Below are 57,671 nucleotides of genomic sequence, written 5' to 3'. Positions count from 1 at the left end.
TGTTTAGCTCTTTTAAAGCAGCCTGGTAAGTTTCTGGGTGCGGTTTGTAAACGTTGAGGCCGTCAATGCTTAAGTTGCGCTCAAAGTAGGAAGCTATTTCAGCAAAAGCCAGCTGCTTTTGTAAGGCCTCCGCAGTAGAGTTGGTAAGCGTAGCCATACGATAACCGGCTTGTTGCAGTATATCTAACGCTTTAACCACTTCAGGGTAGGGCTCTAGTTGCTGCATCAATTGTACAATATGGGTTATTTCTTCTTCATCAATAGAGGTGTTCAAGCTCGCTGCCGTCATTTTTAACGTAGCCTGCCCAATTTCACTAAAGGTGTGATAACTTTGCGTAACGGTATCTACCAACGAATAATGTAACAGCCACGAAAACCATTGTTTAAAGGCAAACGGACTTTTAAGCGCTTTGGTAATGGCTACCTTTACAGGTTCCATATTCAGTAGCGTTTCATTAACGTCAAAAATTAACAACTGGGGCTTGGCCGACATACTAGGTGTGTTAGTGTTATAAGGTTAACCTCTGGCTTAAGTCTGTTGTTTGAATATGTACTAATTTTAAACATAACGAGATGAGGCCGGGTTGTTGAATAAACACATAGGTGATCAATCTGCCTCACGTTACCCTAGTTAACAGCTGCATGTATAAATATTTTACTGTTTTTATTTTCTTGTTTTTTGCCAAAGCTGCTTTGGCCCAATTTAATGATACTACTCATTATCATTTACTTTTGAATCCCAGCGGCACCATCAACCGCGCACGTGATGCCAATTCATACTTACTGAACAACGTTTTTAAGTTTGATGTGAAAAGAAAAGATGTGGCCTTAAATTATAGCACCAATTGGGTATATGGCAAAGCCAATAGTGCATTATCAAACAATGATTTTTCGACGGTGTTGGATGTGAATTTGTACAAAGCTATACCACATGCTTATTACTGGGGATTGGCCAACTATAATACCAGCTATTCGCTCAAAATTTATAACCAGTTACTGGCTGGTGGCGGTATTGCCTATAGTATTCTGGATAAGCCTAATGGATACCTGAACATTAGCGATGGTATTTTGTACGATTTAAGTGATATACAACAAAATGATACTACTCGCAGTACTTACCACACCTACAGAAACTCGTTGCGGTTACAGTTCCACTTTTTAATCAATAATATCATTACGCTGGATAGTGGCAACTTCCTGCAAAACTCGCTCAAAAAGGGGAATGATTATATTATTCGTTCTAATTTTAGTGTAGGGCTGAAATTGCGCAAATGGCTGTCTATTAATGGAGCTCTAAACTATAATAAAGAAACCCGTACGCAAAGCGAAACCTTGCTGGTAACTTACGGCTTACAGTTAGAACGCTATTTTTAGAATTACAAATCGCCAAACTCCTGGCTGGTGGTTACCCGGCGGTTAGATACAAATAAGCCCAAGCTCATGATAATACTGGTACCCAGAATAACCAAGAAGAGCAAGCCTGTTTCCACACCTGGTATACGCAGGTTTTGAGGGAGATTGTAGTATAGCAATACGCTGATTAAGCCACGTGGTACAATAACCAGTTCGGGCATCAGGTCAGTTTTAGATACAAGCTTGATGTACAAGAAACGGATCAGGTAAATAACCAGCAAAATCAAGCCACCAATAATGAGTACCGACCATTTCTCCAGTTGTTCGATAGCCATAGTAAAGCCAAAAATAGCGAAGAAGAATGTGCGCATTAGAAAAGCGCTTTCGGCCGACAATTGCAGCAGCTGTTTTAAATCGACAGCCAGTTTAGGGTATAAAAAGTATTTACGAAACCAGGGTAATCGTATCTGATCGGCATTGTTGAAAAACAACCCTAATGATAATACAATAATCAGAGCCGATAAATGATATAGCTGCCCAACCGCGTACACGAAAACCAGTAAAGCTATAATTAAGAAAAACTTAACATGGTGGGTAATGCGGCCAATTAAGTAAAGTAAAAACAAGCAGGCCCCTATGGCAAAAGTAAGGATGACGCCCAATTCAGCTCCTAACTTGGCAAATGAGCCTACGTTGATATGCGGATTACTGAGAATGAAATTGAACAGAATTACTGTCAGTATATCAGAAAACGAGGATTCATAAATAATGAATTCCCGCTTTTCCCGGTTAATGCTGGCAGCTGATGGTATGGCAATAGCTGAACTGACCACACAAAAAGGGATGGCATTGATAAAGCACTGATAATAACTGCTGCCGCTTAATTCATACAACAGCCAGGATATGCTTAAGGTAGTGCAAAGGAGAATGAAAAAGGCCGAAAAAAACGACTTGCGGATAACCGCGTTTTTAGCCGGCGAGTATTTTAGTTCCAGTGCACCTTCAAATACAATCAGGATTAAGCCCAACGTGCCTAGCGTGGGCAACAACGGCGAAAAGTTGAAAACTTTACTGCCAAAATAATCAACCATTTGCCTTACTACCACGCCCAAGCAAAGCAGTAGCAGTACGGATGGTATCTTGGTTTTGCCTGCAATTAAATCAAACAAATACGAAAATATCACCAATCCGCTAAGAATAATTAATGTGGTGTAGGTACTCAGGGTATCAAAAATTTAAAGTGAGCAATCAGTTCAGCCGGTTAACTATTTTTCAGGAAAGCCAGCGTTAAAGTCCAGGCTTCTTTTGAAGCGGCTTCGTTGTAGCTGGCTCGTTCATCGCAGTTAAAGCCATGATCGGCGTAAGAAAAGGTTGTATTTACATAATCCTTACCGGCATCTTCCACCGCCTTAATAATGGTAGCAATGTTTTCGGGTTTAATGTGTTGATCCAATCCACCCCATATAAACAGGTGCTTACCATGTAATTGTGTGGCTTGTTCGGTTAATTTTTCCAGTCCGCCACCGTAATAGGATACAGCTGCTTTAACCGGTAGCACGGCATTGGCCAAAAAGGACACCCGGCCTCCCAGGCAATAACCTATGCTAAAAACCGCTTGCTGATTAACCGGCTGTTGCATAATCCATTGGTAGGCTGCTTGCAAATCGGCAGTTAAACCTTCAATAGTTAAAGCCTGCATGTGGGGCATTACTGCCGGAAAATCCGTGTAGCTGCCCTCAAAACCTTTAGGTGCTGTACGATGAAAAAGTTCGGGCGCAATAACCAAATAACCTTCACGGGCAAAGCGGTCGGCAACATTGCGTATATGATGATTAACGCCAAAAGCTTCTTGTAATACAATAATGGCAGGCGTATCGGTGCTCAGGTTTTCAGGTTTGGCTACGTAGGCTGCCATATTGCTGCCATCGGCAACGTTCAAATCAAGGTAGTTTTCGTTGTTCATGTTCTTGGTGAATGTCATGATAATGGGTGAACTGGAAACACTGCTAAATGTTCGGGATAAATTATCATTTAATTGCCAAGATTATGTTTTTAACAAAACCACAATCCTGATTTAAGGTTACGCATATACATTTAAACGCACTATGAGTAATCTGTTTTCTCCTCTGAAAATCAAAAATATAGAACTTAAAAATCGCATTGTGGTATCACCCATGTGCGAGTATTCCAGCACTGATGGTTTTGCTAACGACTGGCATCTGGTGCATTTGGGCAGCATGGCTCGTGGCGGTGCCGGTTTGCTGATTACCGAAGCTACTGCCGTATCACCCGAAGGTCGTATTACCTTTGCTGATTTGGGTATCTGGAAAAATGAACAAATTGAAAAGTTAAAGCAAATAGTTGATTTTATAGAAGGACAGGGAGCTGTAGCCGGCATACAGCTGGCTCATGCCGGCCGCAAAGCCAGCCATGCACAACCCTGGAACGAACGCGGTAAGCAAATACCATCCAACGATGAGAATGGCTGGATTACCGTAGCACCCAGTGCTATTCCTTTTACCGGAGGTGAGGAAGCACCGGTGGCTTTAGATAAAGCCGGCATTGAAAAGATAAAGGATGATTTTAAAGCGGCTACCATTCGGTCGGTACAAGCGGGTTTCAAGGTAGCAGAACTGCATGCGGCTCATGGCTATCTGTTTCACCAGTTTTTATCGCTCATGAGCAACCAGCGTACAGATGAGTATGGTGGTTCGTTTGAGAACCGTATCCGGTTGTTACTGGAAGTGCTGGAAACCGTACAGCAGGTTTGGCCGAAAGAGTACCCGTTGTTTGTACGTATATCTGCCACCGATTGGACGGAAGGCGGATGGACGCCTGAAGAATCGGTAAAATTATCGGCTGTTTTAAAGGATAAAGGTGTGGATTTGATAGATTGTTCAACCGGAGGTAACGTGCCACATGCTAACATACCGGTTGGCCCCGGCTATCAGGTACAATTTGCGGAACAAATACGCAAAGAAACTGGTATAATGACCGGTGCTGTAGGTATGATTACTGAAGCCCGCCAGGCAGATGCCATTATACAAAGCGGACAGGCAGATTTGGTAATTATTGCCCGTGAGTTTTTGCGCGATCCGCATTTCCCGTTGCGTGCTGCGCATGAACTGGGGCAGGAGGTAGATTGGCCCGTGCAATATGAACGTGCGAAATGGCATTAATTGTGCAAGAAATTTGTAAACCATAAATACTAACATAAATAAACCATGAAACGTACAGCAAACGCCCACTGGAATGGCACTTTAAAAGATGGCCGCGGGGAACTAACTACACAAAGCACTACACTTAACAAAACTCAGTATTCTTTCAAAACCCGTTTTGAGCAAGGCGTAGGTACCAATCCTGAAGAATTAATTGCTGCGGCTCATGCTGGTTGTTTTACCATGGCAGTAGGTGCAGCTTTAAGCCAGCAAGGCTTTACCCCAGGCGATTTAACTACCGAAGCCATTCTGGATTTGGACATGGCTGCTTTGAGCATTACCGGCATCCATCTGGAACTAAAAGCCAGCCAGATTGAAGGTGTATCAGAAGATCAGTTTAAAGCCGTTGCTGAAGATGCTAAAAAGAACTGTATCATCAGCAAAGCCCTAAGCGTTCCATTTACTTTGAATGTAACCTACGGCGGATAATATGTTTAACATGTTGATAGCCATGGGTGATTAACATTCATGGTAATGACATATTTAAAACGAGTTAAAAGAGCAGGCAATACAGTCTGCTCTTTTTTGTTTATATTCGGATGAATACTTCTAATATGCTACGTTCAAGAGCTTTTCGCCGTTTCCTGACTTCTGTAATTATAATAGGTGCTTTGGTGTTGCTGGCTTTATATATTAAGCGTGAGTTTAAGGCTACTCATACTGAGGTAATAGATGATGTAATGGTTGAGAAAATTACCAGTATGGGTAAACTGGAGCTGGTAAAATATGCCATGAAAGATGTGCTGGAAAAGAAAGAAGTGCATATGATATTACCCGACGAACGTGTATTGTTTGTAGCTGTAGGGGAGGTAACCGCCTGCATTGATCTCACCAAGATTAAAAAACAGGATATCAGTTCTACAAAAGATACGGTAACTGTACTGATGCCTAAGCCCGAAATTTGCTATGTCCGGCTGGATCATCAACGTTCTAAAGTTTATGATGTAAGCGGTATTTTGTTACCCAACACCGCCAAAACCATGGTAGAGGATGTATATAAACTGGCCGAGAAAAAGCTGCTGGATAATGCCCAAGAATTGAACATACTGGGCAAAGCTCAGGAAAACGCACAGCTTATATTTAAACCATTGCTGGAAAATATAGCTGGTAAAAAGGTGGTGTTGAGATTTAAATAACAAAATGGGGAATTAAAGACCTTTGTTATATAATACGGCTTTATGAATTAATTAAGCAAAATGTAGAATATTTCATGCTATTTACTATTTGAATAATCAAGTACAGTAATATTAAACTCCATTGCTGTTTCTACAAGTACATGATGTGTAGTTCTTTTAAAAACAATTAGTTACTGTCAAGAACATTCCAGTATCATGCGGGTATGGCTTTCTTTAACAGATAATGAATAGGATGAAAAATGTAGGAATTAATAATTGTTCTAATATGTTGCCTAAATACACTCCTTACGCCCAAAGTTCTAAGTAGGACTCAGTAATACGCCTAGCCAGATAGAACACTAAAAACTTTAAGTCGAGTGATGACCGTTTCCAGTATTTCAAGAAATATCGTATAAAATCATCATCCCAATCTGATAAAGAAATAACAGCAGGAAAAGCTTACGGCTCATTGATGGCAATTGAAACTTTTTTAAACTTTCTAAGCCATTACATGTGATACTACGCTTTTGAGTAATTCTATTTATGTACAAACCTGTAGAATAGTAGCTTATCAAAAGCTTCTAAGCGTGCTTCAAATCCTAACTTTGTACTTCGGTGGCCACTGTTTATGGTAGGCGTTGCTATTGCTGTTGGAGTGTGGAAATACACACTTGGTTAAAGTAGATAAAGAATAGGATGTATCTATTTTTCGACAAGCACTTGGTTGTTAAAGAGTAAATTGATGCAATTTTAATTGCACCATTTGGAGAAAGTCGCCTGCTTATTATCCGCTTACTCCTCAGATATAAATGTTGGTTTGAGCTGGTTTTCTTACCTTTCGGCCACATGATTGATTAAAATACTGGTAGATTATTCATGTTTTTAGGGTTAATAAAATGTCATATAAAATGAGTTTTGCAATAACTAAGTCACTATAGATTAATCCTTAAGAAATTTAATGTTTATCTATTAAATAAAAAAAGCAAGTAAGTCTATAAAAAGCTTTGTTTATCTCTCATAACATAAGTTTTATTTGTGAAGGTTGCTTCTTGTGTGTTAATTATAGGTTAATTACATTGGTGCGCTTAAATAAGCACTAAAACCGTAATACAGGATAGAAACGTACTTTTGTCAAAATAGATGTTACAACATATAATATGAAAAAGTTACTATTAATTCCTGCATTCCTGTTGATTAACCTAAGTGTTTTTGCGCATGATATTTTCACTGCTGTAAATTCTAATGATTTAGCTGCTGTAAAATATTTATTAAACAAAGGAACCGATTTGAATAAAATGAACAGCAAAGGAGAAACAGCACTGATGATTGCTGCTCATAGCAACAATACTCGTATGTGCGAATTTCTGATTGAAAAGGATGCTAACGTCAACATACAAGATGCTGCCGGCAATTCTGCATTAAAGTATGCTGTTCAAATGAAAAATCAGGATTTGATTCAGATTTTGGTTAACCACGGCGCTAAAATCAATTAAGTTAATAGTCGCAAGCCAAAGCAAATCCGATCTTGCTTATCAGCCCCATGATGATACTGTTTGTCCATTGTTTTAGTTGTCGTCATTAGGCATGCTGAAAGAAGGCGGAACTGAATGAATACCCGATGCCCACAATTTGTTAGGGTGCGGTCCCATAAGTAATTCGAGCTGACCACCGTTCATCAATTCTTTATGTGAAAACCAGGATTTATCCCAAGTTTTGCCATTTAGCTTGGCCGATTGAATGTATTTATTGTCTGGCGAATAGTTGCTGCAAAGCACTGTAAATGTTTTGCCATTGCCCAACTTTAAGGTCGCACTTTTAAACATCGGACTGCCTATTACGTACATGGGCAATCCCGGTGTAACGGGGTAGAATCCAATTTCGGAAAACACTACAAAAGAGGTTAAACCACCGCCGTCCTCGTCACCTGGTATACCCATTAAATCATTCCTGAACCATTCTTTCAGTAAGTTACGTACGCGCTTCTGGGTGCGCCAAGGCTGACCTGCATAGGTGTACAAATAGGGAATGTGCATGGCTGGCTCGTTGCCCATAGAAAATTGCCCAACGTTGCCGGTATGATCGCCAAACTGATAGTAAAAATCTGGACGACCCTTACCCAGCGGCGTGCTGAACATATCTTCCAATCCATCCACAAAACTTTGCCTGCCACCCATTAGGTTTACCAAATCGCCTATATTATGCTGTACATCCCAACGGTACACATAGCCATTATTCTCATCGTAAGCTTCCCGCGCACCAATACCGCTGGAATATCGGTAATCAAAGGGTTCAATAAAATTGCCTTGTGCATCTTTCGGATGAAAGAACTTGGTTTGCGGGTTAAATACTTTATGGTAGTTTAAACTTCGTTTCAAAAAATATGAGGCATCATCCGTTTTACCTAAATCCTTTGCAATGTTGCCCAAGCACCATTCGTCGTACACGGTACCCAGCGTTACCGCTACCGGCTGCCGTTTTTCCCAGCTGTGTATTTCGGGTACAGTTTCTTTTTCACCAGGCGCAAGTGCCGGAAAATAGCCGTTATCTTTATAAAACTGATCTAGGGCACCGGCCTTTTTACCCGACCAAGGCGCTAGCGTTTTTTCGGTAATTGCAGCCTTGCAATACTGGTAAGCCTCTGCCAGATTAAACGAGCGTAACCCTTTGTTATAGGCGTCAATAATCATGGCTACACCATGGTTACTGTTCATGCGGCGACTGTCGCCTGTAACTTCCGGGAAAGTTGGCATCCAGTGATTGGGCAGTTGGCTGGCCATCCTTAGGTAAGAATTAATCATATCGGATTCCATTTTAGGCTCTATGATTACCCGTAAAGGATGTACAGCGCGGTAAGTATCCCAAATCCAATCATCAGTATAAAAAGGTGTGCCCTCATCATTATGCACCTTTCCATCATAGGCGCTAAAGTATTTGCCATCTTCCGAAAGGCAGATCATGCGCTCATAAGTACGATAAAGCGACGTGTAGAAAACCGTTTTGGCGTTCTCATCTGTTCCCTGCACTATAATTTTGCCCAGCGTGTTATTCCACACAGCCCGACCTTTTGACACTACCCCAGCCAGATCATAATTCTGAATTTCGCGACCAAGATTGCGTTTGGCCTGTTCTGTGCTGATAAATGAAACACCATAATGTACCTTTATGCTGGATGTATTAGCCGGATATTTCAGCACTAAGTAAGCATCTTTTCCCTCAACTAATTTCTTAGAATCCAGGTCTACAGCATTCACCTGTCCCGATGAAACCGGTTTAATATCTGTTTCGAGATAAATATATACTTTCGTATGGTTGTCCAGTTGCTGATAGCCGCTTACTGCATTACCAGCAATGGATAGGCCACCCTCTTTGGTATTCAAAATCAAATAAGGTGGTGTAGATGAATTACTAAAGTTAATCTCATAAATACCAGCTTGATGCGACGGCGCATATTTGACGTTAATGCCGTAATCATCCAAATCAACCTGGTAGTAATAAGGCTTGATTATTTCGTTATCGTACCCATAAGCTATGACATTTTTTATCCCTGCTGCATCACCCTGATAGGGGCTCAGGCTAAAGGCCGAGCTTCCGCGATGACTGGTAATCATCAGCGGTAACCCTTTGATAGTATTTCCCGTAAAATTTTCACGCTCGGGGTATACTCTCAATAAACTGTTAGGTAGATGAATGGTAGGATAAGTGGGTACCAGCAAGTGGCTAATATTTCCAATATAGGGATTGACATAATCAACGGGTTCTTTTTGGCTTTGTGCACACGAAACCAATGGTCTAATACCTAAAAATAAGAGCAATGAGGTAAGTAGAAAGCTGTTGATTTTTTTCATAGAAACAGTAGATGCTAATAAATGCGGCTAATATACAATTGTCAGTTGAATAGAATTAAGATATACAAAGTATGGAAACCTTAAATTTATTCCTCACCTAATTAGTGAAGCAATACAATCAAATCATTAAACCAATGGTTGCTATGGATAGTCTTAATTTAAATTATGCAGTTATATAGGTTTTTAAGTATTGGTATTTTGTTGAGCTTTGCGCTGGGACAAGTAGCCCGTGCGCAAAGTACGGCCAGTATTACCGGGAAGAAAGATACTTCGTTCACTACTTATAGTGCTTACCAAAGTGCGCGCAAAAATTACCCTAACATCAAGCTGGTGCAGGATAGTTTGCCCAAGAGCATTAAAGTAGCTAAAAATAAAACTTACGCTTTGGTTGGTAAGCATCGGTTACGGCTAGATGCTTTTTACCCTAAACAAAAATCAGAAAAAGGTTATCCGGCCGTATTAATTATTCACGGTGGGGGATGGCGTTCGGGAGATCGAACACAGCATTATCCGTTGGCTGAACGCTTGGCTGCACAAGGATATGTCTGTTTTACTGCCGAATACCGGTTATCAACTGAAGCAGTGTACCCGGCACCAGTTTACGACTTGAAAGCTGCCGTGCGATGGATTAGGGCGAATGCTAAAAAGTACCAGGTAGATACCAGCAAAGTAGCAACTTTAGGCTTTTCTGCCGGAGGGCAACTGGCAGCTTTTTTAGGAGCAACTAATGGTGTACAACAGTTTGAAGGTGCGGAAGGTAATCCTGCTTACTCCAGCCAGGTACAGGCCGTGGTTGATATTGATGGTATTCTGGCCTTTGTGCATCCGGAATCGGGTGAAGGGGATGACAGTAAAGCTATATCATCAGCTACCCACTACTTTGGTTATAGCAAAAAAGATAATCCTGAATTATGGGAAAGTGCATCTTCATTAAAATATGCCAGTGCTAAAACACCACCTACGTTGTTTTTAAATAGTTCTATCGACCGTATGCACGCTGGTCGGCAAGATTATGTGAACCTGCTAAGTAAATATCATACCTATACCGAGGTTTTTACTTTTCCAGACACGCCTCACGCTTTTTGCTTGTTTGAACCTTGGTTTACACCAACGGTACAACATGTTACTGACTTTTTAGATAAACTGTTTAAAGATAAAAAGCTGCTCCGGTAAACCGAAGCAGCTTTAATGGATTGGTACTATGCTAATTATAGTATTAAAAGCTTATTGTTAATTATCAATGCAATAAGCTTACAATTTCAGACTGATCAAAACTTTTAGATAATAGTATTCGCACTTCCTGTTCTTTTGAACCGTGAACAGGCACTATACTTTCCTGGTTCCATCCCAGTTCGCTTAAGTAATCTAATGCTGCCGAAAGCGTCTTAAAAGTTTCTGCTTTTTTCAATTGTTTAACTACTGTCGAATCTTGAAAAATAGGAGTCGTATCGCTTACTCCTGCATCTATATGTATATTTCCATCCGGGCCAATACGGGCGAAATGTAAATGGTATTGGTAATACAATTCACAATGCCGCTTAACTTTTTGAGCAAACGTGATTGAAGAGCATACCAGTAAACTCATCAAAAGAACGTAAGATAAGATGGTTTTCATAGACTTTAGGTTTAGATTCAATTATTGAGCAATCAACAGATTGCTCAATATAAAAAAACTTTATAAACCTTAATAAAATTTAGGCAGCGGATTTAATTTCGGATTTTGTCGCTGGTGCCAGTAGGGGTAAATCGGATCAATGGCGCTAGCCTCATCCAGTTTTTTCACCTGTTCGGTAGTTAAGTTCCAGCCTATAGCTTCCAGGTTTTGTTTGAGTTGTTCTTCGTTACGGGCACCTATAACTAAGTTGGCTACGGTAGGGCGTTGCAGTAGCCAATTTAAGGATACCTGCGCTACTGATTTGCCGGTTTCTTCAGCTACTTCATCCAATGCATCTACAATTTTGTATAGCAAATCAAAGTTAGTAGCCGGACCATGAGAACCACCCTGACTCATGCGGTTATCTTCAGGCAGCGGTTGGTTGCGTCTGAATTTACCACTTAACCTGCCTGATGATAGCGGGCTCCACACAATGGTACTCACTTTCTGGTCAATACCTAAAGGCATCAGTTCCCATTCAAATTCGCGATCTAATAACGAGTAGTAAGCCTGATGCGCTACATACTTAGCCCAGCCATAACGCTCAGATGCTGACAATGACTTCATCAAATGCCAGCCCGAAAAGTTGGAGCAGGCAATGTAGCGCACTTTACCACTGGTAATTAAATCATCTAAAGCACGCAAGGTTTCTTCAACCGGTGTGTTGGCATCAAAGCCATGCATGTGGTAAATATCAATATGATCAGTATTTAATCTGCGCAAGCTTGCTTCGCATGATTCAATCAGGTGATAACGTGAGGAGCCAAAATCATTCGGACCATCGCCCATACCAAAGGTCGCTTTGGTTGAAATCAGCACCTGGTTGCGCAAGCCTTCCAGCGCTCTGCCTAAAATCTCTTCGGAAGCGCCTCGCGAATAAACGTTAGCGGTATCAAAAAAGTTAACGCCGGCATCCAGGCACAGGTTAACCATTCTTTTAGCTTCATCCAGTTGGGTATTGCCCCATGCTTTAAAAAACGCATTGCCGCCGCCAAAGGTAGCCGTTCCGAAACTCAGTACCGGTACAAATAGTCCTGAGGCGCCTAATTGTCTGTATTCCATAGTAGAGGTAGTTAGTGTATTTAAATGTTATTGTTCGTCTTTCGGGAAGTCGGCACCTATGGTAGTTTCTTCCCAGGTATCAAAATCCTTTTGCAAAAGTTCTATTTTGTTGCGGGCACCTTTTAAAGCAGCTTCGCCCAATAATAATCGCAATGGTGGTTTTTCTGATTCTACAGCTTTAATCATAGCTTTTGCTGCACGTACCGGATCGCCCGGCTGTTTACCGCTGTAACCGCGAATGTTACTTTTATTCTGACCGGCAGTATCTTTGTAATCGTCAATTACAGTTTTACTGTTGTTGGCTGACCGGCCTGCCCAATCCGTGCGGAAACCGCTTGGTGCAATTACCGTAACCTTTATGCCTAATGGGGCTACTTCTTTCGATAGCGATTCAGAATATCCATCTACCGCAAATTTGGTAGCGTTGTAAAAACCTACGGCCGGGAAGCCTACCAAACCGCCTATGGAAGCTACGTTTAAAATGTTTCCGCTACGTTGTGTCCGCATTATGGGTAATACGGCTTTGGTAACAGCAGCCAATCCAAAAAAATTAATTTCGAACATGCGGCGTACTTCATCTTCTTCGCTTTCTTCAATAGCACCGAAGTAGCCAATACCGGCATTGTTTACCAGCACATCAATAGTGCTGAATTTTTGCCGGATCTGTTCAACAGCCGCTTTAATCTCATCAGCTTGGGTAACATCCAGTTTTACCGCCAAAGCGGTTTCTGGATAAGCTTCTACAATATCTTTTACATCATCGGTGTTGCGAGAGGCTACGGCAGCCCAATAACCGGCAGCTAGAACTTCTTTGGCCAACTCGCGACCAAAGCCGGTAGAACAACCGGTGATAAACCATACTTTGCTCATGTGTTTTTTTTTGATTAGTGTTTGTGTTAAAATAACACTGTAGGTTGCAAATGTTTGTCAGGGTTGTATCAGTATTATAGTTCACCTAAATGCAAGATTGGCGATCAAGTTTAATTTTGGGTGAGTTGATATAAATAAAAAAGCCGCTTTAATGATTAAAGCGGCTTTTAAGTATTCTTATTTAAAGAGAGTTCATTCAGCTTCTACCGGCTGGTCAGTGCCTGATACAACATCCTTAATTTTGTTTTCAAGCTCTTCAGCCAGTTCAGGATTGTCGATAATCAATTGCTTAACGGCATCACGGCCTTGACCTAAGCGGCTATCACCATAGCTGAACCAAGAACCTGATTTCTTGATAATATTGTGCTCTACACCCAAGTCGATAATTTCGCCGGCTTTGGAAATACCTTCACCAAACATAATATCGAACTCGGCCAAACGGAATGGCGGAGCCACTTTGTTTTTAACAATTTTAACTTTTACACGGTTACCTGATACCTCGTCGCTATCCTTAATCTGTGATATACGACGTACATCCAAACGTACGGAAGCATAGAATTTCAAGGCATTACCACCGGTAGTCGTTTCTGGGTTACCGAACATCACACCAATTTTTTCACGCAATTGGTTGATGAAGATACAGCAGCAACCGGTTTTGTTGATAGTACCGGTAAGCTTACGCAAAGCCTGAGACATTAAACGGGCTTGTAAACCCATTTTGGAGTCACCCATTTCACCTTCAATCTCACCCTTGGGTACTAATGCAGCTACCGAGTCAATTACTAAAATATCAATAGCGCCTGAACGGATCAGGTTATCGGCAATTTCTAAAGCTTGTTCACCATTATCAGGCTGAGAAATCAGCAGGTTCTCGATATCCACGCCTAATTTCTGTGCATAAAAGCGGTCAAAAGCATGCTCTGCATCAATAAAGGCTGCAATGCCGCCTTTTTTCTGCGACTCGGCAATAGCATGTATAGCCAGCGTGGTTTTACCTGATGATTCAGGACCATAAATTTCAACCACACGGCCTTTAGGCAAGCCGCCTACACCTAAAGCCAGGTCGAGCGTTAATGAACCGGTAGGAATAACCTCAATGGGCTCTATATGAGAATCACCCAATTTCATGATGGTTCCTTTACCATACGATTTTTCCAGCTTATCCAGCGTAAGCTGTAGTGCCTTTAATTTATCTGCGTTACTCATTCGTTGTTTTTTACTATAACAAATATACTTATTTAAATTGAATTACTAAAAATATTAGTAGGTATTTTTAGTAATTCTAGCTTATACAAAAGGTTTATGGGCATTATTTTTAGGCTATCATACACCACAGATGCCTTTGTTTTATGATATAAATTTATGCAAAATATGTTGAATAAACGAATGTTTTTAAGGTAAGTTATTTAACTAATTGTTAATGACTGCTATGAAATTTACGTGTGAAAACACCAGCGTTTACCTGCTTTTTACAGCACAAAAATGACCCCAGAAGTGAATCGTAATCATTGAAAAATTAAGCTGGTCGGAGCGGAATGATCCTTGTACTCTTACAAAATTACATGATATATAATTGCGTTATTCAAGAGGTTGTATGGTCACCTTATAAAATGATTATCTTGCATAGATACTTAAGTTACTGGCCTTATGAACACACTTTATTACTTTATCGTATTTATGTTTTTGGGATTCGGCAGTACCTTGATGGTAAGTGCACAAACAGCCAATATCCAGAACGATGTATTTTGGAATACAACCGATGGTCGTCCTATTTACAGTCAAGGTGGTGGAATATTCAGGTTTAACGACCCAGCCAGCGGAGCGAAGAAATACTATTGGTACGGCGTTCACTACAAGGAGGCTGATGCTTACCGGAAAGACCCTAGTGTTACACAAAAAACATCGAGATTTACTTCAGTTACTTGTTACAGTTCTGTTGATTTGGTTCACTGGGTTTTTGAAGGAGACGTGCTAACGGAAAGTGAAGTTCTGAAAAACAACGCACAACCCACATGGCTTGGCCGTTTGGGGGTGGATTACATAAAAGAACTAAAAAAGTATGCCTTAATTATCCAGCACGGCAATCAGGTGCTTTTTGCCGTTGCTGATTCTCCAACAAGCCAGTTTACCTGGCATCAGCAGATTGACATGACCAGCATGATAGGTACCCCAAACACGGGCGATCAAACTGTATTTACAGACGAAGATACAGGCAAGTCTTACCTGATCTATTCTTACGGCAGGGGCAGAAATAAAATTTATGTTTCTGAAATTGGCGTTAAAAATGGCATGGTCAATTTGCTAGACTGCACCGAAGTATATCATGGTGAAGGGCGTGAGGGGAACTGTATGTTTAAGTATCAAGGCAGGTACTACATGTGTGCATCAGACTTATATGGCTGGGATGCTTCTCATGCCTACTACCTGGTTGCCGATAACATTAGGGGACCCTATACTCCGGCCAACCATATGCAGGTGATGAATGGTTGTACTGATGATTATGCCCATGTTACACAAACCGGCTTTTTTTACACGGTAAGAGGCAGCAAGCAAGAAACGGTTATTTTTTGTGGAGACCGGTGGGCTGATTTTGCAGGGAACGGATTAGGGTACAACCAATGGTGTCCATTATCTTTTGATGGTCAAACGCCGTACTTCAATTCAGTAAGTTCCTGGAATTTAAATTGTTTAACAGGAGCATGGATGGTGAGTACAAACAATAATTATGTAAAGAATGGCAGCTTTGAGGCCGATCGGAAAAGAATACCTAGTATAGTTAAACCTGCTCAAGAGCAGCTATCAGGCTGGGTGTCGGTAGTTTTGCAGGGCAGCCCAATACATATAGATACTATATCTCCATCTTTAAATCATGACAATGATGCTAATGACAGAAAAGTAGTGATTGGTGAAAAAAGCCTTAACATCAGTGATCGGGTAGATTTTCAAAGAAAAGTATATCAAACCCTATCCGCTACGCCTTATGTTCCATTAAACGATGGTTTGTACACCTTAACAGCTAAAGTAAAAAACAGTATAGGCTTTGTTACTTTGGAGATGTATGCTGTCAGCAGTAAGCAAACTGTAAAGTACAATATCAAAAATGAAAATACTGCATGGCAAACTATTCGTATTGAAAAAGTACCCGTTAAAGGCGGACAAGTTGAAATTGGCTTTTTAGCACAGGGCAAAGCCAATGCTTTTTGTTATATAGATGATGTAGTATTAGTGAAAAGCAGGTAAGTTCTTGTGGTTTATTCCTTTTACGGTTAAAAGAATTGCTTAATTGTTACTGGTTTTAACGATGGTAACTATTGAACATGCATGCTTTTGCTGTGTAGTATCTACATTAAATCGAATATCTTTAGGTTGTATTTGGGGTTGAATTGCATACAGTAGCAGGTAAATTCGTTCTTTTTCTTTTTTAAAAGTTTCCAAGTTAACAGTTTTACCTATTGAAAAATCCGCATCGGGCACCTGATAAGTAATTTGCTTAATCTTAAAACTAGGTTGTTGTATTTGCTTCTGAGGCTTTACAAATTTAACCGTCTCATCACTTCCACTTTGCTGGGCAACAGAAGTTTTAAAAAGTATAAAACTTAAGATGAATGCAGGGATGAATAGGTTTTTCATGATAATGCAGATGGCTGATTATCAGTAAATATCGTTATACTACATTAACTCTGCAATAAGCTTTTGAATTATTTCGAAATATCCTGATATAAGTAACTCCTTGGATAAGATGGGTGCTACAATTATGGTATAAGGCTATTTAGAGCTTACTACAAATCATCAGCTGGAGTTCCAGTCGCTGGCTTCAGGGTTTTTGCTTTAGCAGCTTTGGCTGGAGATGTTTTGTTCGGCTTTGCTACTTTAGCTGTTTTATTCAATACCAAAGCCGCTTTGCCACTTTGGTAATACTTACAAAAATGAGTAAGTGGGCAAACCTCACATTTAGGTCGGCGGGCTAAGCAAATATAGCGGCCGTGCAGTATAAGCCAATGGTGAGCCATGCCTAAGGTTTGTTTGGGCAGGTGTTCCATCAGTTGCATTTCTACGGCAAGCGGCGTTTTAGCATTAGTTGTAAGCCCGATTCGGTTGGCTACCCGAAATACATGGGTATCTACCGCTATAGCTGGCGTATCAAAAACAATCGAAACAATCACGTTCGCTGTTTTACGGCCTACACCAGGTAGCTTTTGCAAATCGCTATATGCAGGCGGTACTTCGCTATCAAACTGCTCTACCAGCATTTTCGCCATACCTGCTAGGTGCTTAGCTTTATTGTTCGGATAGCTAACACTACGGATGTACGAAAAAATCTCTTCAACGCTTGCTTCAGCTAGTGCTTCAACTGCCGGAAAACGTTCAAAAAGGGCAGGAGTAATCTGGTTGATGCGTTTATCAGTGCATTGGGCCGATAGGATAACCGCCACCAACAATTCGTACGGGTTGGAATAATGGAGTTCAGTTACCGGGTTAGGCTGATGTTTCGAAAAGTAATCAACAAATAATTTATAGCGTTCTTTTTTTAGCATGAAGTGCAAATATAACAAAAGCCCTGCTGGTGTGCAGGGCTTTTGCCATTGTTAGCGCAGGTTTCTGGAGTGTTGAAGAATGTTGTCAATAGTGTGTTGTTTAGGTCTTTTTTGTAACCGATCCAACTCCGTTCTGAGTGCATGAAAAAAGATTACTTCATCAGCCTCAGCACACTCAATCATATCACGTCCTTTCACCATAGCTTTGCCAGTGTTGGTCTTTAAAGTAGTAGAATTTTCACTCATAAGCTTTAGTGTTTTGTTACAATTTACTAACGCCTATTACTAAACAATATTTTACAGCTTATCAAGAAATTTGTAATAAATATTATTTTAGTTTTTCAAGCTCAATTCTTTTGTCTGCATCATTTTGCGCAAGTTGTTAAGTGCATAACGCATACGGCCCAGTGCCGTATTAATGCTTACTTCAGTTACGTCGGCAATTTCTTTAAAGCTCATATCGCCAAAATGGCGCATAATAAGTACTTCTTTCTGATCAGCTGGCAATAAATGAATGAGTGCTTTTAAATCTTTATGAGTTTGCTCGCGCACCATACGGTCTTCGGTGCTTTCATCATAATGTCCTAGTACTTCAAAAATATCAAAATCGTCTCCACCGCTTACCAAAGGTGTGCGTTTTTCACGTCTGAAATGGTCAATTACCAAGTTATGCGCAATGCGGCTTACCCAGGGTAAAAACTTGCCTTCCTCATTGTATTTGCCGGCTTTAAGCGTATTAATTACTTTAATGAAAGTATCCTGAAAAATATCTTCTGCCAGGTACTCATCTTTAACCAGCAAATAAATAGAAGTATATATTTTAGATTGATAACGCCGGATGAGTTCGACCAAACCACCCTCGTGCCCGGCTATATATAGATGGATCAATTCCTGATCACTTTTCAAATGAAAATCCATAGAACTGCTACTTTAAAATCAATAAATTTAAAAAAACTACGTTTTAAGTATAAGTTCTAATCGATAGGGGCTCCTCGTTTTTTGTCATATCAAATAAAGTGAATATTGTGTTAAAATGCAAATATTTTTAAAACAAATATGTTATAACACATTTATCTGACAAAAACTAAAGAGCGGGTTCCTCCGGTTAAACTTAACTGCTATTTGGACTATTTAGTGGGTAACAGGTTTAATTTCAAAGGCAGATAAATTTGCACAAAGTTATGATTAGCAAAGTTTTATTCATTTTGTAGTAATAAGAAGCAAACAAATTACCTGCTAATGCCATATTCCATATAAACAACGCGTGTAAAAGCGGGAAGGTTTGGAATATGCTAAACTTTTTAGGATTTTTGCAGCCTTAAAAAATATTGCTTAGGGTTCATGGCTGGTGGTGCATTATGAATTGTTAACTATAAGCTATGAACAATAAACGATAGTATGAACTACGAATTTATATGAGTACAGAAACGGAGAAAGATCCGCAAAAACATATCATCATTAAAGGTGCCCGGGTGCATAACCTGAAAAATATGGACATCGCCATTCCTAAAAACCAGTTAGTGGTTGTTACTGGGATGTCGGGTTCGGGCAAATCATCATTGGCGTTTGATACTTTGTATGCCGAAGGGCAGCGCCGCTATGTGGAAAGCTTATCTTCATACGCACGCCAGTTTTTAGGCCGCATGAATAAGCCGGATGTTGATTATATTAAAGGCATTGCACCGGCTATCGCTATTGAGCAGAAGGTAATTACCAGCAACCCGCGTTCTACTGTAGGTACCTCAACCGAAATTTACGATTACCTGAAACTGCTATACTCGCGCATTGGCAAAACCATATCGCCGGTGTCAGGCCGTCAGGTAAAAAGAGATACGGTAACTGATGTAGTTAACTTTGTACAGGGCATGCCCGATGATACCATGGTTACGGTGCTATGCCCATTGCATCCGCATAATAACCGCAGCTTGAAAGAAGAACTGGCTGTGCTGTTGCAAAAAGGTTTTGTGCGTGTAGAATACCAAAGTAGTGTTTCGCGTATTGAAAGCTTGCTGGAAGATGAAAGTGTAGTGAACCACACGCTCACCAATGATGATCCGGTACGTATTGTGGTTGACCGCATTACTAAAAATAATGAAGAAGAAACCCTAAGCCGCCTGGCCGATTCGGCTCAAACCGCTTTTTTTGAAGGTAAAGGCGACTGCTTTGTTCGTTACCAGCAACCGGAAGCTGAGCAGGAAACAGAAGCTTTCTTTTGCGACCGTTTTGAGCTGGACGGAATGAAGTTTGAAGAGCCTACACCTAATTTCTTCAGCTTTAATAACCCTTATGGTGCCTGCCGCCGTTGCGAGGGTTACGGAAAAATTATCGGTATTGATGAAGATTTGGTAATACCCGATAAAAGCAAATCTATTTACGATAGTGCTATTGCACCTTGGCGCGGCGAAAAGATGGGCGAATGGAACCAACGCTTAATTGCTCAGGCTGATAAGTTTAACTTTCCTATTCATCGTCCCTATAGTCAGCTTACCGACAAGCAAAAGCAGTTGATATGGACAGGCAACAAGTACTTCCGTGGGCTGGATGCGTTTTTTAAAGAGATTGAAGAACAAACTTATAAAATACAATATCGTGTAATTCTGTCGCGCTACCGGGGTAAAACTACTTGCCCGGAATGTCGTGGCAGCCGCTTGCGGACTGATGCTACTTATGTGAAGGTAGGCGATCATTCTATTACTGATATCGTGCTGATGCCACTGGATAGGGCACAAGAGTTTTTTAAATCACTGGAGTTGGATGCGCATGATGAAAAGATAGCGCGCCGCCTGCTAATGGAAATCACCAACCGCCTGAGCTTTTTAAATGATGTGGGTTTGGGCTATTTAACCCTGAACAGGTTATCCAATACGCTTTCGGGTGGTGAGTCGCAACGTATCAATCTGGCAACCTCATTGGGTAGTAGCTTGGTGGGTTCTGTTTATGTGCTGGATGAGCCGAGTATTGGTTTGCACCCCCGCGATACTCAACGACTGATTATCGTACTGAAATCACTTCGTGATGTAGGTAATACTGTTTTAGTGGTGGAGCATGAAGAAGAGATTATGCAGGCTGCCGACCACTTAATTGATATTGGCCCTGAAGCTGGTACGCATGGTGGTAAACTCATTTTTTCAGGTACGTACGATGAAATTTTAACCGATAATGAAAGCCTAACTGGCAAGTATTTAAGTGGACGTGAAGAAATTGCCATACCCAATCAGTGTCGTAAATGGAGCGATTTTATCCTGATTAAAGGTGCCCGCGAAAATAACCTGCAACACATTGATGTAAAGTTCCCGTTAGGCGTACTTACGGTAGTTACCGGCGTTTCCGGCTCAGGTAAAACTAGCTTGGTAAAACGCATTTTACACCCGGCATTACAAAAAGCACTAGGCAATTACTCGGGCGAACAAACCGGTGCTTATGATAGTATTGAAGGCGATTATGCCAAAATTGAATCAGTTGAGTTGGTGGACCAAAACCCTATTGGCCGTTCGTCCCGCTCCAATCCGGTTACGTATGTAAAAGCTTGGGACGAGATTCGCAACTTGTTTGCTGCCCAGCCTGCTGCTAAAGCAGCCGGACTAAAACCTTCGGCTTTCTCGTTCAACGTAGAAGGTGGACGTTGTGATGTATGCCAGGGTGAGGGCGAGGTAAAGATCGAGATGCAGTTTATGGCTGATATCTTTTTACCTTGTGAAGCCTGCAACGGCAAACGCTTTAAGCAGCATATTCTGGATGTGACCTATCAGGAAAAGAATGTAGCTGATATTTTGCAAATGACCATTGATGAAGCACTGGCGTTTTTTGTAAACGACCAAAAAATCATCAATAAAATAAAACCTCTGCAAGATGTAGGTTTGGGTTACGTACAGTTGGGGCAATCATCCAATACATTATCAGGTGGTGAGGCGCAGCGTATTAAATTGGCTTCGTTTTTAGTAAAAGGTAATAACGCTAGTAAAACACTGTTCATTTTTGATGAGCCGACTACCGGTTTGCACTTTGCCGACATCAAGAAGTTACTGAAATCTTTTGATGCACTGCTGGAGCAAGGCAATACCATTGTGGTTATTGAACACAATATGGATGTGATTAAAAGCGCCGATTGGGTCATTGACATTGGTCCTGATGGTGGCGACCGGGGTGGCAATCTGGTATTTGAGGGTTTACCTGAAGATTTAATCAACAACAAGAAAAGTTATACCGGCCAGTTTTTGAAAGAAAGGCTCGGCAAATAAAAAAAGAGGCACTCCATGGAGTGCCTCTTTTTTTATTTGATTTCTGCTTCAGCCAACTTCATTACTTCGGCTTGTATAGCAGCATTTTCAATTACCGGTATTTTCTTGTGGTTAAAGTATAAATAACTATCTACCAGGCTGGCTTTGTTTTTTTCGTAATTATTACTAACTATTTCAATAGCCCGGTTAGCCGTAATATCACCTTTTAAGTTACAGTCAATTGTTTGTTGCTGACCTGTAGTCAGGTTGTTGATGATGAATGCTTTTTGCGGTGCCATTACCAATTTTATGGTGAGTAAAACCTGCTGGTTTTTAGCTACGGTAAATGAATCGGATGGCAGCGTTAAGGCAGCTTGTTCAATAGCGTTTAATAAAGGCTTAGGGGCAATGTAAGCTGCCGATGCACTGTTATTGATGTTGTTGTTCAGCGTGTAATAATGGTCGGTTAACATATATCCCTGAATTTCCTGTGTGCTTTTTACCATGAAATTTAAGGAAGATACCGAAGTAAAAGCCAAACTAAATAAAGCTATACCAGCTATGGATAGTGCCCAATTTCTTTTCATTTTAAAATTGTATGAAGGATGATTATTTATACAGACGATGCTTGCTGCCCAAACGTTGCACGCTAATTGCAAATTATTGAAAAACCTGGCAAACGATATAAAACAACGGGTGTTTACCTCACAAAATGAATTATGACGTCTTTTATAATAATTGCTGTTGTTGTATTGCTGCTGTTGGGTTTGGTGGCTTATTGGTTGTTCGGCAAGCGTAGCAAACCCCAATTAATGGTTAACCAGCAACTGGAAGAAAAATATAAAGCTTTGCTTACTCAGCATATAGCGTATTATCAAAAGCTGAATGCAACTGATCAAACTAAATTTGAGGGTATGATAGCCAGCTTTCTACAAAATATTCGCATTGAAGGAGTAGGATTGGAGGTGGATGATACCGACCGCGTATTAGTGGCATCCAGCGCCATTATTCCTATATTCGGTTATGAGGAATGGCGATACCAGAACCTCACCAATGTGATTTTATATCCGGATACGTTTAATAACGATTTTCAGTTTGAGGGGGAAAGTCGCAACATACAAGGTATGGTGGGTTCGGGTTACATGAATGGGCAAATGCTGTTATCCAGAGCAGCTTTGCTGAAAGGCTTTTCGTCACAATCTGGTAAACAGAATACCGGCATTCATGAGTTTGTGCATTTGCTGGATAAATCTGACGGTGCTACTGATGGTTTGCCTGAAAACATGCTGGCACATGAATATGCTTCGCCCTGGTTGAAAATGATGCACCATGAAATGCAGCGTATTGAAAAAGGCCATTCAGATATTGACCCTTATGCTGCTACCAGCGAAGCTGAATTTTTAGCCGTAGCCGCCGAATACTTTTTTGAAAAGCCCGGTCAGTTGCAGCAGAAGCATCCGGAGCTATACCAGCAATTAAGTCGGGTATTTGCACAAAATCCGGCCGCTAAATAAGTGATACACTTAATGGAATATAGTATAGAGCTGAGTATATAATCAATATTCAGCTCTATACTGAATGAGTTAACAATTGAGTATGTTAACGGCGTTGCTGCTAATAACTAGCGCAAACGATCGGCCGAACGTACCAGCTTTTCATCACTTTTAATATGACGAATAGCTATAAACAGCAGCAGAATGGCTATCGGCGGCAAAAACAAGCCAATACCAAAATTATCAGTTCTCAATACCACGCCTTGCGTAACACTTTTAACCGTTTGAGCTATCCAAAAGCTTAAGCCAATAATAACCAATACGGTGCTGTAGCATAAAGCCACCTGTTGCTTACGGTTGCGATACAAAAAAATGATTACCAGCGGCAACAAGGCCACAATAGCGGTAACAGCGGTAAGCGCCACAAATACTTCAGTGTGCACCTGGGCTTCTTTTACATTTTGAAACAAGCCGGTAATTTTAACACTAGTAGGTACGCCGGCTACATAAATATTGTAAGCTATCGGGAACAGATAAAGGGCAAACAGGGCCAAACTGGCAAAAAACAGATATATACTTTGTACGCGTTGTAACATAATTAAATACTTAGCAGGGCAAATATAAAATTGTTTGCTTAAAATATACATTGAGGTTTGCTGCACGCTTTGCTACCTTTGCTGCGTGGCTCAAATACAACGTTATTTTCTGGAACTGGCTTACGAGGGTACACGCTACCACGGCTGGCAATTGCAACCCAATGCCATTACTGTGCAGCAAAAGTTAAACGAAGCGTTGGCTACTTTACTACGTCAACCTATCGAAACCACCGGTGCAGGCCGTACCGATACCGGAGTACACGCCCGGCAGTTATTTGTACATGCTGATATTCCGCTACGGCAGCGTAAAACCGAAACACAAGACCTAACAGCAGAGCAAAGCCCGGTTTATAGCTTATTGGGCAAGCGCGAATTGGAGGGCTTGAATGCTCTTTTGCCTTTTGATATTGCCGTAAGACGTTTAATTCCGGTGCAGGCAGATGCTCATGCACGGTTTGATGCCACATCGCGTTCGTACGAGTACCATATACATTTTCATAAAGATCCGTTCAAAGTTGATTTCTCTTGGTTGCTAAAAGGGGAATTGGATATAGAGCTAATGAACCAAGCGGCCACTATCATGATGCAGTACACAGATTTTAGCTGTTTCAGTAAATCCAACACCCAAGTAAAAACCAATAACTGTAAAATTACACGGGCCGAATGGTTACGGAACGAAGACGGCTTAGTGTTTCACATATCAGCCGACCGTTTTCTGCGCAATATGGTTCGGGCTATTGTGGGTACCTGCCTGATGGTAGGCCGAAAAGAAATTGAGCCTGAAAGCATTCGCCAGATTATTGAAAGCAAAAGCCGTAGCAACGCCGGCACTTCTGTTCCGGCCTGCGGGTTGTACCTCACGGAAGTAAAATATCCGTACCTTTGAATTTAGAAATCCGGTAATTAATGCTACAGGCAAATTTATAACATCAGTCTTAGTGGTCTGGTCTTTCGTATAAAACAAATCATTTACTCAATCCTTCAAATAACTCACGCACTATATAATACATGTCTCAGGTAACCGGAAAAGCTATTGATTGGTCGTTGCTCAGGCGCATTATGCAGTATGTAAAGCCTTACAACCGCACGTTTGCCACAGCTGCCTTTTTAACCATCTTCGTTGCTATTATTGCACTGGCTCAACCTGTGCTGATGGAAAAGGCACTGGATAACTACATTATGGTAGGTAATTACAACGGCTTGTTGCTCATGGTAACGCTGATGATTATCCAGCTGGCTATACAAACAGTAGCTCAGTACTATCAAACTTACCTGACCAATGCCTTAGGCGAATCCGTAATTCGCGATTTGCGGATTGATGTGTTCAATCACATCATTGGTTTGCGTTTAAAGTATTTTGACCGCACACCTATTGGTATGCTCATTACCCGTACGGTATCTGACTTGGAAACCATTGCCGATATTTTTTCGGAAGGGTTAATTTCTATAGCTGGCGACTTTTTACTAGTGGTATCTATTATCATCTATATGATGGTAAAAGATTGGCGGTTAGCACTGATTACGTTAGTTCCAATCCCGTTTTTATTGTGGGCTACTTATATATTTAAAGAAGCTATCAAAGTTTCGTTCCAGGAAGTACGTACCCAAGTAGCGCAGCTCAATACCTTTTTGCAGGAGCACATTTCAGGCATCAGCATTATCCAGTATTTTGCCCGCGAAGATCAGGAAATGCGCAAGTTCAAAGCCGTAAACCTGAAGTACCGGGATGCCAACATTCGTTCTAACTGGTATTATTCTATCTTCTTCCCGGTAGTTGAAATTTTCGTGGCTATGTCTATTGCCTTATTGGTTTGGTATGGCTGTAAGCGTATCCTGACCGATCAGCAAATGGCAGATATTTCAGCCTCTCATCATGGAATCACTCCAGGTCTCATCGTGGCTTTTATTGCCTTGCTTAACCTGCTGTTTCGCCCTATACGCCAATTGGCCGATAAGTTTAATACCTTGCAAATGGGGATGGTAGGTGCCGATCGTATTTTTAAAGTACTCGATACGGATGAGGTAGCCGTAAATAAAGGCGTCTTGAAGCCCGGAACCTTGAAAGGTAAAATTGAGTTTGATAAAGTATGGTTTGCCTATAATGATGAAAACTGGGTGTTAAAAAATATCAGCTTTGCTGTAAAACCCGGTGAAACCCTGGCCTTGGTAGGGGCTACCGGTGCTGGTAAATCATCAACTATTAACATTCTGAACCGCTTTTACGAGATTGGTAAGGGAAGCGTAAAGGTGGATGGTGTAAGTATTCAGGATTATGAACTAAGCTTTTTACGCTCGCAGATTGCTACGGTGATACAGGATGTGTTTCTGTTTTCAGACACCATTGCCAACAATATCAGCCTCAACAACCCGGCTATTACCCGCGAACAGATTGTAAACGCTTCCAAAAACGTAGGCGCTCATGAGTTTATTGAACGTTTACCCGGCGGCTATGATTATAACGTAATGGAGCGTGGTGCTACGCTATCAGCAGGTCAAGCGCAATTGATTTCGTTTGTGCGGGCATTAGTGTACAACCCGGCTATATTGGTATTGGATGAAGCTACTTCATCGGTAGATACTGAGACTGAATTATTGATACAAAATGCCATTGATAAATTGATGCAAGATCGTACAGCAATTGTAATTGCTCACCGTTTATCTACCATCCAGAATGCAGATAAAATAATTGTACTGGATCATGGCGAAATCAAAGAAGTAGGCACTCATCAGGAGTTATTACGTATAGAAGATGGTTATTATCGTAAATTATACGATCTGCAATTTAATTCAGCTGGTATAGAGCGGTAATACTTACAATGTGGATATGGAGTAATTTATCAAAAAAGTAAGATCATATACTTTGGATTACCTAAAACAAACTTTCATATTTATAAAAAGAAGTTCTTCTTTAAAGACTAAAAAGCTCATTGTTCTAAAGCAAACTGAAGTGCGAAGGATTAGAACTTAGTCAAAATTCGATTTACTACTGATGTCCAATTGAAAGCAAGTTGGAAATTAGTAGTGACGAAAACATTAGGTTGCTTTATTGTACTTCGCATAAAGTGCTACAAGTAAAATAACAACTACAGGCACATCACAGTAAAACTATTTTTAGCTTATCACCTATAAGATGACATGGCCTAATCGTATGGTGAATGCATACGGGGTTTCCTTTAACCTAACGATGGCTGTCTGGAAGAAAAATACACCAGCTCATTAGGCGACTTACCAAATTTTTTCTTGAAAGAATAAGAGAAGTGGGACAGGCTTTTAAAGCCTAAATCAAGGTATATTGCTGAGGGCTTTTGGTGCTTGTTTTCGATGAGGTGTTTTGCTGCGTTTAACCGCTTATCTTGCAGCCACTGACGTGGCGGTGAGCCAAAGGATTTCTGAAAATCGCGTTTGAAACCCGCTAGGCTACGACCAGTCAGCTGTGCAAATTTTTCGACAGGAACGTTAAAGTGAAAGTTACTGAGCATGAACTTTTCCAGGTCAATCTTATAAGGTTCTGAAAAGTCAAATAAAAAGTTGCGAAGAACAGGCAACGCAAGTAACAGTAATTTAACGCCTTCTTTTACTTTCAAGATGCCCATTTCATCGGTCATGGCCGCCCCCGAACTCCGGGCGTAGGGAACAATAGAATGAAAATATCCCTGCAGAAATTCGTTAAATGGAATTAAGATATTGGGCGGACCAATGTATTTTCGGTCTGCTTCAAGTTTTTCTTCCAATGCAATTTTGCGCAACAAATCTTCCTGCAAGGATATCACGATGGTTTCATAATTCGCTCCGGGTAGCGGTGTTTTGGTGAGCGTACCCACTTGGTTTTTGCCAATCAGCAGCATTTCTCCTCCGGTCATCGAGATGCTTTGTCCGGAAGTTTCCAAGGTAAACTGTCCTGAAACCTGTAGTATCAAAGTAGGGTGGTTCCAAAAACATACTTTCTCCTTTCGCTCGGCAGAGAGGTAAGAATAGAAAATCACGCCTGGGAGGATTTCTTCTGGACTAATCATTCATTTAGCGTTGTAAGTAAGTGCCGCCCAATATAGCACCTGTTGCAAAAGTAGTATTTAAGGTGTTCATTTCTTCTGGCGTAAATACAATATTCATCGCTGCTATGTTTTCCGGCAAGCGCGATCTGCGACTCATGCTCACTAACGGCATAATATGCTCGCCTTGCTCTTTCACCCAAGCGATCGCAACCTGTGTTGGCGTACAACCTTTATTGCTGGCCAGTTGCTTTAAAACTTCAACTTTTTCCAGGTTATGAATCAAGTTTTCGCCTTGAAAGCGAGAGAAATGATTACGGTAGTCGTTCTCCGGAAGTGGTGCTTGCATTTCACCCGTTAGTAAGCCTTCAGCTGTATTGGCGAAGGCTACTATGCCAATGCCTAGTTCCTTTGCTGTAGGCAACAGTTCACTTTCTATCCCGCGCTCAGCCAGCGAATAGCCAATTTCTAGTGCGCTTATGGGGTGAATGCTGTTGGCTTTACGCAATTGGTCAGCTGTAATTTCCGATACGCCAATATAACGCACTTTGCCTTCTTGAATCAGGTCAGCTACCGTTCCGATAATGTCTTCCACCGGCACGCTGTTATCCATTCGGCTGGGCTGGTAGAGGTCGATAGTTTCAACACCCAAACGGGTTAGTGAATAGTTGATAAAATTCTTGATAGCGATAGGGCGCAGATCCATTCCCAACCACTGACCATTGTGAAAGATAGCACCGAATTTAACGCTGATGAAAGCATCATCACGCCTCCCTTTAATGGCTTTGCCGATCAGCATTTCGTTATGACCAGCACCGTAAAAGTCTCCGGTGTTCAAAAAGTTAACACCGCTATCTAAAGCTTCATGAATCGTAGCAATACTTTCTGTTTCATCAGGTGTAGAACCACCCCAGATAGAAGACATACGCATACAGCCTAAACCAAGTTTGGATACGAACGGACCATTGTGGCCCAACTGAATTTTAGTGATGTTTTTCATAATGCAAATATCAAAGTTCAAAACGCATCATGGTTTCTTCTACGGCTCAAATATTCCGCTTGTACGGCTCACTATAGTATGCAATTTGAGCTTTTACGGTTTAATTCCTTCAAGGTATTTGATAAGATTAAACATAGGGAGTCTGGCTAATCTAAACTGATGAAGAGAGGAACGAACAACACAAACATCATGATCTGTATTTCGGTGGTGCTAAAAGGAACGGCGTTTTGGAGAACGTCAAACTTTTTTATAGTTTAAGATCATTCCTATAAAGTGCTATATATGTAAGACAGAAAGGTTTTAAGAGTAAATGTACATTTTTAAAGACTCACTCGAAATGCGACACATAAAAACTTATAATTAACTCATAAACCTGTTTTCAAAAGAAGGCCATTTAAACGTTTTTTAGAAGTCTGCTATAAATACCGTTTCGCATTTCGGCTACAAATCACCATGATTAGACTACAAGGTATAGTTGGCAGTTGCTGACCTTCGCCATATTATTAAATGAAAACAAAAGTTATGGCACATCAAAATGAAACTGGTAAAGTATGGTTTATTACCGGGGCATCCCGTGGTTTTGGTCGTATTTGGACTGAAGCAGCCCTAAAGCGCGGTGATAAAGTTGCAGCGACTGCAAGAAAATTAAGCAGCCTTGCAGATTTAAAAGAACAATACGGTGAGAACGTATTAACACTGGCGCTTGACGTAACAAAGCCAGATCAGGTAAAAACAGCTGTAGAACAAGCTTATCATCACTTCGGGAAACTGAATATTGTGATGAATAATGCGGGCTATTCACTGGTTGGAACCATTGAGGAAGCGAGTGTTGAAGATGTGCGTGCATTGTACGAGACTAATGTTTTCGGTGCTGTAGCTGTTATTCAAGCGGTACTACCTATATTAAGGAAGCAGGGTTATGGACACATTTTGGGTACTTCGAGCACACTGGGGCACGTGGCGCTCCCTGTTATAGGATACTATTGTTCATCTAAATGGGCTTTTGAAGCCATATTTGAAAGCCTTGCAGCCGAAATTAAACAATTTGGAATCAAAGTAACTATTGTAGAGCCTGGCGCTTATGCAACGGAGTTTGGCAGTCCCGAATCTTTATGGTTTGCTGCAGGTATGGATGTTTACGCTGACTTTAAATTACAGTTTGTTGAGGGATTGAAAACGTCGAAAAGAGGTGACCCGAATGCTACACCAGAGGCACTTTTTAAAATTGTAGATGCTGAAAATCCACCCTTAAGATTTTTCCTAGGCAACCAGAATTTGCCTGCAGTACGGAAAACTTATGCAGACCGGCTTGCTATCTGGGAATCTTGGGAAGCTGTGTCAAGCGCAGCTCAGGGCGAATCCAAATAGCGTATATCCATAATAACCGGTAATAAATTGTTACCGGTTATAACTAAATTAGTTATCAGAATGAAAAAGGAAAGTAAAAGCCTTGTTAGATTTGAGTCGCTATCTAATGCTCACCGGGCATTTGGGTTACCAAATCCCAAACATCCGCTTATCAGTTTAATTAATGGCAGTCATGTCAGCCAGGATGTCAATCATCCATCGGGGGCACATGTGCTTGGCTTTTATAAAATATCCTACAAGCCGCAGCTAAGCGGAAGACTAAAATATGGGCAGCAATACTATGATTTTAATGAAGGCGGATTGTTGTTCGCTTCTCCTAACCAGATTGTAGGAGGAAATACTGAGAATGACGAGTCAACGGTCTGTTCTTTGTATACATTGCTAATTCATCCGGATTTCTTTTTGAATTATCTATTGGCGAAACGCGTTAAAGAATATGGTTTCTTTTCTTATGCCACCAATGAGACCTTACATCTTTCTGATGAAGAAAAAGCAACTATCATCTCTATTTTCAATATGATTGAAACTGAACTGAACAGCAGAATTGACGATTTTAGCCAAGACGTCGTAATTGCTCAGATTGAGTTGTTGCTGAATTATGCTAATCGTTTTTATAAAAGGCAATTTACCACCCGTAAAGCAATTAACAACACGTTGCTGGAAAGGATGGAAAAACTATTGAATGAGTATTTTGATAATAAAGCAACTTTGAGGTACGGCATCCCAAAGGTACAATACCTAGCCGAACACTTAAATTTGTCGCCAAATTATTTGAGTGATATGCTCCGTTCCCTTACAGGGCAAAGTGCTCAGCAACATATACACAACAAGTTGATAGAAAAGGCGAAAGAAATTCTGTCTACTACCAATTTATCTGTAAGTGAGATAGCTTATGCCTTGGGGTTTGAACATTCACAGTCGTTTAGTAAACTATTTAAAAGCAAAATGCAGATGTCTCCTCTCGAGTTTAGGGCTTCATTCAATTAAAATGAATACATGTTTGATTTTAATAGTTCGTTTCCTCAATTAAAAATTAAAAAACACGTTATTACTGATCTGTAAATTAACGCATTACAGCAAGTGGCTACCCCTAAAAAGGTGGGCACTTGCTGATTTCCAAACGTGCGACAGCAAATTTTGCAACTTACATTGTATTAGGAACAGAGCGTTTCTTAATGAATGATAAGCCCAGCTATTAGGTAAATTTATTATTTAACCTTTTTTTTGTTGTCACTTAATAGCTTATCTAGTTTTTCCTTCGTTTCAGGAATTGCTTGCAGTGTTAAAGCTTTTTTAAAAGTTTCAATTGCTTTGGTTTTATTGCCAGTTGCCAGATACAAATCGCCAAGTGAATCATAACAGTTACCACTTGAAGGGTTGTTGGCAATATTGAGTTTAAATAGATTTTCGGCTTTTTTATATTGTTTAGTGCCTAGCATTTGATAGCCTAACCTATTAACCTGACTTTCACCTGGCTTAACCACATAACCCATCTGCTCAGATACTTTTTTGTAATGTGCAGCCAGTACCGAGTCTAGTTTAAAGTTTGGATTATTCAACTCACTGTCATAGATCTTAAGCTTGTAAAAAGCGAAAACAAACCCGAGTGCATCATATTCTCCAATCAGCCTTACCGACGGATGGTTATCATCTTCATAGAACTTGTAACTGTAGCGCAACTGATTCTTTTTATTGTTGTTAAGAATTTTAATAAGTTCCAGGTTGCTACGTATAAGTTCGGTAGACCCGCTGGTATCTTTTTGAACACTGAGCGTATCCATTCCTCGCTCCATACGATTGGCCATTGCTATGAACAATGTTTTTCCATGGTAATTTTGATTCGGTAATATTGCCTTTGCTTCTTCTACAGATTTCTTGTTATTCCACCACAAAGAGGCTTCAAGAGAAACATAAGCGTTAAATGAATTTGGATGATGAAGTAAGGTATTAATAACCGTTAAGCCACCGAGCGAATGGCCAATTAATGTTTTGTAAGTTGTAGTCGGGTAGTTCGCATCGATATATGGAATTAATTCTTTCTCGACAAAAGCCATAAATTTATCTCCATTCCCAACAACTTCAGGCAGTTCTTTATCCGTACTGGTTGTGAGTTCGCTTAAGCGCTCTACAGGTACAATGCCCACCACAATCATCGGCGGACAAAGACTGGATTCCTCCATGTGTTCCGTAATAGTTACAACAGTGTTAAAGTTTTCACTGCCATCCAGCACATAAACAACAGCGTAATTTCCTCTGCCTTTAACCTTAGTGCCTCCATTGCTTTTAGGAATATGTATCCAAATTTTCCGCTGCTGACCCAATATTTTGGAAGGAATAGTTTCCTCAAACCCGGTGTTAAACGGACTGTTGTCTTGGGCCTGAGCGTAACCACAAACTAAAAGAAGTGCGAAAAGACAAAAAGAAATTTTTACAAGTGTTTTTGTGTTAGGGTTGAATAAGCAGGATTTCATGAAAGTTATGATAGGATTGAAAATTAAAATTCAAGATAGTTGATGAGATAAATGCTCGAATGAAGTGCCTTAATACGAGTTCATTTACTTCTAATAAAACCTGTAAGCAATGTTAAACATAATGTTCAAATGTCTATTAAGCTTTTTATAGTATAATCTGCTCCTTGTCTATTCGTTAATTTTTGTTAAAAGTATACTGCTGAAGTAAGTAAATCCGCTTTAACACAAATAAAGTTTTACCTTTAACCAAGGGTTTTTTAATTTCGCATCCCAACACTGAATACGTATATGGAAGAATTTGAAGAAAGCACGTCAGCCAAAAAAACGAAAGCTATTTATATATCTACGGTTTTTGGTATCGCTATGGTGCTTTTAATGGTAGGTATGCTGGGCCTAATACTGGTACATGCCAAAAACCTGGCCAACTATATTAAAGAAAATATGGTGGTGAACGTATTTGTGGATGAAGGTGCCCGCGAAACTGATGTGCTGCAATTGCAGCATCAGTTGGATGGCAACCCTTATGTAAAAAGCACCCAATACGTAAGTAAAGAACTAGCTGCCCGTAACTTACAAAAAGATTTAGGCGAAGATTTTATTAAATTTTTGGGCGTAAACCCGCTTTCACAATCTATTGATGTGTACTTGAAGGCTGATTATGCCAATAATGCTTCCATTAATCAGTTTAAAGAACAATTGTTAAAGAACCCCTTAGTTAAAGAGGTTAAATATCAACCTTCATTGGTAGATTTAATTAACCAAAATTTAACTTCTATTAGCTTGGTTATTTTGGCTTTTGCTGCCATTTTTGTAGTGGTATCAGTAGCCTTAATTAACAATACTATTCGGCTGGCTATTTACTCGCAGCGTTTTCTGATTAAATCAATGCAGCTGGTAGGGGCTACCAAAAGCTTTATCCGTCGGCCGTTTTTGCTATATGGAATTTGGCATGGCTTGCTAGGTGCTTTAATTGCGATCATCATTTTGGTAGGTACTTTGTATTTGGCCAACCATGAAATACCTGAACTGGTAGTATTACAAAACTATACCGAGTTTGGCATCATCTTTTTAGGAGTAGTGTTATTGGGCATCTTTATTGCCGGTTTTAGTACGCTACTGGCTGTTAACCGCTTTTTACGTTTAAAAATATATCAACTATACCGATAAAAACTATGGCTCAGAAATACACCCGGCCGGTTGCATCAACCACAACCTCAAGGCCATCTTTGCTTACCACGCCACCAACCGATGTTAAGCCCGTAAACTTTGTATTTGACAAAGCTAATTACCAGTTGCTGGCTATCAGTGTGCTAATTGTAGCTGTAGGTTTTGTACTCATGTCGGGCACTACCGATATTTACAGTACAACTAAAATTGTAATTGCGCCATTAGTGGTGTTGGCTGGTTTTGGTTTGGCTTTTTACGCAATTTTCAAAAAGCCTGCCGCCTAAAGCATGAATATTATTCACGTCATCGTTCTGGCCATTATTGAAGGCTTGACGGAGTTTTTGCCGGTATCTTCAACCGGGCACATGATTATTGCTTCATCAGCTATGGGTATTGCCTCTGATGATTTTGTAAAGCTGTTTACCGTAGCTATACAGTTAGGCGCTATTCTGTCGGTAGTAGTGCTTTACTTCAAGCGCTTCTTCCGTTCCTTTGATTTTTATATCAAACTGGTTATTGCTTTTATTCCGGCAGCAGTATTTGGTTTGCTATTCAGCAAAAAAATTGATGCCTTGCTGGAAAGCGCAATTACTGTCGGTATCACGTTGTTTATTGGTGGTATTATTCTATTGTTTGTAGATAATTGGTTTAACAAACCAGTGATTAACGAAGAAAAAGATATTAGCTACTTAACTGCGCTGAAAATTGGTTTTTTCCAGTGCATCGCCATGATACCTGGTACTTCCCGTTCGGCAGCTACTATTGTGGGCGGTATGTCGCAACGTTTAAGCCGTACAGCCGCAGCTGAGTTTTCTTTCTTTTTGGCTGTACCTACCATGTTTGCCGCTACTTCTAAAAAGCTATATGATTTTTATAAAGAAGGCCATGTTTTTACCGGCGAAGAAATCAAGCTACTGGCTATCGGTAATGTAATTGCCTTTATTGTGGCTTTGCTGGCAATTCGTACATTTATCACCTTCTTGGAGCGTAAAGGTTTTAAATTATTCGGCTGGTACCGTATTATTGTAGGGGCTGTAATTATCGGCCTGTACATGACCGGACACAATTTAAAGGTAATTTAATTCCGGAAAAAGCATATAAAATCAGGTATTCATATTTGATAAATAGAAGGAGCGAAGCTGTATGGTTTCGCTCTTTTGCTATTTTACAACGTAAATAAGCAAAATATTTAACTTGAATTCATGGTTCGCCACAACTGTATTAACTAACCGCTATGCTCTTGATTGTTTCTTATTTAAAACGTATCTAAATAACAATTGCCTAAACCCCTCACTGACATTTGGGTGTTAAATTTTGTACATTCGCGGCGTTCGCCCTGTTATGGGTCCCCGAACTGAAAATTGTTCATTTTTTACCTAAAAATCAATCAAATGGCTTTTGATTTAGATATGATTAAAAAGGTGTACGACCGCTATAGCAGCCGTATTGAGGCAGCTCGCAAAGCGACCGGTAAACCTTTAACCTTAACTGAGAAGATTTTATACGCCCACTTATCTGAAGGTGATGCCCAAAAAGCCTTTCAACGCGGTGTTGATTACGTAGATTTTGCTCCTGACCGTGTAGCTATGCAAGATGCAACAGCTCAAATGGCATTGTTGCAATTTATGCAAGCTGGTCGTCCGCAGGTAGCTGTACCATCAACCGTACATTGCGACCACTTGATTCAGGCTAAAGTAGGTGCTGCTGAAGATTTAAGCACGGCTAAAGATATAAACAAAGAAGTTTACGATTTCCTTTCATCAGTATCGGACAAATACGGTATTGGTTTCTGGAAGCCAGGTGCAGGTATCATTCACCAGGTAGTGTTGGAAAACTACGCTTTCCCAGGTGGTATGATGATCGGTACCGACTCCCATACACCTAATGCTGGTGGTTTAGGTATGGTTGCTATTGGTGTTGGTGGTGCTGATGCCTGCGACGTAATGGCTGGCTTACCTTGGGAGCTTAAATTCCCGAAACTGATTGGTGTACATTTAACTGGTAAATTATCAGGCTGGACTGCTCCAAAAGACGTAATTTTGAAAGTGGCTGGTATCCTGACTGTAAAAGGTGGTACTGGTGCTATCGTAGAATATTTTGGCGAAGGTGCACGTTCTATGTCGGCTACTGGTAAAGGTACTATCTGTAACATGGGTGCAGAAATTGGTGCTACTACCTCTATTTTCGGTTATGATGAAAAAGCTGCTGCTTACCTGCGCGGAACCAAACGTGAAGATATAGCCGACTTAGCGGATGCCGTTAAAGATCATTTAACCGGTGATGCTGAAGTTTATGCTACACCTGAGCAGTACTTTGACCAAGTAATTGAAATTAACCTGAGTGAACTGGAACCGCACGTAAACGGTCCGTTTACTCCAGATTTGGCTTGGCCTATCTCTAAATTTGCTACTGCTGTTAAAGAAAACAACTGGCCTACAGAACTGGAGGTTGGTTTAATTGGTTCATGTACCAACTCATCTTACGAAGATATTACTCGTGCCGCATCTATTGCTAAACAGGCAATTGACAAAAACCTAAAAACCAAAGCAGAATACACGGTAACTCCAGGTTCTGAGCTGGTACGTTATACGGTAGAGCGCGATGGTTACTTAGATACCTTTGCTCAAATTGGCGGTGTGGTATTAGCTAATGCTTGTGGTCCTTGTATTGGCCAGTGGGCACGTCATACCGATGATCCTACCCGTAAAAATGCTATCATCACTTCATTCAACCGTAACTTTGCAAAACGTCAGGATGGTAACCCGAATACGCATGCATTCGTAGCATCACCTGAAATTGTAACCGCGTTTGCTATTGCTGGTGATTTAACTTTCAACCCTTTAACCGATACTTTAACCAACGAGAACGGTAAGCAAGTGAAACTGGATGAGCCACTGGGTATTGAATTACCGGTAAAAGGCTTTGCTGTTGAGGATGCGGGCTACCAAGCTCCTGCTGAAGACGGTAGCCAAGTGGTTGTACAGGTTGATCCGAAATCATCACGCCTGCAACTGCTGGATCCATTCCCTGCTTGGGAAGGTACCGACCTGAAAGGCTTAAAACTGTTAATCAAAGCCAAAGGCAAATGTACTACCGACCATATTTCAATGGCGGGTCCGTGGTTGAAATTCCGTGGTCACTTAGATAACATCAGTAACAATATGCTGATTGGTGCTATCAACTACTTTAACAACACTGCTGATAGCGTTAAAAATGAACTGACTGACGAGTACGGCCCGGTTCCGGCTACTCAGCGTGATTATAAAGCGCATGGCATCGGTACTATAGTTGTAGGTGACGAAAACTATGGTGAAGGTTCATCACGTGAGCACGCAGCCATGGAGCCACGTCACTTAGGTGTTCGTGCTATTCTGGTAAAATCATTTGCCCGTATTCACGAAACCAACTTGAAAAAACAGGGTATGCTGGGTGTTACCTTTGCCGACTCTGCTGATTACGAAAAAGTTCAGGAAGACGATACATTCGATATCAATGGCTTAACTGAATTTGCTCCGGGCAAACAGTTAACTGTAGTGTTGCACCATAAAGATGGTTCTGAAGATTCATTCCAGGTAAACCATACTTACAATGCGCAGCAAATTGAGTGGTTTAAAGCTGGTGGTGCGTTAAACATCATCCGCAAACAACAACACGCTGACTAAGTAATAAAGCTTAATATTTGAAAGCGCCATTGCATAGCAATGGCGCTTTTTTGTTATAGGTGTATTTGATAGATAATTATCGGTTAGTTACTCTTAATGAAATCTTGTAATTTTTTATAGCGAGTAGCCTCGCTCAATTATTCTCAGTGTAACACGTAATTTGTGAGATGACTAATAGCTAAGTAACTACTTCTTCACAATGTTTTTAAGCATTAACAAGTTTTGTCCATTGCGGCTATAACCTGTAATGTTGTTAGGGTATAAATTTACTAGCTGGTCATAAAATAACACCACCACTGGCGATTGTTGCATAATCAAATTATCCATTTGCTGGTACAATTTATATCGCTGCTGATTATCATTTACGTGATAGGATTTTTCAAAAAGCGCATCAAATTGCGCGTTATAAAAGCCCGTATAATTAGGGCCAAAAGGTACCTTGTTTTTGGAATAGAATACTGACAAGAAATTTTCGCCATCCGGGTAGTCGGCTATCCAATTGCCTCTAAAAAAGGTGACACCATTTTTGGCAATCATTTCGCGAAGGCTGGCACCCTGCAATACTTCAACCCGGGTGCGTATGCCTATTTGTTGCAATTGACCTTGTATGTATTCTATCAAATCGCGGTAGCTTACAATAGTGTTTAGTACAATTTCGGGCATGTTTTTGCCACCCGGAAAACCAGCCTCGGCTAGTAGTTGCTTGGCTTTATTCGGATTATAAGTGTATCCTTGCACAGCCGATGCGCTAAAACCGGGCATCCCTTGTGGTACAAACCCGGCATTGCCTACAGTGCCTATACTGTTGCGTAGGTACTTAATAATTTGCTGCTTATCAATAGCATAATTGATGGCTTGGCGTACTTTCAAAAATCGCAAAGGCGATTGTTTAACAATAGCCAGGTTGGTATCAACCAGCATCCCTAAATATTCGGTGTACAAATAAGGCGCAATATTAATTTTGAATTTGCCCTTATACTTCTGGGTAACCTTACCCGATTTGGTTAAAATATCATCGCGGTAGCTGCCATCAATATCATTAAAAAAGTCGAGCTGACCTTTGATGAACTCCATAAAGGCCGTTTGTTTATCACTGATGAAAGTTGCCCGCACCGCATCCAGATGGGGGAGTGGCTGACCTTGTTGGTCTTTTTCCCAGTAATGTTCGTTTTTAAGCAATACCAGTACTTCGCCTTCTTTCCAGTATTTAAACCGGAAAGGGCCGGTACCTACCGGATGGTTACGGAAGTCTTTGCCATAGTGTTCTACTACCTCATGCGGCACTACCGAACAATACTGCGCCGTAAGCATGCTTAACAGGGGCGGAAAAGGTTGCTTAAGTTGAATTTGTAAAGTACTGTCATTTACGGCTACGAAGGCATTTTTACCACTTACCTTGTCGCTAAAAATCCAGGAGCCTGATGAGGCAACTTTAGGGTCAATAAGGCGGCCAAAGCTGTACACAAAGTCGGCAGCAGTAACCTTGCGGCCTTTACCTTCGGAAAACAAAGCATCGTCCTGAAAGTACACATCCGTCCGTAAGTGAAAAGTATATACTTTATCATCGGCCGATATACTCCAGCTTCTGGCAATAGCAGGTTTGATGTGCAGGCTGTCATCTACCTGTACCAAGCCGTTGTATAGTTGGTTATCAATCCATAAAGCATCCTGGTTTCGGGCAAAGGCGGGGTCCATAGAAGTTAAACCCTGATCGAGGTTCAGGTTAAATACAGTTTTGCGCGATACAGGAGCTGAAGGGTGGCAGGAAGAAAATAGCATTGGTAAAGCTACCATCCATATGAAGTAAGGCCAGCGAGTGTACATCTGGCTAAATATCAGAAATTATTTATGCAGATATTCAACAATTGTGTAAAAGTATGAAGTATAACAACCGCATTCCTTATTCCGAAAAAGCTATATTGTTGCGTAAGTGTTCACCAAGCTTGATGTATGTAATTATGTTATTGATAGTCAACATTTTTCATGGATGGAGCTGCGTTGATTATCACTTCAATCTCATTTTGGTTCAGGTATTTGAAACGGGGTTATTTTTTTGTACTTTTGCACCCGATTTAGCGATGTTGCTAAATTCGTTATTTTAATTCATGAACAACCCATTTATTGAACTGGGAATCCGTCATGATATTGTTAATGCCATCTCTGAGTTAGGATTTGAAAATCCTACGCCAATCCAGGAACAGTCAATTCCGGTATTGTTAACAGGCAGCAACGATTTTGTCGGATTAGCCCAAACCGGGACCGGAAAAACTGCTGCTTTTGGCTTACCATTATTGGAGCTGCTGGATTTTGAAGAAAATTATCCGCAGGCACTTATTTTGTGCCCTACACGCGAACTTTGCTTACAAATCACTAATGATTTGAAAAATTACGCCAAAAACATGAGCAACGTACACGTTGTGGCTGTTTACGGCGGTGCCAGTATTTCAGATCAGTTACGCCAGATTAAACGCGGCGTACAAATTGTTGTTGCTACACCGGGCCGTATGCTCGATATCATCAACCGCAATGCTATTGATTTTTCACAAGTGCAGTATGTAGTACTGGATGAAGCTGATGAAATGCTCAACATGGGCTTTCAGGAAGACATTGATAGTATCTTATCCACCACGCCCGAGGATAAAAAAACATGGCTGTTTTCAGCCACTATGCCAAGCGAAGTACGCCGCATTTCTAAAAAGTATATGACCGACCCATACGAGTTAACTATGGGCGCGAAAAATACGGGTAATGCTAACATTGAGCACGAATATTATGTAGTACGTGCCCGTGATAAGTATGCCGCTTTTAAACGTATTGTTGATTTTAACCCTGAAATTTTCGGTATCGTATTTTGCCGTACTAAAATTGAAACTCAGGAAATTGCCGAAGCGCTGATTAAAGATGGTTACAATGCCGATTCTTTACACGGCGACCTTTCGCAGCAACAACGTGATAAGGTAATGAAACGCTACCGCGAGCGCAGCCTGCAATTGCTGATTGCAACCGACGTAGCTGCACGTGGTATTGACGTGAATGATGTAACTCACGTTATTAACTATTCATTGCCTGATGAAATTGAGAATTATACCCACCGTAGCGGCCGTACTGCACGTGCCGGCAAAACAGGGGTGTCTATCTCTATCATCAACTCTAAAGAAATTGGTAAAATACGCCAGATTGAAAAAGTAATTGGCAAACGCTTTATTAAAGCCGAAGTACCAACCGGCTTTGAGGTTTGCGAAAAACAACTGTTTGGCTTAATTCATAAAGTGCATAACGTAGAGGTTAATGAGCAACAAATTGATCAGTACCTGCCACGCATTATGGATGAGTTTGCTGATTTGAGCAAAGAAGATTTGATTAAGCGTTTTGCTTCAATTGAGTTTAACAGCTTCTTGGCTTACTATAAAGATGCACCTGATTTGAACGTGCCGGAAGATACCCGCGCTTCACGCGAAGGCGGCGAGCGTTTCCCACGTACCGGAACACGTGCTGATTTTACCCGCTTATTCATTAACCTGGGTTCGGTAGATGGTTTTGGCCGCGGTGATTTGCTGGGCTACTTCTGTAATCAAACCGGGTTAGTTGGCCGTACCATTGGAAAAATTGATGTAAAAGGTGTTTATTCCTTTATTGAAGTGCCAAATGCTGATGTTGACCGTGCTTTCGCCAGCTTCAAAGAGGCTGATTTTAAAGGTCGTCAGGTAAGAATTGAAATTTCTGCTGATGGTGACCGTAACGAAAGTCGTGGTGGTGCGTCTAATTATAAAAAACGTGAAGGTGGTTCCCGGCGCGATGGCGGTAGTAACACCCGCGGTAATGAGCGTAGTGGCTCAGGCTTCCGCGATTTTTCAGGCAAACGCCGTGAAGATCGGGGTGAGCGCCGCAAGCGGTATTAATTTAGTTTTTTAGCTTCAGTTTGCTGAAGCGTTTAGTTTTAGTTTAGTTAGCAAAGCCTTCCTGTTTCGGGGAGGCTTTTGTTTTTAACGCACAAAACTAACCGGTACCGAATCTGGAAATAGGAGAGTTAAATGATGGTCATCCAGCTTTTGTATTACATAGCGTGTATAAGGCTGGTTGCCTTCAAATGAGGTATAAACCGTATCACCCTTCATGAAATAATCTTCCGGTGCTGGTGAATCATTCACCAGAAAAAAATCTTTATCCGTAATTTTCAATTGAGCATGCCCATCTTGGGTATGCCAGTTTCCTTTGAAATTCCTATGTGGAGATTTTGAACAAGCAGCCGAAATAAGTATTAGTGCACAAACTATATGTACAAATACCAATGCAAAGTTTTTCATGATATACGGGGGTAGAGGCAAATAATTCAGCACCTGCTTATTGCAGGTGCTGAAAGAGGTATTACATATGTCTTAAGTAAGATCCTTTTACATATACACGGTGACCGCGTTTGTTTACATAGTAGTAACGTGAGTGTTTATCGATGTACACAGTTTCACCATAACGACCTTTGCCATCATATTTCTTATCTACTATAGCCGAGCTACCTTTTGATGCTAACTCAGATGTTTTATGACCTACTTTGGTAGCAGTTCTACCGATAGCATGTTCTGTTTTTTTTACTACTTGAGCTTGTGTTTGCGCAGCAACAAATAAACCTGTTGCCAGCAGTGCTACTTTAAATACGTTTTTCATGGTTTCAATTGAAATTAATTTCTCGAATTAACTCAATTGTTCTGCCAAAAATTTCATTTCGTGTATTGGCGAGCGTTTTTTATACAAAATGCGGTATACAGCCTCACAAATAGGCATATTTACTTTGTATTGTTTATTTACTTGGTGTAGGCAATTTACTGCATAATAGCCCTCAGCCACCATATTCATTTCTAGTTGTGCCGAGGTTACCGTATAACCTTTACCAATCATATTACCAAAAGTTCGGTTACGGCTAAACTGTGAATAAGCAGTTACCAATAAGTCGCCCAGGTAGGCTGATTCTTTAATGTCACGCTCAATAGGATGTACCGCATCGGTAAAATCTTTCATCTCACGAATAGCATTCGAGATCAATACCGATTGAAAATTATCGCCATAACCAATACCGTGGCAAATGCCGCTGGCTACCGCATAAATGTTTTTAAGTACAGCAGCGTATTCGGTACCGTAAATATCTTCAGAAACTACAGTTTTGATATAGCGGGTACTCAGCATACTGGCAAAGCGAGTAGCCAATTCTGTATCTGGCGAAGCAATAGTTAAGTACGATAACTTTTCCAACGCTACTTCCTCCGCATGGCATGGGCCGCTAATTACCAAAAAATGATCCAGCGGTATTTCGTAATACTTGTGCATGAACTCGCCTATAATCAAGTTTTCATCAGGTACAATACCTTTAATAGCCGAAATTATTTTTTTACCGGCTAAGTCGGCTGGCGTAGTACCTTTTAGGGCATCCTTCAAGAAAGCAGCAGGTACATTCAACAATACAAATTCGGCCTGCTCAAGCAAGCTTTTTAGATGCGTGGAAATATGAGAAGCCGGGAGCTTTACTTCAACTGAACTGAGGTAACTAGGGTTATGCCCAAATTTGTGCAGATGTTCGACTGCATGTTCGTTCCGCATCCACCAAAAAACTTTCTTCTCTGTAGTATTATCCAGCAACATTTTGATGTTGGCTGTTGCCCAACTGCCGCCGCCTACTACTAAAATGGTATTATTATGCCCTTGCATGTGGTGCAAAGTAAAGTATTTTAGTTGAATAGTGAGTGGTTAATGGTTAATGGTTAATGGTTAATGGTTAATGGTTAATGGTTAATGGTTAATGGTTAATGGTTAATGGTTAATGGTTAATGGTTAATGGTTAATGGTTAATGGTTAATGGTTAATGAGTTGTTCAATAGGAAAACAATTTAATTGTTTTAAGAACTACTAACTACTAACTACTAACTACTAACTATTGTCCATTCTCCACTCACTATCCAACTAAAATGGCTTAATTTGCTGCATGTACCTGGTAAAAACGCCTTGGCTGCTCAAAAAGCTTTATCCACAACTCACTTGGAACCAAAGCAGAGCCGAAAAGGTTATCTATATTACTTTTGATGATGGGCCCATACCTGTTGTAACGCCCTTTGTGCTAAAAACCTTGCAACAACATAATGCATTGGCTACGTTTTTTTGTATTGGTGATAATGTGCAGAAACATCCGGCTATTTTCAAACAGGTACAAGAAGCAGGTCATGCCATAGGTAATCATACTTTCAACCATCTGAAAGGCTGGGAAACAGAGGATAAGGTTTATATAGATAATTTTGAACAGGCTGACCAAATGTTACAAACCAACCTTTTCAGGCCACCTTATGGTCGCATTAAACGTTCGCAGATTAAGCAACTGCAAGTACTTAAGCCTAGCCTGAACTTAATTATGTGGGATGTGCTGAGTGGCGATTTTGATCTGGCTTTAAAGCCAGATCAGTGTTTGCAAAATGTTTTAAAACATACCGAAAATGGATCTATCATCGTGTTTCACGATAGTTTAAAAGCATTTAATCGGTTGGAATATGTATTACCTAAAGCTTTAGAGGTTTGGAGTAAAGCCGGATATAGTTTTGGAAAGCTAAGTTAAAAAAAATTATACTTTATCTTTATCCAACTGTGCATTATCACGTGTGTTTTTCTGTACGGCAATAGCGCCAAACAAAGCCAGCAGAAATGAAAAAGCATAGAATCCTTTTTCGCTAGGCAGCAATGTGGCATTCCATAAACCCACGGTTAGTAGTACAATTGCCAAAAGGGTAGAAAACCAGCTTAACCCGTAGTATATATCAGTTACCGAAATACCTTCTAAGCGGTCGCGTACGCTTTTTTGTACCGAAACTGCCGAAAATAAGCCATACATCAAAACGGTGAAATAATACCCTTTCTCATTAAGCGCCATGCTTGCGCGGGTTAAGCCAACAATGAAACCAATCATTCCGGCACCTAAGGCAATCCATGAAGCAGCAATAAAGGCGTTTGAAGTTTTTTGTACCATGTGGTTTAAGTATTTTTAGATGTTGTAATAATATAAAATAACATGGTAATATAAAAGTAAGCAGCTAATTATGCCCGAGTTTCTGCTCTAATTTATGTTCCTTATCTTTGCATTTTATTTGATATACCATTGAGCGAACAAACGAATCATTCTAAGTCAAAGGATTTTAATTTTGCAGAAGGCGAACTGTTGTTAATTAACAAGCCTTACCGTTGGACCAGCTTTGATATTGTAGGCAAAGTGCGTAATGCCTTTAAGCCATTAAAGCTAAAAGTAGGACATGCCGGCACGCTTGACCCATTAGCTACCGGTTTACTTATCGTTTGTACCGGTAAAATGACCAAACAGATCGATTCTTTCCAGGCGGAAGAAAAAGAATACACCGGTACCATGACCTTAGGGGGCACCACACCTTCTTATGATTTGGAAACTGAAGTGGATCAAACCTATGATATTACTCATTTAAATGAAAAATATCTGAAACAAGCCTGTGAGCAGTTTATGGGGCTTATTGATCAGTACCCGCCAGCACACTCCGCTATTAAGCAAAATGGCGAACGTTTATATGAAAAGGCGCGCCGGGGTGAAGAAGTGGAACTCAAATCGCGCCAGGTAACTATTACTGAATTTGAGCTTACCCGTATTGAACTGCCCGAAGTTGATTTTAGAGTGGTATGCAGCAAAGGCACTTACATCCGTTCGCTGGTGAATGATTTTGGTAAAGCGGTAAATAGTGGAGCTTACTTATCCAGATTACGACGTACCCGAAGTGGTAATTTCCGGATTGAGGATGCCTGGGAGGTGATGGAACTGGTAACTATGATACGCGAAAACAAAAATCAGTCTGAAGCCGGAACGGTTTAAATCGGCAGCTCCGCGGCTATCAATTGTCGTAAATACACTTATTAATGCTTGTAAATGCACTTTTAATGAAAAGCAAGCAGCCGGCGTAACTATTTCTTTGGTGTGCAGAATGCAAAATATAATATTTAAAAAACCAATTGCAAATAAAACCGTGTAACTTACGGTATAAGTTATTAGTTTTGTACCGTTTTACAGATTGGTTTTCAGATGGATCGTCATAACTACATCAATAGCGGGAACGCTGCCTATATAAACTCTTTATACGAAGCTTATCAACAAGACCCAGAATCGGTTGATTATGGCTGGCAAAAGTTTTTTGAAGGCTTTGATTTCGGCAAAGATACCGGGCTGCAGTCAGCACCGGAAGCAACAACAGGTGGAACGCCTGAGCACGTTTTAAAAGAAATTAACGTGCTGAACATGATAAACGGTTACCGCAGCCGCGGACACCTGTTTACCCACACTAACCCCGTACGCGATCGCCGCAAGTATTATCCAGGCAAAGAACTGGAAACTTTTGGCTTGAGCGAGGCAGACCTCGATACTGTTTTCAACGCAGGTGTGGAAGTAGGCTTAGGTCAGGCCAAACTGCGCGATATTCGCCAGCTGCTGGAAGATACTTACTGTCAATCTATTGGTGCGGAGTACAAGTACATCCGTAATCCGATAAAAACCAAATGGTTTGAAGATCGGATGGAGCGTCAGCGTAACCAGCCTTCTTTCTCTATCGACGAAAAGAAACGCATCTTGAACAAGCTGAACCAAGCCGTAGTGTTTGAAAGCTTTTTAGGTACTAAGTTTTTAGGTCAGAAACGTTTTTCACTGGAAGGTGCTGAATCTTTAATTCCTGCGTTAGATTCTGTTATCGAAAAAGGTTCACAATTAGGTATTGAAGAGTTTACCATCGGTATGGCTCACCGTGGCCGCTTAAATGTGCTGGCCAATATTTTGAATAAGACCTACAAAGAGATATTCTCAGAGTTTGAAGGTAAAAACTACGATCTGGATTCACCTTTTGGTGGCGACGTAAAGTATCACCTAGGTTACTCAACCGATGTAGAAACTACTATCGGTAAAAAAGTACACCTGAGTTTATGCCCTAACCCATCGCACCTGGAAGCAGTTGACCCGGTAGTGGAAGGTTTAACCCGCGCCAAAATTGATGGTAAATACTTGGGTGATAACAAGAAAATTGCACCTATATTAATACATGGTGATGCTTCGGTAGCCGGTCAGGGTATCGTTTACGAAGTATTGCAAATGGAAAAACTGGATGGTTATAAAACCGGTGGCACTGTGCACCTGGTTATCAATAATCAAATTGGTTTTACCACCAACTATAAAGATGCCCGTTCAAGTACTTACTGTACGGATGTGGCTAAAACCGTATTATCACCAGTATTTCACGTAAACGGTGATGATGCTGAAGCGCTGGTTTATGTAGTTAATATGGCGATGGAATATCGTCAGGAGTTCAGCGAAGACGTATTCATTGACATTTTATGCTACCGCAGATACGGTCATAACGAATCGGATGAGCCTAAATTTACACAACCGGTATTATACAAGGCTATTGAAGCGCACCCAAATCCGCGCGAAATTTATAACCAGAAACTATTAGCGCAAGGCAGCGTAGATGCTAGCCTGGCTAAAGAGATGGAAAAAAGCTTCCGTGATTTATTACAGGAAAAGCTGAATGAAACCAAATCTGTAGAGCGTTTCACCGAAACGAAGCCGATGTTTGCCGGCGCTTGGGAAGGCTTGCACTTGGCTACACAACAAGAAGTAGCTGCACCTGCCGATACGGCAATCAGTGAAGCTGAACTGCTGGAAATTGGTAAAACTTTAACCGATTTACCGGCTGGTAAACAGTATTTCAAGAAAATTGAAAAACTGTTTGAAGACCGTCGCAAAATGGTGAACGAAACTCATTCGTTTGATTGGGCTATGGGCGAATTGATGGCTTACGGCAGCTTGCTGAAAGAAGGCCATCCGGTACGTTTAAGCGGCGAGGATGTGAAACGTGGTACGTTCTCTCACCGTCATGCTGTAATTACCTTGCCTGATACTGATGAGGAGTACACACCAATGAATGCTTTAGGAGCGGAAGCTAAATTCAGTATTTATAACTCTTTACTTTCTGAATATGGTGTATTGGGTTATGAATATGGTTACGCTTTAGCTTACCCGGATGCTTTAACTATTTGGGAAGCACAGTTTGGCGACTTCTTCAACGGCGCCCAAATTATTGTTGACCAGTACATAGTGAGTGCCGAAACTAAATGGCAACGTGGCAACGGTTTAGTAATGTTGCTGCCTCACGGCTACGAAGGCCAGGGGCCAGAACACTCATCAGCCCGTATTGAGCGTTTTATGGAGCTTTGCGCTGATAATAACATTCAGGTAGCTAACTGTACTACGCCAGCTAACTTCTTCCATATTCTGCGTCGTCAATTACATCGAGACTTCCGTAAACCGCTAATAGTGTTTACACCGAAAAGTTTATTGCGCCACCCAATGTGCGTATCTAAGCTGGAAGAATTTACACAAGGTGGTTTCCAACCGTTAATTGATGATAACTCAGCTGATGCAGCTCAGGTAAAACGCGTACTGTTCTGTACTGGTAAAATTTACTACGAACTGTTAGAAAAACAGCAATCTGACAAACGCGCTGACGTAGCAATTGTACGTTTGGAGCAGCTCTACCCAACTCCGGTAAAACAAATGGAAGAGGTAAAAGCCAAATACAACCAAGCTCAAGATTTCTTCTGGGTTCAGGAAGAACCAGAAAATATGGGTGCCTGGCCATATCTGTGCCGTAAGTTCCGGAAGGGTGATTTGCAATTGGAAGTAATATCACGCAACGAAGCTGCCAGCACCGCTACAGGTTATGCCAAACAGCACAGTGCACAGCAAATGCAAATTATTTCTAAAGCTTTTGAAGCACCAGTAAGTCAGCAACAAAAGCAGGATATTAAAGAAACTACTAAAAAAATGGCAGAAACTAATGCCGACTAAATAGTGTTGCGAGTTGTTGGTTGTGGGATGTGAGAAATATCATTTCCATCCCACAACCAAAAATTCACAATCTGCAACTGAAAACCGAAAATACGCAACCGAAAACAAATATGAGTTTAGAGATAAAAGTTCCGCCGGTAGGCGAATCGATTACCGAGGTTACCTTATCACGCTGGATTAAACAAGATGGCGAACAGGTAGCTATGGATGAGGTAATTGCTGAATTAGAATCAGATAAAGCAACCTTCGAACTGACAGCCGAAAGCGCAGGAACTTTAAAAATTACTGCACAGGAAGGTGATGTATTGCCTATTGGTGCTGTAGTAGCCAGCATTGCTGATGGCGGAGCTGGAAGTTCGGCCCCGGCAGCAGCAGAGAGCGCACCTGCAGCTCCGGCAACTGGTAACTCACAACCTGCAACTGAAGCGCCAGCGGCAGAAGCTAAATCTATCGAAATCAAAGTGCCACCAGTAGGTGAATCGATCACTGAAGTTACCTTATCACGCTGGATTAAAAAAGACGGCGAACAGGTAACTATGGATGAGGTAATCGCCGAATTGGAATCAGATAAAGCAACCTTCGAATTGACAGCAGAAGGAGCCGGTACCCTGCATACCATTGCAAAAGAAGGTGATGTACTGGCTATTGGTGCAATAGTTTGTTCTATTGCAGGTGGTACAACTTCAGCAGCAACTCCGGCTTCACAGCCAACTGCTCAGCAAGCTACAACTGGTAGCTCATCACCGGCATCACAAAATGGTTATGCCGCAGGTACACCATCTCCAGCTGCTGGTAAAATTTTGGCCGAAAAAGGCGTAGATGCCGGTTCGGTTTCAGGTACTGGAGTAGGTGGCCGTATTACTAAGGAAGATGCTTTAAACGCTCAAAAATCTGCTGCAACGCCAGCTAAATCATCAGCACCAAGTGTTACACCACAAACCGCACAAACACAACCGGTAACTACTGGTACCCGTGCCGAGCGTCGTGAAAAAATGACTTCGCTGCGCAAAACAGTAGCTAAGCGTTTGGTTTCGGTTAAGAATGAAACAGCTATGTTAACTACCTTTAACGAGGTAGATATGCAGCCGATCATGGAACTGCGCGGCAAATACAAAGATAAATTTAAAGAGAAACATGGTGTTGGTTTAGGCTTTATGTCGTTCTTTACTAAAGCCGTAACTGTTGCTCTGCAAGAATGGCCTGCAGTAGGTGCCCGCATTGAAGGTGAAGAAATTGTATACAGCAATTTTGCTGACATTTCTATAGCCGTATCAGCACCTAAAGGCTTGGTGGTTCCAATTATCCGTAATGCAGATGCTATGAGCCTGGCTGAGATTGAAAAAGCAGTAGTTACCTTAGCCGGTAAAGCCCGCGAAAACAAGCTGACTATTGAAGATATGACCGGCGGTACCTTTACCATTACCAATGGTGGTATATTTGGCTCTATGTTATCAACGCCAATCATCAACGCGCCACAATCAGCTATTTTAGGTATGCACAATATTATTGAGCGTCCGGTAGCAGTAAATGGTCAAGTGGTAATTCGCCCAATGATGTACATTGCATTATCATACGATCACCGTATTGTAGACGGCCGCGAGTCAGTAAGCTTCTTGGTGCGTGTTAAACAACTATTGGAAGATCCTGCACGTTTGTTATTAGGAGTATAATTGCTTCAAATTACTGAGTTGTTCAGTTATTAAAATAGAAGCCCGGCCTCGTGTCGGGCTTTTTTCGTTCCTATCCTGTTGGTATTATCCTATATCTGCTTACACATAATTTCCTTCCGGCATAGCTTAAGTTATACAATCTTTTCTCCTTTCGTTATACAAGCTGCTTAGTGCGCGTTAACTGGTGGTTAATATGCGATACTATTAATTTACTTTCGCTCTTCGTAACCAATTGTAAAAGATATGCTCTACGCTGTAGCATACTCTTGATGTTTTAGCACCAATTATTAAGTAAATGCGTTTAAAAGTATTGTTGTGTGCGCTGCTGTGTGCTTTTGTGATCGTAAAAGCCCAAGCGCAGGATAGTAAGAATAGTGTTGAGATTACACCAACTGCTGGAATAAAAATATTTTCTGCGGAAAAGAATTATTTAAAAGGAAAATTCTGGGGAACTGAACTTGCTTACCATTTTAATATGGAAAATAATCCGGCATCTTATGTTCGTATATTTAATATCAAGAGTATTGATGCGGTTGTATCTTACCGTAATATGGAGCAGGTGGTGCTTAATAGTGATCCGTCAACTAAAGGTTTATTAGGTAGTACGGTTGGTGTGCTAGGCCGTTTTGAGTTTGGCTTGCTTAAGGCCGGACCCGTACAATTACTTTTTACACCTGGAGCTGGTTTAATATATTCTACACAGACGTACTTTACCGACAACAAAAACCCAATTGTAGGCAGCCATATAAACATTGCCGCACAAGCCGGTTTAAAGCTGTTTACAGCTATTACACCATCAACAGGCATACAGGGAGGAATTGACATTTTGCATTACTCTAATGGCGCTACACGATTGCCGAATAACGGTGTGAATGCGTATATGTGGTCATTGGGTTTGGTGCAGAAGGTTAACCAGCGGCAATCGCCAAGGTCAGATAATGAACTCAATATCCCTAAAAACTCGATTGAATTAGGTGGAGATATAGGCTATCGTGGTGTGTTCAAAAGCAAAGACGGGCATTTTAAATCCGGTTTGTATTTAGGGTATAACTATCGCTTAAGTAAAATATTGAGTCTGAAAATTGGTGCAGACGCTGGTTATTTCTACACCGTATTTGACCCCTCTAACTTCGTAGAGACTTTTCAATATTATGGCTCATCTTACGACCGCTGGCGGGTAGGCATCAGCGCCGGTGTTGATGTGTGGCTTGGCCGGTTAGCAGTTATGGCTAACTATGGGCACTATATACATTACAGAACTTACTTTCCCGATAACCAAAAGTATTGGACAGCGGGCTTAAAGTACAAAATTAAACCATGGGTAGCTTTACAGGTTAAAGGCTACATTCATGGCACTGAGGCCGATTATGTAGGCGTGGGCCCCATATTTAATGTGCATTGGTAATCTATTTGATTGTTTTAAGCAAGTCTAATCATAAAGTTTTGGTAATCTAATAAATAGAAGTTTATAGGGTGTGAAGGTGTGTGAATAGAGAACTATCATTTTGTGAAAATAGACTATCAAGAAATAGCATTAAACATTAGCAACAAAACAGTAAAGCATCTAAATGGTATATTATAATAGAGTATTACCCCTTAGCTTTAAAAGCCATGATCGAGTCAACTGCCGCAACTAGCGCCGCCAGATTTATGTTTGTACTGGAGGATGAAATAATTTTTTGTACTTCCGATTTAAACACTTACAAAGAATATATTAACCCGCATGAAATAGGGCAGATTTCTACAGGGGATCATATAGAAATTTATGATATTTCATATTTGATTGAAAGCATCCAAATTGAACATTATTCATGGCCAATGGATAGTCAGGTGTTTAATCAGACAGGGCACCCCTATTTATACACGGTTAACATTACACTGAACTTGTCTAAAGTCTACGAAGATTAATTTAGCGTTATGCTTTTTGCTGCTCTTTTGTTCAAATAATACAGTTGACGGTTTTAGAGTTTTATTTTTGAACAGCTGTTACTTATAAAAATACAAAACTATTTACATACCAAACAACAGCACCCTATTAGTGGTTATTCATACAAAAGCAGCCTAAAACCAACTGCACTTAACATTAAACATACTACTGCCATGAAAAATTACGAAACTTTAGTGGATGCCACTAACGATTTATTAAAAAGAGGATACGAAGCTAATTTAAGTCTGGAAGGTGATACTCTGGATGACAAATCAAAAGATATACACATGACTGCTGACGACTTTGAGGTAGATGAATTTTACCGTTTTGAAGGAGCTAGCAATCCGTCAGATATGGCTATTGTTTATGCTATATCTTCAACTAAACATAATCTGAAAGGCACCCTGGTTGATGCTTACGGTACGTATGCCAACAACAGTGAGTCTGCTATACAAGCCAAATTACACCACCATCAGGTAAGTGATAACCTGCACGGTAGTGACCGTCCAACAGCTTAAAACAAGCTATATAAATTTTAATGCAACGGTGCCCTGCTATACATTTAGTAGGGCACCGTTGTGCATTAAACATACATGATATTTTAGTCCTTCACCAATTCAGATGTTGTATTTTCAACAGCTGAGTTTATCTATTCTACCCTTGCAATTACAAGCTTTTAATCAGCCACAAAGATGCTAACAGCTATTAAAGTTGACACCTGTGTAACATTAGCGTTTCATAAAATTGATGTTTCCGTAATAAAAGAATTACCTTTGTCGGTCTAAAAAAAATTGTTCTCTTAAACATGGTTAAATTCAACCGTTTTGTACTGAGCAATGGCCTGCGGGTAATTGTTCATGAAGATCATACTACACCCATGGCGGTAGTTAACATTTTATACGATGTTGGTGCTCGCGACGAAAATCCCGAACAAACTGGTTTTGCGCATTTGTTTGAACATTTAATGTTCGGTGGTTCGGTCAATATTCCGGTTTACGATGAACCATTGCAGCGTGTAGGTGGCGAAAATAACGCCTTTACCAGCAATGATATTACTAACTACTACATTACTCTGCCTGCTGCTAACTTAGAAACTGCTTTTTGGTTGGAGAGTGACCGTATGCTGAGCTTGGCTTTTAGTGAAAAGAGCTTGGAAGTGCAACGCAATGTGGTGATGGAAGAGTTTAAACAACGTTACCTCAACCAGCCCTATGGCGATGTGTGGTTGCGTTTACGCCCGTTGGTTTACAAGAATCATCCTTATCGTTGGGCTACCATTGGCAAAAACCTGGAACATATTGAACATGCCAAGATTGAGGATGTAAAAGCGTTTTTTCAGAAACATTACAATCCGCAAAATGCCATTATGGTAGTAGGGGGTGATGTGACTGTTGAACAGGTGCAACAGCTTTCTGAAAAATGGTTCGGTAGCATTCCAACCGGCGAAAAATATAACCGCAACCTGCCACAGGAGCCGGAACAACACGAAGAACGTCGGGAAACAGTAACCGCTAAAGTACCTTTGAATGATGTTTACATTGCTTTCCAGGTACCCGGCCGAAGTGATAAAGAGTACTACGCTATTGATTTGATATCAGATATTTTATCAAGAGGTCATTCATCACGTTTATACCGATCGTTGGTTAAGGAACAGCAACTATTTAGCGAAATACATGCATACTTAACCGGCAGTTTTGATACAGGTATGCTGGTGGTTGAAGGCAAACCGCTGGAAACTGTATCTATAGAAGAGGCTGAAGCTGCCGTGTGGAAAGAGCTGGAAAAAATAGCGGCTGAACCCGTACCAACCGGAGAGCTGACGAAGGTAAAGAATAAGACCGAGTCAACTATGGTATTTGCCGAAATGGCATTGCTGGATAAGGCCATGAACTTGGCTTATTTTGAGTTGTTGGGTGATGCTGATGATTTTAACCATGAAGTGGATAAATACTTAGCGGTAACTGCCGAGCAGATACAACAACAAGCTAAGGCTATTTTCCAGAAGGATAATTCATCTACCTTAATTTACTTAGCTGAAAAGAGCGAGGCTGTGCCGGCTTAAACTACGAGTTATGTTAAACAGAACTACTGCGCCTGATTTCAGGACCATCAACAATATTAATTTAATAGAACCCGGCCATACTGTATTAGATAACGGCTGCCAGGTTTACTGGTTTAACTCCGGTGATCAGGATCTGGTACGGGTAGAGTGGATATTTGGCAATCTGCGTTTTGATCCTGCTAAGCCTTTGCTGAATTTGGCCGTAAATGCATTATTAAATGAAGGTACGTCAACCCTGAGTGCTGCGCAGATTGCAGAAACAGTTGATTACTATGGCGCCTTTTTACAATCGGACTATGGGTATGACCAATCGCAATTAACTATGTATAGCCTTAACCGGCATTTACAGCATACCTTGCCGGTGGTTAAATCCATACTGACCGACAGCCAGTTTTTTGAGCAGGAGCTGGAGACTTACATCCGTAACCAGCAGCAAAAGCTACAGGTAAGCTTGCAGAAGAATGATATACTGGCCCGTCGTGCTTTCAATAAAGCTTTATATGGAAATACCATTTATGGCTTAACTGCCGAAGCGCAAGATTTTCAGCAATTACAACGGACCGACTTGCTGGCACATTTTAAGCAAATGTACCAGCCATCCAATTGTACATTGATTATTGCCGGAAAAGTAGATGAAGATGCACTTAGCCAAATTACTTCGGTGTTTAATACCGATTGGCAAAATGCTGCCATGCCTGCCGATACAACGCAGCCAGCTTTACAGCCAGAACAAGAACGCTTTTACTTTACAGAAAAGCCTAATGCACTGCAATCGGCTATCCGGATTGGTGGTCCGGCAATTAACCGTACCCATCCTGATTTCCCGGCTGTGCAGGTTTTAAATACCGTATTAGGTGGTTACTTTGGTTCGAGGCTAATGGCGAACATTCGTGAAGATAAAGGCTATACCTATGGTATTGGTTCAGGCATTTCCTCACTAAAACATGGCGGAGCCTTTTTTATTGCCAGTGAGGTAGGAGCTGATGTATGCCGTAGTGCGGTTGAAGAAATTCAGAAGGAAGTTAATCTGCTGAAAACTGAGCTGATACCAGAAGATGAATTATCTTTAGTACGTAACTACATGCTAGGTTCGCTGCTGGGTAGTTTAGAGAATGTGTTTTCACATGCCGATAAGTTCAAAAATGCTCATTTCTCGGGGCTAGACAATTTCTATTACCAGAAATATACCGAAGTGGTGAAAACCGTTACTGCAGAGCAACTGATGCAACTGGCGAATAAATATTTGAACTTTGATGATTTTTACAAAGTGATAGTAGGTAAGTATTAATTCTGATACTGCTACCAACACGTTGTTCTTATAAATAGAAAGGAGAAATCTTTTTCAGCATTATGGCTTAAAAGATTTCTCCTTTTTGTTTTGTATAATACTTTAACCCTTAATCGTCTTTTTTCTTGCTCTCTTTTACAATCACGAAAACGTCTTCGTTAGGCTTTTTCATGAGGTATTTTTCGCGGGCAAATTTTTCCAGCTTTGCACGGTTGGAAGTAAGCTCATCTAAATCTTTGCTTACCTGAGCGGTTTCTTTCTGGTAAAAGTCGCGTTCCTGTATCAGCTTATTCAATTGCTGACGGTGTTCGTATTGGGAGTACAAATCATTTTTATCAAAAAACAGCATCCATACCATAAAAGCTATCGTTACTAAAAAGTATTTGTTACGAAGCAGATCCACCACGCGTTTCATTCCAATAGGTATGTTAAAATTCATTTTAAATGTATGTTTAAAAATGAGAGCTTATAAGCAAATGAGTTAACCTTTTACGGCTGGTTTACGGCTATTGTTTGGTCGCCTGTTATTATTACGACCACCTGCCGATCGGTTATGCTGTTGTTGTGCCGGTTTGCTTTGTAATTCTTTACGGTGTTTTTCGGCTGTTGTGAGTTGCTTTAAAGGATAAGGGTGTGCCTCATTTACCGGAATGTTTTTAGCAATCAGCTTATGAATATCCTTCAGGTATTCTTTCTCTTCCTCGTCGCAAAAAGATAACGCTATACCGCTAGCCCCAGCACGACCGGTACGACCAATGCGGTGCACATAGGTTTCAGGTACGTTAGGCAGCTCAAAATTAATAACGTGGGTTAAGTCATCCACATCAATACCACGAGCGGCAATATCGGTAGCTACCAGCACACGGGTAGTACGGTTCTTAAAATTGGTAAGTGCCCGCTGGCGTGCATTCTGCGATTTATTGCCATGTATAGCTTCGGCAGTAATGCCGGCACGACTCAGGTCTTTTACCACTTTATCAGCGCCATGTTTGGTACGGGTAAACACCAACACTGTTTCAATGCTTTTATCTTTCAGAATGTGATTTAGCAATGCCTTTTTGTCGCCTTTATCTACAAAGTAAACTTCCTGCTGTATGGTATCAGCTGTTGACGAAACAGGCGTTACTTCTACCTTTTCCGGGTTATTTAATATCGTATCGGCCAGTTGTTGAATTTCATTAGGCATAGTAGCCGAAAAGAACAAGGTTTGGCGTTTAGCTGGTACTCTAGCAATGATTTTTTTTACATCATTCACAAAGCCCATATCCAACATGCGGTCGGCTTCGTCCAGTATTAAAAACTTAATATGGTTCAGGTGTATGAAACCCTGGCTCACCAAGTCTAGCAGGCGGCCTGGGGTAGCTACTAAAATATCTACACCTTTTTTCAGTGCATCAGTCTGCGGGTTTTGTGATACGCCACCAAAAATTACTAAATGCTTTAAGCCGGTATGTCGGCCATAGGCGGCTAAGCTTTCATCTATCTGTATAGCCAGCTCACGGGTAGGCGTAAGAATTAAAGCTTTAATGGCCTTTGGTTCTTTATGCTGTGTGCGCTCCTGATATAACAACTGTAGCAATGGAATGGAGAAAGCTGCTGTTTTACCAGTACCGGTTTGTGCACAGCCTAGCAAATCTCGGCGTTGCAGTATAATAGGAATAGATTGCTCTTGTATAGGCGTAGGTTGAGTATATCCCTCAGTTTCTAGGGCTTTCAGGATAGGCTCAATTAAATTTAAATCTTGAAATAACATGTATTATGAATATCGTATATGTAAGCTGTACAGACGTGTACAGCATTGGTAATAAGATTAGTAACTTGAAATTTGATGTACTTGTTTCAGTTACAAAGATACGATTAAATATCCATATAGCAGGAAAGCCGGCTTGGTGGAGCCGGCTTTCACATGATGATTGAAACTAATTAATGAAACTAGGTTCTTATCTGTTTTTTACGTATTTGAAATTTTTACCGATGAATTTAGCATTAGCGCCTAATTCTTCTTCAATACGTAGTAATTGATTGTATTTAGCGATCCTGTCTGAACGAGAGATTGAACCGGTTTTAATCTGACCGCAATTTAAAGCTACAGCTAAGTCGGCAATGGTAGCATCTTCAGTTTCACCTGAACGGTGGCTCATTACTGAGGTATAACCATGAGTTTGTGCTAAACTTACCGCATTGATAGTTTCGGTTAATGAACCAATCTGGTTTACTTTAACCAAGATAG

52 protein-coding genes (2 of these 52 only partly in view) are annotated in these 57,671 nt (G+C 40.8%); 27 read left to right on the top strand and 25 right to left on the bottom strand.

Annotated elements, in window-relative coordinates; translation table 11 throughout:
- Positions 1-493, bottom strand: the 5' portion of a protein-coding gene (locus tag HH214_RS03420; protein ID WP_169606012.1) for a haloacid dehalogenase type II. The gene continues 182 nt to the left of window position 1, outside the view; 493 of the gene's 675 nt are visible here — the first part of the coding sequence; the start codon lies at positions 491-493; its stop codon lies off the left edge, out of view.
- A gap of 149 nt (positions 494-642) precedes the next feature.
- Between HH214_RS03420 and HH214_RS03415 the strand changes: the two genes are divergently transcribed.
- Positions 643-1,374, top strand: coding sequence for a DUF481 domain-containing protein (locus HH214_RS03415; protein ID WP_169606011.1), 732 nt, complete (start codon positions 643-645; stop codon positions 1,372-1,374).
- Positions 1,375-1,376: 2 nt separating this feature from the next.
- Here HH214_RS03415 and HH214_RS03410 read toward each other — a convergent pair whose 3' ends face one another.
- Positions 1,377-2,537 carry a cation:proton antiporter domain-containing protein gene (locus tag HH214_RS03410; protein ID WP_248282194.1) on the bottom strand — a complete coding sequence of 387 codons (1,161 nt, stop codon included), beginning with the start codon at positions 2,535-2,537 and terminating at the stop codon, positions 1,377-1,379.
- Between the two features lie 77 nt (positions 2,538-2,614).
- Positions 2,615-3,334, bottom strand: a complete 720-nt coding sequence (locus HH214_RS03405) for a dienelactone hydrolase family protein (protein WP_211166300.1) — start codon at positions 3,332-3,334, stop codon at positions 2,615-2,617.
- A 124-nt stretch (positions 3,335-3,458) separates the two neighbouring features.
- Between HH214_RS03405 and HH214_RS03400 the strand changes: the two genes are divergently transcribed.
- From HH214_RS03400 to HH214_RS03385, 4 genes are all read left to right on the top strand, one after another.
- Complete coding sequence (locus HH214_RS03400; protein WP_169606010.1) at positions 3,459-4,532, top strand: NADH:flavin oxidoreductase/NADH oxidase; 1,074 nt, start codon at positions 3,459-3,461, stop codon at positions 4,530-4,532.
- A gap of 45 nt (positions 4,533-4,577) precedes the next feature.
- On the top strand, positions 4,578-5,000 hold the full coding sequence (locus HH214_RS03395) for an OsmC family peroxiredoxin (RefSeq protein WP_169606009.1): 423 nt from the start codon (positions 4,578-4,580) through the stop codon (positions 4,998-5,000).
- A gap of 125 nt (positions 5,001-5,125) precedes the next feature.
- The gene (locus HH214_RS03390) at positions 5,126-5,707 is read left to right on the top strand and encodes a DUF4230 domain-containing protein (protein ID WP_169611025.1); all 582 of its coding nucleotides are present in this window, start codon (positions 5,126-5,128) and stop codon (positions 5,705-5,707) included.
- Between the two features lie 1,136 nt (positions 5,708-6,843).
- Positions 6,844-7,179: an ankyrin repeat domain-containing protein gene (locus HH214_RS03385; RefSeq protein WP_169606008.1), complete on the top strand. Its 336-nt coding sequence runs from the start codon at positions 6,844-6,846 to the stop codon at positions 7,177-7,179.
- A 72-nt stretch (positions 7,180-7,251) separates the two neighbouring features.
- Here HH214_RS03385 and HH214_RS03380 read toward each other — a convergent pair whose 3' ends face one another.
- On the bottom strand, positions 7,252-9,531 hold the full coding sequence (locus HH214_RS03380; RefSeq protein ID WP_169606007.1) for a GH92 family glycosyl hydrolase: 2,280 nt from the start codon (positions 9,529-9,531) through the stop codon (positions 7,252-7,254).
- A gap of 165 nt (positions 9,532-9,696) precedes the next feature.
- Between HH214_RS03380 and HH214_RS03375 the strand changes: the two genes are divergently transcribed.
- Complete coding sequence (locus HH214_RS03375) at positions 9,697-10,704, top strand: alpha/beta hydrolase (RefSeq protein ID WP_169606006.1); 1,008 nt, start codon at positions 9,697-9,699, stop codon at positions 10,702-10,704.
- 64 nt (positions 10,705-10,768) lie between these two features.
- On the opposite strand, the gene HH214_RS03370 is transcribed toward HH214_RS03375, so the two are convergent.
- The 4 genes from HH214_RS03370 to recA form a co-directional block, all read right to left on the bottom strand.
- A complete protein-coding gene (locus HH214_RS03370) occupies positions 10,769-11,146 on the bottom strand; it encodes a hypothetical protein (RefSeq protein WP_169606005.1) in 378 nt (125 codons plus the stop codon).
- A 69-nt stretch (positions 11,147-11,215) separates the two neighbouring features.
- The gene (locus HH214_RS03365) at positions 11,216-12,247 is read right to left on the bottom strand and encodes an aldo/keto reductase (RefSeq protein WP_169606004.1); all 1,032 of its coding nucleotides are present in this window, start codon (positions 12,245-12,247) and stop codon (positions 11,216-11,218) included.
- A gap of 27 nt (positions 12,248-12,274) precedes the next feature.
- The gene (locus HH214_RS03360; protein WP_169606003.1) at positions 12,275-13,117 is read right to left on the bottom strand and encodes an oxidoreductase; all 843 of its coding nucleotides are present in this window, start codon (positions 13,115-13,117) and stop codon (positions 12,275-12,277) included.
- A 192-nt stretch (positions 13,118-13,309) separates the two neighbouring features.
- Positions 13,310-14,323 (bottom strand): recombinase RecA, encoded by a 1,014-nt coding sequence (recA, locus tag HH214_RS03355; protein WP_169606002.1) that lies wholly within the window; start codon positions 14,321-14,323, stop codon positions 13,310-13,312.
- Between the two features lie 441 nt (positions 14,324-14,764).
- Here recA and HH214_RS03350 point away from each other — a divergent pair, with 441 nt between their 5' ends.
- The gene (locus tag HH214_RS03350) at positions 14,765-16,357 is read left to right on the top strand and encodes a family 43 glycosylhydrolase (protein ID WP_169606001.1); all 1,593 of its coding nucleotides are present in this window, start codon (positions 14,765-14,767) and stop codon (positions 16,355-16,357) included.
- A gap of 39 nt (positions 16,358-16,396) precedes the next feature.
- Here the strand turns inward: HH214_RS03350 and HH214_RS03345 are convergent, their stop codons facing one another.
- From HH214_RS03345 to HH214_RS03330, 4 genes are all read right to left on the bottom strand, one after another.
- Positions 16,397-16,747 carry a hypothetical protein gene (locus tag HH214_RS03345; RefSeq protein ID WP_169606000.1) on the bottom strand — a complete coding sequence of 117 codons (351 nt, stop codon included), beginning with the start codon at positions 16,745-16,747 and terminating at the stop codon, positions 16,397-16,399.
- A gap of 149 nt (positions 16,748-16,896) precedes the next feature.
- Positions 16,897-17,652: an endonuclease III gene (gene nth / locus HH214_RS03340; protein WP_169605999.1), complete on the bottom strand. Its 756-nt coding sequence runs from the start codon at positions 17,650-17,652 to the stop codon at positions 16,897-16,899.
- A gap of 51 nt (positions 17,653-17,703) precedes the next feature.
- The gene (locus HH214_RS03335; RefSeq protein ID WP_169605998.1) at positions 17,704-17,898 is read right to left on the bottom strand and encodes a hypothetical protein; all 195 of its coding nucleotides are present in this window, start codon (positions 17,896-17,898) and stop codon (positions 17,704-17,706) included.
- Positions 17,899-17,985: 87 nt separating this feature from the next.
- Positions 17,986-18,570, bottom strand: a complete 585-nt coding sequence (locus HH214_RS03330) for an RNA polymerase sigma factor (protein ID WP_169605997.1) — start codon at positions 18,568-18,570, stop codon at positions 17,986-17,988.
- Positions 18,571-19,067: 497 nt separating this feature from the next.
- Between HH214_RS03330 and uvrA the strand changes: the two genes are divergently transcribed.
- Positions 19,068-21,890, top strand: a complete 2,823-nt coding sequence (uvrA, locus tag HH214_RS03325; protein ID WP_169605996.1) for an excinuclease ABC subunit UvrA — start codon at positions 19,068-19,070, stop codon at positions 21,888-21,890.
- Positions 21,891-21,922: 32 nt separating this feature from the next.
- Here the strand turns inward: uvrA and HH214_RS03320 are convergent, their stop codons facing one another.
- Entirely contained in the window at positions 21,923-22,456 is a 534-nt protein-coding gene (locus HH214_RS03320; RefSeq protein WP_169605995.1) for a hypothetical protein, read from the bottom strand.
- 132 nt (positions 22,457-22,588) lie between these two features.
- Here HH214_RS03320 and HH214_RS03315 point away from each other — a divergent pair, with 132 nt between their 5' ends.
- On the top strand, positions 22,589-23,383 hold the full coding sequence (locus tag HH214_RS03315) for a M90 family metallopeptidase (RefSeq protein WP_169605994.1): 795 nt from the start codon (positions 22,589-22,591) through the stop codon (positions 23,381-23,383).
- Between the two features lie 107 nt (positions 23,384-23,490).
- On the opposite strand, the gene HH214_RS03310 is transcribed toward HH214_RS03315, so the two are convergent.
- Complete coding sequence (locus HH214_RS03310; RefSeq protein ID WP_169605993.1) at positions 23,491-23,958, bottom strand: DUF4293 domain-containing protein; 468 nt, start codon at positions 23,956-23,958, stop codon at positions 23,491-23,493.
- A gap of 85 nt (positions 23,959-24,043) precedes the next feature.
- Between HH214_RS03310 and truA the strand changes: the two genes are divergently transcribed.
- Both truA and HH214_RS03300 read left to right on the top strand, forming a co-directional pair.
- Positions 24,044-24,844, top strand: coding sequence for a tRNA pseudouridine(38-40) synthase TruA (gene truA, locus HH214_RS03305; RefSeq protein ID WP_169605992.1), 801 nt, complete (start codon positions 24,044-24,046; stop codon positions 24,842-24,844).
- A 122-nt stretch (positions 24,845-24,966) separates the two neighbouring features.
- On the top strand, positions 24,967-26,766 hold the full coding sequence (locus tag HH214_RS03300) for an ABC transporter ATP-binding protein (protein ID WP_169605991.1): 1,800 nt from the start codon (positions 24,967-24,969) through the stop codon (positions 26,764-26,766).
- A gap of 365 nt (positions 26,767-27,131) precedes the next feature.
- On the opposite strand, the gene HH214_RS03295 is transcribed toward HH214_RS03300, so the two are convergent.
- Positions 27,132-27,941: a helix-turn-helix domain-containing protein gene (locus HH214_RS03295; protein ID WP_248282193.1), complete on the bottom strand. Its 810-nt coding sequence runs from the start codon at positions 27,939-27,941 to the stop codon at positions 27,132-27,134.
- A gap of 34 nt (positions 27,942-27,975) precedes the next feature.
- Positions 27,976-28,947 carry an aldo/keto reductase gene (locus tag HH214_RS03290; RefSeq protein WP_169605989.1) on the bottom strand — a complete coding sequence of 324 codons (972 nt, stop codon included), beginning with the start codon at positions 28,945-28,947 and terminating at the stop codon, positions 27,976-27,978.
- Between the two features lie 507 nt (positions 28,948-29,454).
- Here HH214_RS03290 and HH214_RS03285 point away from each other — a divergent pair.
- Both HH214_RS03285 and HH214_RS03280 read left to right on the top strand, forming a co-directional pair.
- Positions 29,455-30,315, top strand: coding sequence for an SDR family NAD(P)-dependent oxidoreductase (locus HH214_RS03285; protein ID WP_248282192.1), 861 nt, complete (start codon positions 29,455-29,457; stop codon positions 30,313-30,315).
- 60 nt (positions 30,316-30,375) lie between these two features.
- Positions 30,376-31,302, top strand: coding sequence for a helix-turn-helix domain-containing protein (locus HH214_RS03280; RefSeq protein ID WP_169605988.1), 927 nt, complete (start codon positions 30,376-30,378; stop codon positions 31,300-31,302).
- A gap of 221 nt (positions 31,303-31,523) precedes the next feature.
- Here the strand turns inward: HH214_RS03280 and HH214_RS03275 are convergent, their stop codons facing one another.
- Positions 31,524-32,786 (bottom strand): alpha/beta hydrolase-fold protein, encoded by a 1,263-nt coding sequence (locus HH214_RS03275; protein WP_169605987.1) that lies wholly within the window; start codon positions 32,784-32,786, stop codon positions 31,524-31,526.
- Positions 32,787-33,074: 288 nt separating this feature from the next.
- Here HH214_RS03275 and HH214_RS03270 point away from each other — a divergent pair, with 288 nt between their 5' ends.
- From HH214_RS03270 to HH214_RS03255, 4 genes are all read left to right on the top strand, one after another.
- A complete protein-coding gene (locus tag HH214_RS03270) occupies positions 33,075-33,953 on the top strand; it encodes a cell division protein FtsX (RefSeq protein ID WP_169605986.1) in 879 nt (292 codons plus the stop codon).
- Between the two features lie 5 nt (positions 33,954-33,958).
- Positions 33,959-34,237, top strand: coding sequence for a DUF3098 domain-containing protein (locus HH214_RS03265; RefSeq protein ID WP_169605985.1), 279 nt, complete (start codon positions 33,959-33,961; stop codon positions 34,235-34,237).
- Between the two features lie 3 nt (positions 34,238-34,240).
- Positions 34,241-35,035 carry an undecaprenyl-diphosphate phosphatase gene (locus HH214_RS03260; protein ID WP_169605984.1) on the top strand — a complete coding sequence of 265 codons (795 nt, stop codon included), beginning with the start codon at positions 34,241-34,243 and terminating at the stop codon, positions 35,033-35,035.
- Positions 35,036-35,344: 309 nt separating this feature from the next.
- A complete protein-coding gene (locus HH214_RS03255; RefSeq protein ID WP_169605983.1) occupies positions 35,345-37,615 on the top strand; it encodes an aconitate hydratase in 2,271 nt (756 codons plus the stop codon).
- A gap of 186 nt (positions 37,616-37,801) precedes the next feature.
- Here HH214_RS03255 and HH214_RS03250 read toward each other — a convergent pair whose 3' ends face one another.
- Positions 37,802-39,439, bottom strand: coding sequence for an ABC transporter substrate-binding protein (locus tag HH214_RS03250; RefSeq protein WP_169605982.1), 1,638 nt, complete (start codon positions 39,437-39,439; stop codon positions 37,802-37,804).
- Between the two features lie 281 nt (positions 39,440-39,720).
- Between HH214_RS03250 and HH214_RS03245 the strand changes: the two genes are divergently transcribed.
- Entirely contained in the window at positions 39,721-41,514 is a 1,794-nt protein-coding gene (locus HH214_RS03245; protein ID WP_169605981.1) for a DEAD/DEAH box helicase, read from the top strand.
- Between the two features lie 84 nt (positions 41,515-41,598).
- On the opposite strand, the gene HH214_RS03240 is transcribed toward HH214_RS03245, so the two are convergent.
- From HH214_RS03240 to HH214_RS03230, 3 genes are all read right to left on the bottom strand, one after another.
- Positions 41,599-41,919, bottom strand: coding sequence for a hypothetical protein (locus tag HH214_RS03240; protein ID WP_169605980.1), 321 nt, complete (start codon positions 41,917-41,919; stop codon positions 41,599-41,601).
- A gap of 61 nt (positions 41,920-41,980) precedes the next feature.
- Entirely contained in the window at positions 41,981-42,274 is a 294-nt protein-coding gene (locus HH214_RS03235) for a hypothetical protein (RefSeq protein WP_169605979.1), read from the bottom strand.
- A gap of 27 nt (positions 42,275-42,301) precedes the next feature.
- On the bottom strand, positions 42,302-43,309 hold the full coding sequence (locus HH214_RS03230; RefSeq protein ID WP_169605978.1) for an NAD(P)H-dependent glycerol-3-phosphate dehydrogenase: 1,008 nt from the start codon (positions 43,307-43,309) through the stop codon (positions 42,302-42,304).
- A 274-nt stretch (positions 43,310-43,583) separates the two neighbouring features.
- Between HH214_RS03230 and HH214_RS03225 the strand changes: the two genes are divergently transcribed.
- Entirely contained in the window at positions 43,584-44,204 is a 621-nt protein-coding gene (locus HH214_RS03225) for a polysaccharide deacetylase family protein (protein WP_169605977.1), read from the top strand.
- A gap of 6 nt (positions 44,205-44,210) precedes the next feature.
- Here the strand turns inward: HH214_RS03225 and yiaA are convergent, their stop codons facing one another.
- Entirely contained in the window at positions 44,211-44,612 is a 402-nt protein-coding gene (yiaA, locus tag HH214_RS03220) for an inner membrane protein YiaA (protein ID WP_169605976.1), read from the bottom strand.
- 129 nt (positions 44,613-44,741) lie between these two features.
- Here yiaA and truB point away from each other — a divergent pair, with 129 nt between their 5' ends.
- The 8 genes from truB (at position 44,742) to HH214_RS03180 (ending at position 55,441) form a co-directional block, all read left to right on the top strand.
- The gene (gene truB, locus HH214_RS03215) at positions 44,742-45,476 is read left to right on the top strand and encodes a tRNA pseudouridine(55) synthase TruB (RefSeq protein WP_169605975.1); all 735 of its coding nucleotides are present in this window, start codon (positions 44,742-44,744) and stop codon (positions 45,474-45,476) included.
- A gap of 207 nt (positions 45,477-45,683) precedes the next feature.
- Positions 45,684-48,494: a 2-oxoglutarate dehydrogenase E1 component gene (locus tag HH214_RS03210; protein WP_169605974.1), complete on the top strand. Its 2,811-nt coding sequence runs from the start codon at positions 45,684-45,686 to the stop codon at positions 48,492-48,494.
- A 110-nt stretch (positions 48,495-48,604) separates the two neighbouring features.
- Positions 48,605-50,164 carry a 2-oxoglutarate dehydrogenase complex dihydrolipoyllysine-residue succinyltransferase gene (odhB, locus tag HH214_RS03205; protein ID WP_169605973.1) on the top strand — a complete coding sequence of 520 codons (1,560 nt, stop codon included), beginning with the start codon at positions 48,605-48,607 and terminating at the stop codon, positions 50,162-50,164.
- Positions 50,165-50,459: 295 nt separating this feature from the next.
- Positions 50,460-51,569 (top strand): acyloxyacyl hydrolase, encoded by a 1,110-nt coding sequence (locus HH214_RS03200; RefSeq protein ID WP_169605972.1) that lies wholly within the window; start codon positions 50,460-50,462, stop codon positions 51,567-51,569.
- Positions 51,570-51,775: 206 nt separating this feature from the next.
- The gene (locus HH214_RS03195; protein WP_169605971.1) at positions 51,776-52,072 is read left to right on the top strand and encodes a hypothetical protein; all 297 of its coding nucleotides are present in this window, start codon (positions 51,776-51,778) and stop codon (positions 52,070-52,072) included.
- A 192-nt stretch (positions 52,073-52,264) separates the two neighbouring features.
- A complete protein-coding gene (locus tag HH214_RS03190; RefSeq protein ID WP_169605970.1) occupies positions 52,265-52,609 on the top strand; it encodes a phosphoribosylpyrophosphate synthetase in 345 nt (114 codons plus the stop codon).
- Between the two features lie 287 nt (positions 52,610-52,896).
- Complete coding sequence (locus HH214_RS03185) at positions 52,897-54,153, top strand: M16 family metallopeptidase (protein ID WP_169605969.1); 1,257 nt, start codon at positions 52,897-52,899, stop codon at positions 54,151-54,153.
- Between the two features lie 10 nt (positions 54,154-54,163).
- Entirely contained in the window at positions 54,164-55,441 is a 1,278-nt protein-coding gene (locus tag HH214_RS03180; protein ID WP_169605968.1) for a M16 family metallopeptidase, read from the top strand.
- 109 nt (positions 55,442-55,550) lie between these two features.
- Here the strand turns inward: HH214_RS03180 and HH214_RS03175 are convergent, their stop codons facing one another.
- From HH214_RS03175 to eno, 3 genes are all read right to left on the bottom strand, one after another.
- The gene (locus HH214_RS03175) at positions 55,551-55,880 is read right to left on the bottom strand and encodes an FtsB family cell division protein (protein WP_390622371.1); all 330 of its coding nucleotides are present in this window, start codon (positions 55,878-55,880) and stop codon (positions 55,551-55,553) included.
- Positions 55,881-55,922: 42 nt separating this feature from the next.
- Positions 55,923-57,194 carry a DEAD/DEAH box helicase gene (locus tag HH214_RS03170; RefSeq protein WP_169605967.1) on the bottom strand — a complete coding sequence of 424 codons (1,272 nt, stop codon included), beginning with the start codon at positions 57,192-57,194 and terminating at the stop codon, positions 55,923-55,925.
- A 187-nt stretch (positions 57,195-57,381) separates the two neighbouring features.
- Positions 57,382-57,671, bottom strand: the end of a protein-coding gene (eno, locus tag HH214_RS03165) for a phosphopyruvate hydratase (protein WP_169605966.1). Its footprint extends 1,009 nt past the window's final position; only the last 290 of its 1,299 coding nucleotides appear in the window; its start codon lies off the right edge, out of view; the stop codon is at positions 57,382-57,384.

The organism is Mucilaginibacter robiniae (assembly GCF_012849215.1).
In the GTDB taxonomy this organism is placed as follows: Bacteria; Bacteroidota; Bacteroidia; order Sphingobacteriales; family Sphingobacteriaceae; genus Mucilaginibacter; species Mucilaginibacter robiniae.
Note: the sequence above shows the minus strand (reverse complement) of the source record. Positions and strands in the feature narration are given on the sequence as shown.

What these genes read in the sequence shown, in the direction of transcription:
- HH214_RS03415 (WP_169606011.1), top strand. Translation starts at nt 643, where the DNA reads ATGTATAAATATTTTACTGTTTTTATTTTCTTGTTTTTTGCCAAAGCT.
- HH214_RS03405 (WP_211166300.1), bottom strand. Translation starts at nt 3,334, where the DNA reads ATGACATTCACCAAGAACATGAACAACGAAAACTACCTTGATTTGAAC.
- HH214_RS03400 (WP_169606010.1), top strand. Translation starts at nt 3,459, where the DNA reads ATGAGTAATCTGTTTTCTCCTCTGAAAATCAAAAATATAGAACTTAAA.
- HH214_RS03395 (WP_169606009.1), top strand. Translation starts at nt 4,578, where the DNA reads ATGAAACGTACAGCAAACGCCCACTGGAATGGCACTTTAAAAGATGGC.
- HH214_RS03390 (WP_169611025.1), top strand. Translation starts at nt 5,126, where the DNA reads ATGCTACGTTCAAGAGCTTTTCGCCGTTTCCTGACTTCTGTAATTATA.
- HH214_RS03385 (WP_169606008.1), top strand. Translation starts at nt 6,844, where the DNA reads ATGAAAAAGTTACTATTAATTCCTGCATTCCTGTTGATTAACCTAAGT.
- HH214_RS03380 (WP_169606007.1), bottom strand. Translation starts at nt 9,531, where the DNA reads ATGAAAAAAATCAACAGCTTTCTACTTACCTCATTGCTCTTATTTTTA.
- HH214_RS03375 (WP_169606006.1), top strand. Translation starts at nt 9,697, where the DNA reads ATGCAGTTATATAGGTTTTTAAGTATTGGTATTTTGTTGAGCTTTGCG.
- HH214_RS03370 (WP_169606005.1), bottom strand. Translation starts at nt 11,146, where the DNA reads ATGAAAACCATCTTATCTTACGTTCTTTTGATGAGTTTACTGGTATGC.
- HH214_RS03365 (WP_169606004.1), bottom strand. Translation starts at nt 12,247, where the DNA reads ATGGAATACAGACAATTAGGCGCCTCAGGACTATTTGTACCGGTACTG.
- HH214_RS03360 (WP_169606003.1), bottom strand. Translation starts at nt 13,117, where the DNA reads ATGAGCAAAGTATGGTTTATCACCGGTTGTTCTACCGGCTTTGGTCGC.
- recA (WP_169606002.1), bottom strand. Translation starts at nt 14,323, where the DNA reads ATGAGTAACGCAGATAAATTAAAGGCACTACAGCTTACGCTGGATAAG.
- HH214_RS03350 (WP_169606001.1), top strand. Translation starts at nt 14,765, where the DNA reads ATGAACACACTTTATTACTTTATCGTATTTATGTTTTTGGGATTCGGC.
- HH214_RS03345 (WP_169606000.1), bottom strand. Translation starts at nt 16,747, where the DNA reads ATGAAAAACCTATTCATCCCTGCATTCATCTTAAGTTTTATACTTTTT.
- nth (WP_169605999.1), bottom strand. Translation starts at nt 17,652, where the DNA reads ATGCTAAAAAAAGAACGCTATAAATTATTTGTTGATTACTTTTCGAAA.
- HH214_RS03335 (WP_169605998.1), bottom strand. Translation starts at nt 17,898, where the DNA reads ATGAGTGAAAATTCTACTACTTTAAAGACCAACACTGGCAAAGCTATG.
- HH214_RS03330 (WP_169605997.1), bottom strand. Translation starts at nt 18,570, where the DNA reads ATGGATTTTCATTTGAAAAGTGATCAGGAATTGATCCATCTATATATA.
- uvrA (WP_169605996.1), top strand. Translation starts at nt 19,068, where the DNA reads ATGAGTACAGAAACGGAGAAAGATCCGCAAAAACATATCATCATTAAA.
- HH214_RS03320 (WP_169605995.1), bottom strand. Translation starts at nt 22,456, where the DNA reads ATGAAAAGAAATTGGGCACTATCCATAGCTGGTATAGCTTTATTTAGT.
- HH214_RS03315 (WP_169605994.1), top strand. Translation starts at nt 22,589, where the DNA reads ATGACGTCTTTTATAATAATTGCTGTTGTTGTATTGCTGCTGTTGGGT.
- HH214_RS03310 (WP_169605993.1), bottom strand. Translation starts at nt 23,958, where the DNA reads ATGTTACAACGCGTACAAAGTATATATCTGTTTTTTGCCAGTTTGGCC.
- HH214_RS03300 (WP_169605991.1), top strand. Translation starts at nt 24,967, where the DNA reads ATGTCTCAGGTAACCGGAAAAGCTATTGATTGGTCGTTGCTCAGGCGC.
- HH214_RS03290 (WP_169605989.1), bottom strand. Translation starts at nt 28,947, where the DNA reads ATGAAAAACATCACTAAAATTCAGTTGGGCCACAATGGTCCGTTCGTA.
- HH214_RS03285 (WP_248282192.1), top strand. Translation starts at nt 29,455, where the DNA reads ATGAAAACAAAAGTTATGGCACATCAAAATGAAACTGGTAAAGTATGG.
- HH214_RS03280 (WP_169605988.1), top strand. Translation starts at nt 30,376, where the DNA reads ATGAAAAAGGAAAGTAAAAGCCTTGTTAGATTTGAGTCGCTATCTAAT.
- HH214_RS03275 (WP_169605987.1), bottom strand. Translation starts at nt 32,786, where the DNA reads ATGAAATCCTGCTTATTCAACCCTAACACAAAAACACTTGTAAAAATT.
- HH214_RS03270 (WP_169605986.1), top strand. Translation starts at nt 33,075, where the DNA reads ATGGAAGAATTTGAAGAAAGCACGTCAGCCAAAAAAACGAAAGCTATT.
- HH214_RS03265 (WP_169605985.1), top strand. Translation starts at nt 33,959, where the DNA reads ATGGCTCAGAAATACACCCGGCCGGTTGCATCAACCACAACCTCAAGG.
- HH214_RS03260 (WP_169605984.1), top strand. Translation starts at nt 34,241, where the DNA reads ATGAATATTATTCACGTCATCGTTCTGGCCATTATTGAAGGCTTGACG.
- HH214_RS03255 (WP_169605983.1), top strand. Translation starts at nt 35,345, where the DNA reads ATGGCTTTTGATTTAGATATGATTAAAAAGGTGTACGACCGCTATAGC.
- HH214_RS03250 (WP_169605982.1), bottom strand. Translation starts at nt 39,439, where the DNA reads ATGTACACTCGCTGGCCTTACTTCATATGGATGGTAGCTTTACCAATG.
- HH214_RS03245 (WP_169605981.1), top strand. Translation starts at nt 39,721, where the DNA reads ATGAACAACCCATTTATTGAACTGGGAATCCGTCATGATATTGTTAAT.
- HH214_RS03240 (WP_169605980.1), bottom strand. Translation starts at nt 41,919, where the DNA reads ATGAAAAACTTTGCATTGGTATTTGTACATATAGTTTGTGCACTAATA.
- HH214_RS03235 (WP_169605979.1), bottom strand. Translation starts at nt 42,274, where the DNA reads ATGAAAAACGTATTTAAAGTAGCACTGCTGGCAACAGGTTTATTTGTT.
- HH214_RS03230 (WP_169605978.1), bottom strand. Translation starts at nt 43,309, where the DNA reads ATGCAAGGGCATAATAATACCATTTTAGTAGTAGGCGGCGGCAGTTGG.
- HH214_RS03225 (WP_169605977.1), top strand. Translation starts at nt 43,584, where the DNA reads ATGTACCTGGTAAAAACGCCTTGGCTGCTCAAAAAGCTTTATCCACAA.
- yiaA (WP_169605976.1), bottom strand. Translation starts at nt 44,612, where the DNA reads ATGGTACAAAAAACTTCAAACGCCTTTATTGCTGCTTCATGGATTGCC.
- HH214_RS03210 (WP_169605974.1), top strand. Translation starts at nt 45,684, where the DNA reads ATGGATCGTCATAACTACATCAATAGCGGGAACGCTGCCTATATAAAC.
- odhB (WP_169605973.1), top strand. Translation starts at nt 48,605, where the DNA reads ATGAGTTTAGAGATAAAAGTTCCGCCGGTAGGCGAATCGATTACCGAG.
- HH214_RS03200 (WP_169605972.1), top strand. Translation starts at nt 50,460, where the DNA reads ATGCGTTTAAAAGTATTGTTGTGTGCGCTGCTGTGTGCTTTTGTGATC.
- HH214_RS03195 (WP_169605971.1), top strand. Translation starts at nt 51,776, where the DNA reads ATGATCGAGTCAACTGCCGCAACTAGCGCCGCCAGATTTATGTTTGTA.
- HH214_RS03190 (WP_169605970.1), top strand. Translation starts at nt 52,265, where the DNA reads ATGAAAAATTACGAAACTTTAGTGGATGCCACTAACGATTTATTAAAA.
- HH214_RS03185 (WP_169605969.1), top strand. Translation starts at nt 52,897, where the DNA reads ATGGTTAAATTCAACCGTTTTGTACTGAGCAATGGCCTGCGGGTAATT.
- HH214_RS03180 (WP_169605968.1), top strand. Translation starts at nt 54,164, where the DNA reads ATGTTAAACAGAACTACTGCGCCTGATTTCAGGACCATCAACAATATT.
- HH214_RS03175 (WP_390622371.1), bottom strand. Translation starts at nt 55,880, where the DNA reads ATGAATTTTAACATACCTATTGGAATGAAACGCGTGGTGGATCTGCTT.
- HH214_RS03170 (WP_169605967.1), bottom strand. Translation starts at nt 57,194, where the DNA reads ATGTTATTTCAAGATTTAAATTTAATTGAGCCTATCCTGAAAGCCCTA.